The sequence below is a fragment of the Robertmurraya korlensis genome, from assembly GCF_023715225.1.
In the GTDB taxonomy this organism is placed as follows: Bacteria; Bacillota; Bacilli; order Bacillales; family Cytobacillaceae; genus Robertmurraya_A.
Genome location: NZ_JAMBNS010000012.1, coordinates 1 through 56,635, shown reverse-complemented (window position 1 = coordinate 56,635; position 56,635 = coordinate 1). Strand labels below are relative to the sequence as shown.

Genomic DNA, 56,635 nt, shown 5'->3' with positions numbered 1-56,635 from the left:
CACAATTGTAGCCGATTTAAATGAAGCACTAGAACAAAAGGAAAACAAAAACCCGATTGCGATGCTGAACCAGTATTTACGTGAATGCGAATTGGAAACAGAAAAAGTAAGAAAGCTAGTTGAAAGACAATATACGTTGCGTGACGGGTTTACTCGTGAATGGAAGCATGCGCAGGAACTGGCTGAAAAGAGAAAATACCAAGCGGAAGTAGCACAAAACGCAGGTGAAACAGAGCTTTATACATTCGCCAGTGCGGAACAGCTTCAATACGAAGAGAGAGCAGCACGGTTAAGTGAATCCCTTCGTTACACGGAAAATCAATTGCAAGAGCTAGAGCAAAAATACGAGGAAATGAAGCATAAGTTAAAAGATATGCATATACGCCGCATGGAATTGATGGGAAGAGAAAACCTATCTCGTGCCCACTACCAAATGAATAAAGTGCTAGACAACGACAACTATTCCAACTCATCCGTTTCGCGCTTTCAAGAAATTGAGTCATACCTTGATCGGATGGAAGAGAAAATAAATAGCTCGTATTACAGAAATACCATCGATGCCCGCATCGCCAAACTAGAAAAAGAAATGAAAAAAGAAGAAGCTACTACTTTGTAAAGAAAACTGATATTCTAGAAGATGGATAAAAAAAGTAAGAACTAGAAGGCGTAGTCCATACGCCTTCTTAAGTCTAGAGAACAGGAGAGGAGGAATCAACATGGCAGGAAAAAAGAAGAGTGATCTTCTCAGCTGGGCAGTTATGTTTGGAATTGTATTGTTATTACTTGAAGTCACTTTCTTTAATCGTGGACTGATCTTCTCCCTCCTTGTTGCATCTGGAATGATCTACATCGGGAGGAAGCGCCAGCCAAAAACATCAGGCAAGTTCTTGTTTTGGGCAGGAACGATCTTCTTTATCTTAAGTGTATTTAATATGATGACGATTAAAGTCTTCTTGTTTGTGATACTGGGCTATTTAATTATTCAATTTGCAAAGTCTAAGCGTTCCCCAGAAAAAATACAGCCTGAGGTAGTCGAAGCACACACGAGCGCACCACAAACAGAAACCATCGTAAAAAAAACGCCCTTATTTGAAAATACTATTTTCGGTGAACAAAGAACAAAAGACCATGTGTATGAGTGGAATGATATAAATATCCAAACCGGAATCGGTGACACCATTATCGATCTAAGCTATACCGTTTTACCAAAAGGTGAGACGATCATTTTTGTACGAGGATTAGTCGGGAATATTCAGATTCAAGTTCCGTACGATGTTGAAGTTTGCGTGAATCACAGTGTTTTGGCTGGCTCTAGTAATATATTGAATGTAACAGGAGATAAGCTGTTCAACCAGCGACTGCATGTTCAAACGAGCGAGTATGAGAAAGCGGATCAGAAGGTGAAGGTATTCACTTCGATGCTGGTGGGTGACCTCGAGGTGAAGCGAGTATGAGTATCGTACAACGCCAAATTGTGTGGGGGATCGGTTTATCTCTATTGGTTTTCATCTTTTTATCAGTCTCATTTTTTATGGCATTTCCAGTCTACAATTGGTCTGAGCTATGGGAACGTAATTTAATGGATATCCCGTTCATCTTCTTTCTTCCAAGCGTAAGTATTGCAATTGGAATTTTATTTGGTTTGGGATCGGGGTTTTACTGGCGGAAACAAATGCAAACGATTGACGACCTTCTTCATGAAGTTGAGGAAGGACGCGCAAGCGAGATTGAGAATGGGATTTCGTATGAACCGATTGTCCAAAGAGTTCGTAAAATCCAAAAGCAAATTGCAGAACAAGCGAAGGCCTCTCAGAAACTGGCGAATGAGAAGGCAGAGGATCAAGAAAATCGTATTCAAGAAATTATTTCTCAAGAACGCAATCGGTTAGCTAGAGAGCTTCATGACTCGGTAAGCCAGCAGCTCTTTGCTGCTTCGATGATGATGTCCGCAATCAATGAAACCAAGCAGGTGGAAAGTGAAGACCGAGAAGCAAAGCAGATGAAAATGGTCGAAGAAATGATTCACCAGTCTCAATTGGAAATGAGAGCGCTTCTTCTTCATTTACGTCCAGTGCCGTTAAAGGGAAAAACTCTTCAAGAAGGAATTGAGGAGCTGTTAGTCGAACTATCACAAAAAGTAACAATGGAAATAGGATGGAAGGTAGAGGAGTTTCCACTGGATAAAGGGGTAGAGGATCACCTCTTTCGAATTCTTCAGGAGTCTGTTTCAAACATCCTTCGTCACTCAAAAGCGAAGGAGCTCGAGGTTTTGCTCATCCAGCGAGACCATTTTATCATTATGAGAGTAGTGGATGATGGGATTGGCTTTGATGTCGAAGAATCGAAAGCTGGTTCTTATGGACTTCAAAATATGTATGAGCGAGCAGTTGAAATTGGTGGAACTTGTAAAATTATTAGTGTGAAAAACAAAGGAACTCGTCTAGAAGTGAAGGTCCCGTTGATGAGGAAGGGTGAGAGCAATGATTAGAGTCGTGTTTGTTGATGACCATGAGATGGTAAGAATTGGTGTTTCGTCGTATTTATCTGCGCAGCCAGATATTGAAGTTGTGGGGGAAGCGGATAATGGAAAAGCAGCGATTCCAATGGTGCTAGAGTTAAGACCAGATATCGTATTAATGGATTTAGTGATGAAGGAAATGGATGGCATTGAAGCCACACGACAAATCATTGCAGAGTGGCCTGAGGCAAAAATCATCATTGTGACAAGCTTTTTAGACGATGAAAAAGTATACCCAGCACTTGAAGCGGGAGCAACGAGCTATATGTTGAAAACCTCAAAGGCTAGTGAAATAGCTAATGCTGTACGTGCTACCTATCATGGACAGTCCGTTCTTGAACCTGAGGTAACAGGCAAAATGATGATGAAAATGCGCCAAAAAAATGATGTAGCACCGCATGAGGAGCTTACCTCAAGAGAAATGGAAATCCTCATGTTGATGGCTGAAGGAAAAAGCAATCAAGAAATTGCTGATGACTTGTTTATTGCTCTAAAGACGGTAAAAACGCATGTGAGTAATGTGTTAAGCAAGCTTCAAGTACAAGATCGAACGCAAGCCGTGATATACGCGTTCAAGCATGAGCTAGTAAAGTAAAAATTTACATAAATTTCTTGCTTTTCAGCTCCGGAATGAATATGATGAAAGTAACTAACTGAAACGGAGGTGGAAAGAGATGAAAAATGCTGTTTTGATGCGCGGATTCTGGATGGACTATACGTATATCGTCCGTGCAATTTTTGCTGGTTTTGCGAACAACGGGAGAAGTCTGCCCTTTTTTAGCAATTCCATAGCAAACTAAACAGTGAAACATCTCTTATCCACAAATAATGTATGGATGAAAGAGGGCTTTCCGCTCTCTTTTTTTCGTACACATTTTTCGTGCCATGGGATTTTCCCATGGTTTTTTTGTATATAAAAAACTCCGGAGGTTGGTTAAATAATGATTACTTTAAGCGTAAATTCCATTAGCAAAATGTTTGGTGGGAACACCATTTTTGAAAACTTATCACTAGAAATTCATGAAGGAGATCGTGTCGGGCTTGTTGGTCGAAATGGGAGTGGGAAAACAACTCTTTTTAAGCTTTTAGCCGGGGAAGAAATTCCGGATAGTGGTCAAATTCATTGGAGAAAAGGGACAACGATCGGTTACTTGAAACAAATCCCTGTTTTCCAAATTGACATAACTGCCTTGGACGTGTTAAAAACCGCATTTGCAGCATTGGTAGAGATGGAGAAGCAAATGAAAGAGCTTGAGGTGAAGATGGCGAGTCCAAGTCTCTCTGCAGAGGAGCTTGAAAGAAGCGTAGAAAAATACGGACAGTTACAGGATCAATACACCCTGCTAGGCGGATACGAAATGGATGCCAATATTGACCGTATTTCCAATGGCCTTTCCATTCAACATCTCTTAGATAAATCGTTTCAGTCACTGAGCGGAGGCGAGAAAACGAAGATTGGCTTAGCGCAGCTTCTGTTACAACACCCGGATCTATTATTACTGGATGAACCAACGAATCATTTAGATTTGATGTCAGTAGAGTGGTTAGGACAGTTTTTAAAAGAGTATAAAGGTACGGTTGTTATTGTGTCTCATGACCGATTCTTTCTCGATGATGTGGTGACAAAAATGCTTGATTTAGAGGACGGGGAGATTACCTTGTATATCGGGAATTACTCAGTCTTTGTGAAGGAGAAGGAGGAGCGTCTTTTAAAGGAATTTCAGGCATACGAAGAACAACAAAAAAAGATTAAGAAAATGAAAGAAGCCATTAAAAGATTACGGGAGTGGGCGAATCGTGCAAATCCGCCGAATGAGGGGCTTCATAAGCGTGCGCGTAATATGGAAAGAGCGCTTGAGAGAATGGAGAAGCTGGATCGGCCGATACTGAATCGTAAAAAGATGAATCTGGAGATGGAGGTAGCAGACCGAAGTGGCAAGGATGTGGTGGTCATGAAGGAAGTAAATAAATCATTCGGAGAACAAGTTTTATTTCAGGATGCCCATCTCCACATTCAGTTTCGTGAAAGGGTCGCGATGGTTGGTGAAAATGGAACGGGAAAATCTACGCTTATTAAAATGCTTCTGAAGCAGGAACAGGCTGATAGCGGAGAAGTGAAGCTTGGAAGTAATGTGAAAGTCGGCTATCTTTCTCAGCATATTTTTCCTGATAAGAAGGACGAAACGGTGATTGACTTATTCCGAGAGGAAATAAAGGTAACAGAAGGAGAAGCTAGACATATTCTCGCACGTTTTCTGTTCTATGGTCACAGCGTGTTTCGCAAAGTATCTCAGCTAAGCGGTGGGGAAAGAATGCGGCTTCGTCTGGCGCAGATGATGTATCAGGATTTAAATTTTCTTATTCTTGATGAGCCTACCAATCACTTAGATATTGAATCCCGTGAAGTTCTTGAGGAAGCGTTAGAAGAATTTAATGGAACGATCCTCGCTGTATCACATGATCGATACTTTTTAGATAAGCTCTTTAACCGCATCTATTGGATCAAAGACAAAAAACTGTATTATTTCGCAGGTGGTTACCAATGGGCGAGACAAAAGCTTTTAGAGATGCAGCCTCAAAAAATAGAAACACCAGGCACCTCCAAAAAAACGAGGGTGACAGACACCGTTAAAAAGGCTAGTACGGTGACGATAGAAGAAATTGAGAGCAGGATAGAAAAAGTGGAAGCCCATTTAAAAGAATTAAACGAAAAGCTTCAGTTGGAAGAGGAGCTCTCTATGATTCAAGAGCTTTACAGTGAAAAAGAAACTCTTGAAGGTCATGTAGAAGAACTTTATTCTCAACTAGAGGAGTTAGCATAGGAAGAGTATTGTGGTTTCGAGTGAATAAGTATAAATTGTCATAGAAAATAGCGTGAGTATTCACGCTATTTTTCTTTTAAACAAAGGATTTTAAGTTTAGTTGTGGCAATCGAAAGGATACACTGACTGTCAAATTGTACACTTGTAAGCATTTAACTATCTGATTCATACTACCAAAGGTAATTTCTTTTTATCCTGTCCGAATACACCAGCATTCGGACTCCCAAGTGCAAATACCGCCAAGTCCTGTTCAAATCCTTTATCCCAAGCAATCCCCTGCGATTGCCTGCTTTTTTTGACCCTAAATTTCGACCACCAAAGTAATTAATTAAAATATTCTTAGAACTTGTCTCATATAGTGTATGGTGAAAGCTATTAAATGTAAGGAGAGACAGCATGAGTGCATTTATGAAAGGAACTTTATTGTTGGTTGTCGCCACCTTTATGGGTGAGTGTGTAGAGTTTATTGCGAATATGGTACTAGCTAAGGAGTTAGGGGAGCATGGACTTGGCTTATATATGCAAATTTTGCCGACCATTTTTCTGATTATTATGCTGGCAAGCTTTGAGATGCCGGTTTCGATTTCTAAGTTTATTGCGGAAAAAGATGCCCGCTATCACCAAAGCATGCTTCAGCATGTGATTAAGCTAACAATTATTTTCACTTCTGTCTTACTTGCTGCTGTCACAATCATTCTCCCGTATATATCGACATTTGACACGTATCATCCGCTCTTGCGCTGGCTCGTTATCCTACTGATCCCGATGATTTCATTCTCTTCCATCGCTCGTGGGTATTTTATGGGAAAACAGCAAATGAGCAAGATTGCATCTACTCAGCTCGTTCGAAAGCTCGTACAGCTTGGTTTGCTTGTCTTTCTCTTCCAATTGTTCGAATTCCAAACGGATACAGCAATTCTGATTGCCTTTTGTACCTTTGTAGGGAGCGAGTTTGTTATCGTCTTCTATTTAATTCATACGTTTTTTATTCAGTATCATGAGCTAAAAAGAAGACCGAGAGAGGCTCTCCCTAATCAAGAGGTAAGAAAGAGCTTGATGGCCGTCTCCATCCCAACAACGGGACTTCGGATCTTTCATTCGCTCACACATGCAGTTCAACCCTTCATTATAAAAATTGCTCTGGTCCATGCAGGGGTGAGTGAGCAAGCGGCAACCGAACAATTTGGAATGCTCACTGGGGTAGCGATGACGATTGGGTTTTTCCCAGCCTTTATTGGGCATTCTTTGTTGATTATGCTGATACCCACTGTTTCCAAAGCATATGCAATCGGAGACTTTAACCGGCTTCAACGACTGTTACAGCAGGTACTAAAAGGAACAGCCTTATATGGAATTCCAGCTATGCTTGTTTGTTACTTCTTCGCTGAGCCACTTACCAGTATGTTTTTTAAATCGTCGGTCGCTTCTGGATATTTACAGATTCTTTGGCCGTACTTCTTGCTTCATTTCTTTGTCATACCGATGCAGGCGTACTTGATTGGTCTCGGTCTGATGAAGGATGCGTTTTACCATACCGTATGGTCATCGATTATCCAGTTTACCATTATGTACGTGCTTGGCTCACTCCGCGAATTTCAGATGGAGGGAATCCTCATAGGTCTGAATACAGGAGCTTTGTTATTAACCCTTATGCACTATTTAACTATTTGTAAAAAAATCGGACTCTCCCATTTTTCCCTCAAAAAATTAGCCGAAGAAAACCGTTAAAGGATTTTGCTTTTCTTGCTAGAATAAATGAGTGAGAGGGGGAAGGGGAAATGGAAGAAAAGGTGTTAAGAGGGCATCATCTCCTCTGTGTTCATGGTTTCAGAGGAATGGGGTATAGCCCAGCATTTGTTGAAAAAATGACAGAAATTGTAGGAAGAGTTAGAAATGATCATGATGATTTTATGATAAAAACGGTCGCTGCCTTTGATGACGCATGCATGGCCTGCCCTCATCGCGGGAACACAAAGTGTGAGGCTAGCGAGGGATCAAATGAGCATGTTTTGTCCATGGATGAAAAAGTATTATCTCATTTAGGACTTGAAAAAGAGAAGTCGTACTTGAAGTCACAACTAGTTGCCTTAACAGCTTCCAAAGTAACTCCCGATGATTTGGATCATCTATGTAAAGGATGTTCTTGGCTACCTTACGGGGTTTGCAAAGAAGGAATAGAAGAGCTCCGAAAAAAATAATTTTTTTCTACTAAAATTATCGTAGAAAAAAGTAGAGCTTTGCGTCAATTTGTTTAATCATGTCAAAAGGACTCGAAAAATAAACGTTGAATGCGTTTGCTAAAACTAGTTATTGATGGTAAGATGTAAGAGAATTATTTTTGTTCGGTATGTAAGAAACTACTTCTTTATATCAATGAGAGCAAGGATAGTATTATAGGTGTCAAGGCACTAGGAGGTAACTCGCAATGGAAAAAGGTAAAGTAAAATGGTTTAACGCAGAAAAAGGTTTTGGATTCATCGAGCGCGAAGGTGGAGACGATGTATTCGTTCACTTCTCAGCTATCCAAGGCGAAGGCTTCAAGACTTTAGAAGAAGGTCAAGAAGTTACTTTTGACGTAGAACAAGGACAACGTGGAGCACAAGCTGCTAACGTAAACAAAGCTTAATTTAAGCTTAAAAAAAAGACTCTTTATGAGTCTTTTTTTGTTTCTATTTTTTTGCCAACTCTTTTAAATTTTCAACAATACCTACTTGATAGGGTGTTTTTGGAATAGGGCCAATGAGCGATTCATACTTAGTAGCATCAAGGATGACGGGAGTTTCATTTAAATACATCATCTCTGTCACTTCTCTCATAGATGGATTAAATAGACCGAGAGCGGCGATCATTCGTCGGCCAATCGGTTTTACCTTCAGCGGTTTATCAAGAAAATGAGAGGCAATTTTCGCGATTTCTTCTCCAGAAATCGTACCCGCACCAGAAATATTCCAATCCTGATGGTAACATTCCTCCCTCAAAGCAAGTTCGACAAGGGCTTTTGCACCGTCCTTCGTATAAATAAATTCACGTTGAAGGGTCGTGTCTCCAACATAGCCAGCCGATTGTTTTTTCAGCATTTGCTTAAAGGTGTATTGAAGGATAGTGCTCTCCGCTTTAGGTCCATAAAAATCAGGGAAGTAGGCAATCATGTAGGGAACATTAGATGTTTGAATGATGTTTTGGATCTGTAAGCGAATATTTCCTTTTTTCGTATGTGGATGTCTAGAGGTATGTTCAGAAACAGGTGATGATTGTCTGCCGTAAGAATAAATATTATCGACGTAAATGAGTGGTTTCTTGTGTTTGGCACACTGAGTAAGGATGGCATCAAGAATCTGAAATAGGCCAGGATTCCACTTTTCATAAGGAATATTAATAGAGTGAAATACAAGATCAACATCTTTAACTGCCTCGCTTACATGTTGTTCATTCAATACGTCGCCGACCAAGGTCTTTGCTAAAGGACCCCAATCCTGTTTGTAAAGAGCTAGTTTTTCAGAAGAACGTGCAAAGGCAATCGTTTCTATCCCTCTAGTAACAAGTTCTTCTACTAAAGCAAATCCCATCCCACCAGTTGCACCTAATACCAATGCTTTTTTCATATAAAATCTCTCCTTATATATTTATTGACCACTGTTCAATAAAGCGTAAAAATAAAAGGCTCTTGCCCTTCATTTTTATTTTAAAGCTTTTAATAGAAACTCCACATGCGATTGAGCTAGTATCTTCACGTCCTCAAAGGTGGTTTCAGTTCGGCAATAATGCGTCACAAACCCGTGGATCCCAATAAATAAAGACCAAATATCCTTTGGTGAAAGTGGCTTGGTTGCAAGATGAGCAACTGCATTGGCAAAGTGTAAATAGCTTTTATTAGGAGCCTCAAGCAGATATCCTTTAATTTCATCATCCTTGATTAGAAACATCACTTCATATTGAGGCTGATGGGTTAAGCCAAAACGGATATACTCGAAAAGGATCGAATAGAGTTTCTCTTCATTAGAGTTAGTTGGAGTGGAAAGCACATCCTCAAGTACTTGATCAAGAGTAAGGAAATCTTGAGTAACAATCTCATAAAACAGTTCCGCTTTATTTTTAAAATGATAGTAAATGGCCCCGTGGCTACATCCAAGCTTAGTAGCTAGCTTCCTCATGGAAAAAGAGGGATAGCCGCTAGTTACAAATAATTCACGAGCGACATCGATGATAGTTGCCTTTGTTAGTTCGTCTTGTGCAGATTTTCTTGGAGACAATGGTTTCACCTCATTAATTGAACACTGGTCAATTAAATAATACATTCATTTCCTAATGTTGGCAAGTGATTTTGTTGAAGGTTGAAAAAATCGTAAGAAGGGAAGATAATGGTAGCATACTAAAGGCAAAGGAGAGACACAATGATACGCTTTGGTGTAGTAGGAACAAACTGGATTACAGAATCATTTTTACAGGCGGCAAATGAACTGCCTAATTTTCAATTAACATCCGTTTATTCACGGTCAGAAGAGAAGGCAAAGGAATTCGGGGGCAAATACGAGGCTACGCATTTATTTACAAGTCTAGAGGAAATGGCCAAAAGTGAACATATTGATGCTGTGTATATTGCAAGTCCAAACTCCTTTCATGCAGAACAAGCGATTTTATTTTTAAAGCATGGAAAGCATGTTCTTTGTGAAAAAGCCATTGCCTCGAACAAAGCTGAATTGGAGCAAATGATCCAGACAGCAAAGGACAACCATGTACTTTTAATGGAAGCATTAAAATCTACCTTTGTACCAAACTTTGCTGTAATTAAGGAGAATCTGGAGAAAATCGGTCAGGTGCGTCGCGTATTTGCAAGCTATTGCCAGTATTCTTCTCGCTATGATGCGTATCGAAGTGGGACGATTTTAAATGCATTTGATCCTACTTTCTCAAATGGGGCATTAATGGACATTGGTGTGTATTGTATTTATCCAGTTGTGGCGTTATTCGGTAAGCCTTTATCTGTTAAAGCATCTGGTGTCCTGTTGGAATCTGGCGTGGATGGAGAAGGAAGTATTCTTTTAACTTATAAAAATATGGATGCTGTGTTGATGTACTCGAAGATCACGAACTCTTCCATTCCTTCTGAAATTCAAGGGGAAGACGGAAATCTGGTGATTGATAAAGTGAACACACCAGAAAAGGTCGTACTTGAATACCGAAATGGAGAAAAAGTAGACCTATCCGTTCCGCAAAAAGTAGAATCTATGTATTATGAAGCGAAGGAATTCATTGAACTGATTGAAAAAGGTGAGACTGAATCAACCATTAATACATACGAAAACTCCTTGGTGACAATGGAAATTATGGATGAAGTACGCAAGCAAATTGGTGTAAAATTCCCTGCGGATAATAAGGGGTTGTTATAACCAACAAAAAAACGGGCCATTTCATGTTTATGAGCTGGTCCGTTTTTCGTTGTTATTCTTCACTATTGTGTTGGTGATGTGGTCCGCGGTCGGATCCGCCGTGTGGTCCCCTGAAAATAAAGCCATTCTCTTCAAGCATTTTGTAATGCTCTTCGAAACGCTGAATCATTTTTTCGGCTTTTTCCTTTGGGATCACGCCAAATTCTACGTATTTTTGAATCAGTTGCTTTTTCTGTTCCAAAATACCTTTATGTAGTTTAGCAAGCTCTGCCTTTTGAGCGTCAGTTAGCTTTACCTCTTGGGTGTTATTAGCATCTTCAGGTTTCTCCACCTCTTGGGTGTTATTAGCATCTTCAGGTTTCTCCACCTCTTGGGTGTTATTAGCATCTTCAGGTTTCTCCACCTCAGCAAAAGAAGATGTGGCACCAAAAATGGACATAGAAAGCAAGCATGTCGCCATGATTCCAACAAATTTCTTCATCAGTATTCCCTCCTTTCCTAAACTCGTAGGTTAATTTTTCCTAATCTCGCTGTAAATATGCACCAAAAAACAAGTGGAATAAAAAACCGTTGACACTTTTACAGAAATTCACTATAGTAACGATGACATATTCATATTCCCGTGTATCGGGAGAGGTTCATAGCGAACAAAACCCTCTATAAAAAACTATGGCTTTGATGATTACTATCAACCATATCCAATGAGGATATGGTTTTATTTTTTCAGTCAAGGTTATGTTTTCTATGCCTCTTTTCGTTGTTGAACACGGTTCATATTAAAAGGAGGTTCTTTTCATGAGTGGAAGAAAAGATGAAGAATTAGAAGGTGTGACTTTATTAGGAAATCAAGGGACGAAGTACTTGTTCGAGTATTCTCCTAGCATTCTAGAGGCGTTTGATAACAAGCACCCGAATCGTGATTATTTTGTAAAATTTAATTGTCCAGAGTTTACAAGTCTTTGTCCAAAAACAGGTCAGCCGGACTTTGCAACGATCTACATCAGCTATATACCTGATCAGAAAATGGTAGAAAGCAAGTCACTGAAACTATATTTGTTCAGCTTTAGAAATCATGGTGACTTTCATGAAGACTGCATGAACATTATCATGAACGATTTAATTGAATTAATGGATCCGCGCTATATTGAAGTATGGGGGAAATTTACTCCAAGAGGCGGAATTTCAATTGATCCGTACACCAATTATGGCAAGCCAGGCACGAAATACGAAGAAATGGCACATTATCGCTTAATGAACCATGACTTAAATCCAGAAACAATTGATAATCGCTAAAGATTAACAAGGTAGCAGAGATGAAAATCTCTGCTTTTTGCCATTTTTCTTATGGAACTGGAACGGTAGAGAAAAGGCTGATTTCCGCTCCAGGCGCTTGCTTTCCGGGGGGCGTTCGTCGAGCCTCCTCATCGCTTCGCTCTTGCAGGTTCTCGACTGTAACGCTGATCCCCCAGGAGTCAAGCACCTTCCGCTCCAATCAGCAGTTTCGCTTTTAAAGATTGGTTACTTGTTAAATAAAGTTCCTAAGTCATTGTCAAGCACCTTGCCAAGTCAGCTTGCCAGGTCTTTAAATTCATAGCAACAATCGTAAAACCTTTGCATGGACAACCTTTTTAGACTCGTAAATATTTAATGAATCGATACTTGGACAAAAGAGCCCGGTATATAAGATTTCAGCCAAGGGAAGATGAATGAAAAATTAATTTCTTACTTAAGTTTTATTGATTGAAACGGAGGGTGGCGACTCCTGCGGGAAAAGCGGGAAAGTCGAGACCCTGGACTGAGCATAGCGAGGGAAGCGGCTCGGCCCCGCCCGCGGAAAGCGTCCGCCCGGAGTGGAAATCTAACAGGACTGTTTTTCCTGTATTTTATTTTTTTTTCTAAAAATTCGACATAATCCTTCAAATTTCTTCAACCTGTGACGATATAAAAGAAAAAAACATCGTTGGGGTGAAGGCATGTTCAAGAAAATACAAACGAAAATCATGCTAACGGTCAGTATCCTTATAGCTATTACGTTACTAGTTGTATCGACTGTTACGTTCTTTAAAACAAAGGATGAAATGTTGACTAGCGTGAGTTCGAGCTCAAGTGCTCAAGTCGATAGCTTGAAAAGCAATATTGACTTATATTTACATTTTTATGGAAGTTCGGTTGACCGCTATAGTAAAGATAGCCGAATTATTGATTACTTAAAGCAAGTGAAAGCGAACGAGCAAACGGGCTTAAGCACTTATTGGCCTATCGTTGACAAAGACTTTCAAGAGTTTATGAATCTTAATAAAAATGCTGCAACCATTTATGTTGGAGCAGAAACGAAGCAATTTACAACTACCCCTGTGATTGACCTACCGGCAGATTTTGATCCAACAGGAAGACCTTGGTACACAGCTGCAGTTGAATCATCAGGTAAAACAATCTGGACGGATCCATATGAGGATGCGAGCTCAGGCGAATATATCGTAACGGTAGCACAGTCTGTAGTTGATCCAGTAACGAAGGAAACTCTTGGGGTTGTTGGGATGGACCTGAGCCTAGCAGGACTATCAGGAATCATCAAAGAGACAAAAGTAGGCTATAATGGATATTCCCTATTATTAGATCAAAGCGGAATAGCTTTAGTTCATCCAAAGGATCAAGGAAAAGATGTTAGTAAAAAAGCTTATTTTTCTCCAGTGAATAGTGGAGAAAAAGGGGCAACCTCGTATACAGAAGGTAAAACAGATTACGAGCTCTACTACCAGACCCTTGATCAAACCGGCTGGAAGGTCGGTATGGTTTATGAGACGAAAAACGTATTAGAAAGTGCCAAAAGCCTTCAAGATGCGATCCTCATCATTGCAGCGATTGCCATTATTATAGGTCTTGTGATTACCTATTTCCTGTCAAAAAGTATTGCAAAACCAATCACTCTATTAAACCAGCAAGTTCAAGAGGTAGCTGCAGGAGATTTAACGATTCATGTGGAAAGCAAATCAAAGGATGAAACAGGTCAATTAACCGATCATTTTAACATCATGGTTGAAAACATGCGTGAGCTGATAGCTTCCGTAGAAAAATCGGTAGACAGTGTAAATGACTCAGCTTCTAACTTAACAGCCGTATCAGAAGAAACCATTGCTGCAAGTGAAGAAGTAGCAAGAGCGACCGGAGAGATTGCCGCAGGTGCGTATCAGCAAGCACAGGATGCTGAGGGAGCAAACCAAAAGGCAATCGGTTTATCCACTCAAATCGAAAAAGTAAAAGATAATGTTGATGAAATGACTGGTTTGTCCAAGCAAGCTGAAGTCACGAATGCAAAAGGCTTGGAGCAAATGAACTTCTTAAGACAACGAGCTGTAGAAAGCGATGAAGTCATTAAGAATGTTGGCGCAGTTATAAATAATCTAGATTCAAAAGTAAAGGAAATTGAAAAGGTTATTCACTCGATTACAGAGATTTCAGATCAGACAAATCTCCTTGCTTTAAATGCAAGTATTGAGGCAGCTAGAGCGGGTGAAAGTGGAAAAGGATTTGCTGTTGTTGCTGATGAGGTAAGAAAGCTCGCCGAGCAATCAGCGAAAGCAGCACATCAAGTAAAACAAACGATCTCAAGCATTGAAAAAGAAACCAAGCATGTTGTGAAGGAAATGGAGCAAACAGTAGCCATTTCAGAACTACAAAGCAAAGCGGTTGGCCAAACAGAGGTAGCATTTAATGATATTTCTCAAACGATTAACGCAATTGTCTCTTCCATCGGATCAATCAGAATAGATATCGACCATATCAATGATTTAAAGGATGATGTGGTAGCTTCTATTCAAAGTATTGCTTCCGTGGCGGAGCACTCTGCAGTCGCTTCAGACAAGGTAAGTGAATCGACTGAGGAGCAGGTGCGTGCGCTCGATTCGGTTACACAATCAGCTATTGAGTTAAACGAATCTAGTTCACAGCTTGCTGAAATGATTAAGAGATTTAAAATATAGCAATCGACCGGTAGGATAAGTTCCTGCCGGTTTTTTTGATATTGAGGGTGGTATTGGTTTTCTTTTATCTGCACAATATGTTAAAAGAAGAGAGGGATTATATGAAGGAGCATATAATAGAGGTTCTTCAGCAAATGGAGAGAGAATATAATGTTAAAGTATTGTACGCATGCGAGTCGGGAAGTCGGGCTTGGGGATTTCCTTCCGTGGAAAGTGATTATGATGTGAGATTTCTGTATGTACATACAAAGGAATGGTATTTGTCCATTGATCAAGGAAGAGATGTTATTGAAGTGCCATCAAAAGACTCCCTTTCTATACCCGTCCATCCGTTATTAGACATGAGTGGATGGGAGTTAACGAAAGCTTTAAGATTGTACAGAAAATCGAACCCGCCATTTTTCGAGTGGCTTCATGCTGATTTGGTCTACTATGAAAAATATTCTACTCTTGAAAAGTTGTTAGCCTTAGAACATAAGGTGTTTTCACCTGTAACCTGTCTATATCATTATGTTAGTATGGCGAAAAGAAACTTCCGTTCGTACCTTTTAGGAGAAGAGGTACATCATAAGAAATACTTTACGGTTCTTCGTCCTTTGTTAGCAGGGAAGTGGATTACATCGAACCACACCTTTCCACCCAATGAGTTTGAAATTCTTGTTCAGGAACTGGTACCTGAAGGTCATGTAAGGCAATCGATTGAAGAACTTATCGCTCAAAAAAGAGTGCGAGCAGAGCACTCAATTAAGTTAGAACCATCCATTCGTGTGCTTAACAACTACCTTCAACAAGAGATTGAACATATGGAAAGCATGATGAAGATCATGAAGGCAAGTGAGAAAGACACATCAACACCTTTACTTAATGAGATCTTTAGAGAGTTAGTAGAGCGGGCTTGGCAGTAATTTCGTCCACTCTAAATAGGAAATCTCAGCATATCCTCCTCCAACAGGATAAAACTAGTCTATAATATAAGTTAGAATAACAATGGAGTGATACGAATTGGCGAAAGTAAAAGCAAAGAGCAAGAGTGGAGTAGGAAAAGGTACGGGGAAAAAAGGCTGGACGCGTTGGCAGGCTGGAGCCAAAAAAGCGAAGAATGCAAAACCATATAAAAGTAAAGGTGTAAAGCATGGCCCTAGTTCAGGTGTGGAGAAAGGAACTTCAGATCAAGCGGATAAATAAATAGGTGATGGGGAGAGGTTGAAGATGGATGAGAGATACCCGATTGGGACGTTTCAGGTAGAGGGAGACATCAATAGAACATTAACACTTCACTGGATTGAGGAAATCGCAAGCTTGCCTAAAAAGCTAAGAGAAGCTGTTTCTGCCTTAAGTAATGAACAGCTAGATGCCCCTTACCGTGAGGGAGGTTGGACAATTCGGCAGGTGGTGCACCATATTGCAGATAGCCATATGAACGCATATATACGTTTTAAGCTGGCTTTGACTGAAGACAGTCCAGTCATTAAGCCTTACGAGGAAGCGAGATGGGCGGAGTTAGAAGATTCGAAGCTACCGGTTGAAGTGTCTTTAACACTTATTGAGGCTGTTCACACAAGATTGGTTACACTATTAAAAGAAGTAAGTGATAAAGAATTGAAACGAACCTTTGTACATCCAGATTCAGGTATCGTGTCAGTGGAGAAAAATATTGGTTTGTACGCATGGCACGGAAATCATCATCTTGCACATATTACAAATGCAAAGCTGTAGTTCTCATAGGGAGTGCTGTGCGTTTCCTTTAACAAAAAGGGGTACTAATCCTGCTTGGATCAGTACCCCTTTTTCTCTACACAATCTGTCCATCGCTCATTTTAATGATATGATCAGCATAAGTTAACATTTCTTCATCATGGGTAACCATTAAGGTCGTGATGTTTAGCGTTTTAGTTAAATCTCGGATTAACGACAAAACCTCTTTAGACCTTTTTGAATCTAAGCTTGCCGTCGGTTCGTCTGCGAAGAGAACTTTAGGTTTATGGATGATTGCACGAGCAATGGCAACCCGTTGTTTTTCCCCGCCCGATAAGGAGGACGGATAAGCATGTCTTCGATGTTCCATTCCAACTAATTTTAGAAGGTTGGTAATCTCACTTTTTTGTTCAAATTTCTTAGTTTTCGAATCAGAAACCTCCAGCATCAGTAACAGTTGTTCTTCAATTGTAAGAAAAGGAACGAGATGTGCAAATTGAAAAACGAACCCAAATTTACTTGCTCGTATTTTCCGGACTTGTTCTGAACTCATGGTAGTCATATTTTTGCCTTCAAATCGTACTCGTCCATCTGATGCGGGTTGAAGCCCTGCTGCTATGGTAAGGAGTGTACTTTTCCCAGAACCTGATGCACCTACTAATGCGGTTATCTCACCTTCTCTAAGCGATAGGTTTATTCCTTTTAGTACTTCTTCATGCACTTCTCCATTAGTAAATGTTTTTCGAACTTCTTCCATAGTAAAGATGGCCATCCTAAATCTCTCCTTGTTGAATCGCTTGTAATGGTGCTACTTTTTTAATTTGTATACCTGATAGCGTAGCTCCCAAAAATCCAATCATTATGAAAACAAACGACAATTGCAAAGTTGTTTCAGTAGATAAGCTAAAAGGCATTCCATTTGGTGCAATCAAATTAAAGACTTGACTAAGCGTAACAGATAGAACAAGTGCAATGATCGTAATAAACAACATCTGTGTCCACATCATGTGAAACAAGGTGCTCGTTTTTACCCCTATCGCTTTTAAAATACCGTATAGACCTATTTTTTGAACGTTCATCATGTAGAAAAAGATAGCAAACAGCATTCCACTAATTACCACTAAGAACCATATAATCATATTTAAAGACGTTTGTTCTGCACTGTAACTCGGAATGGTTTGGAGGAATTCCTTATTTGAAAAAGATTGTAATCCAGTGAATTCCTGTGATGAGTCTCCTCCTGGTATGAAAACCAACTGCATGTCTTCCACTCGGTACATCTCTTTGTAATCCTCTATATTTATATAAGCCACAGGGGCATGACTATATTTCTTTTGGTCTACAAAACCTTTAATCACAAACTTGCCACTATACTGATTATTTGTTAAGGTATCTCCCACCTGGATACCTGCTTCCTCGAATGTGCGATCAAGTACGATTTCCCCGCGATTCACATGTTTAAACAATTTGGAGTTAGTAGATGTAACAAAAGCAACGCTGTGATGCTTATCCTTCTCATCATTTAAAAAGCCCATTTGTATGGAGAGTGCAACAGCATCCTTTTGTTCATGTAATATTTGGTCTTGCATACTACGGTCGATTCTCGATAGATTATAAGTTTCCTCTGCATCTGTATTCATATAAAATTGTCCGTTTGGCAAGTCTTTAATTAATGCAGCATTATCTTGTGATAATCCATTGGCCAAACCAGAAATCATAAATGTTAACAAACTAATTAGAAAAACGATGGAACCTAATATGAAAAACTTTACTTTATTTTTTTTCATTTCTTTCCATGCCATGTTCATGTAATCTCCTCCCATCTCTTTTGACATCCATAGTCTATCGTTTTTATATGAACGGAGGATGAATAACAAGTTACAAATTTTTTGGGAGCATACTTTACAAAAAAAAGTGTCAGACATCACCAGTGGGTAATGCCTGACACAATCGAAAGATCATACTAACTTATAGGTAATTCAACAACAAAAGTGGTCCCTTCATTTTCTTTACTATTTACATGAATAGAACCACCATGCAGTTTAACAATTGTAGCTACTATCGAGAGGCCAAGTCCTGTCCCATCCACAGAACGCGTGCGTGCGATATCTGCCCGATAAAAGCGGTCGAAGATCCTCTCTACTTCCTTATGATTCAATCCTATTCCTGTATCTTCAAAGATTACCCATATCGAGTTGTCTCTTTCTTCAATCAATATCTCAATACTGCCATCAGCTTTATTATACTTCATGGCATTTGTTAACAAATTATCCCATACTGTATTCAATAAAGAGGGGTCACCGATGATTTCGGTATCTGGCAAGGAATAGCCAAGCATCATCCCTTTTTCATTTATTACCCATTGATAATTTCGGACCAGTTCCTTTATCTGCAGTGCCACATTGAATGGTCTTTTCTTCAAAATATCTTCATCGCGATCTAAGGAGGCAAGAAGTAATAATTGTTTAGTTAACCTAGAAAGACGACTAATTTCACCATTTATGACAGAGATATATTGTGTTTTCTCTTTATTACTCAGGGATTCCTTTTCCAATAGATTGGTATACCCTTTTATATTAGATAGTGGTGATTGTATATCATGAGAAATGTTTGATATGAATTCCTTTCTCATCTCATCCAATTGTTCTAATTTACGCGACATTTGTAAGAAACTATGAGAGAGTTCTCCTAATTCATCACGACGATCAATATCAAGTTCCACATTAAAGTTTCCAGTTGATAATGACTTTGTGGCAACGGTTAATTTAGAGATCGGTTTCACTAAATATTTCGTACTGATCACTACCATCACGATGCTTAAAATAATCATTAAGGCAAGAAGCCAGCCGAATAAAATATGCATCTCATTAAAAAGAAGCTTAATATCAGGTCTAATAAAAAGAGCGTAATTCATTCCATTATGAGTCAATGGGACACCAATCGTATTCTTTAATTCATTTGCAAAAAAACCTGTCACAAACGTTTTTTTGGGAAATTGACGAATTCCATGATAAATATCACCATGAAATACTTGCTCAATAGTGGAAGCAGAAAGAGTTTTTTCTCTAAATGGTGCTCCATAATAAGATTCCCTTCCAGAAGAATCTACTAAGTACATTTGATATCCAATGGCAGAAAGGTTTTCTAAGTACTCCTTGAAATGGACATTCGGATGTTCTTCAACAAATGCAGCGATCTCTAGGGCAATTACTGTGTTTTTTTGATCATTAGAAGGTTTTAACTTTTGCTGATAATAAGTATTAGAGATAAAAAAAGCGAGTATTCCACTAAAAATCATAATACCAATGGTAATCACAACAAATTTCACATAAAGAGATTTCATCACCGTTTTGTCTCCAATAAATATCCAATTCCACGCACAGTCTTAATTTGAAAATCCTCAGTCAATTTTGAAAAACGTTCCCTTAACCTTTTTATATGAACATCTACCGTTCGTTCATCTCCTTCATAATCCAAACCCCAAATATGTTCTATGAGATGATCTCGGGAAAATACTTGCTTAGGACTTGAAATTAAAAAATACAATAGCTCGAACTCCTTTAAGGGTAGTAGGATCGTGCGACTACCAATTTGAACTTCATAGCTTTTTTTATTTATGATCGTATCTCCTACACGAATAATCGATCCATCCGATTGTTTGTCATAACGCCGAAGCAAAGCCTTAATACGGAAGAGTAGTTCTCTCGGTTCAAAAGGCTTAACAAGATAATCATCGGTCCCAGAATGAAAACCTTGTTCCTTATCCTCAATTTGATTTTTAGCTGTTAAAAGGATGATAGGAATATCATGCTTATTTCGAATCTCTTTCGTTAAGGCATAACCGTCCATATATGGCATCATCACATCAACAACGGCTAAATCACATGTTATCTGACTTAAGATCCTTAAAGCTTGTATACCATCCTGAGCTTCGAATACTTGGTACCCAGCCTCCGATAGCTGAACATCGAGAAGCTTTAAAATATTGATGTCATCATCAACAATTAGAATGTTGGTCATTTGAGATACTCCTATGCAATTAATCATCTTCTTATAAGCTTAGGGTACCTTACTTGTCTTTATTTTTACAGAGCTGGGTGTGGATTTGGGTAAATTTTCAATTTTATATGAAAAAGATTCTCATTTAGGTTGACACTATTTCTCTATAAATATAAGATAGATCTTGTGATAATGATTCTCATTATTAGATACTTGAAAAAGAGGAGAGCCGATGAAGAAACGATATTTACTACTCGCGTTACTTATTCTTTCAGTTCTATCTCTTTTTGTAGGGGTAAGCAGCATTTCTCCAAAGATGTTACTTGACTTTCAATCAGAAGAAACTGAGATCTTTTTAATTAGTCGCGTTCCAAGGTTAATTTCTATTTTGCTAGCTGGAGCAGGGATGAGTATTGCTGGTTTGATTATGCAGCAATTAAGTAGAAACAAATTTGTTTCTCCGACAACCGCTGGAACATTAGATGCAACAAGGCTAGGAATTCTCGTATCGATGCTATTTTTTACGAATGCAACGATGCTTCAAAAGATGGGAATCGCCTTTGCTTTCGCTCTAGCAGGGACTTTCTTATTTATGCAAATCCTGGACAGAATCAAGTTCAAGGATGCTATATTTATCCCGTTGGTCGGACTCATGTTCGGAAATATTTTATCATCGGTTGCTACGTTCTTTGCGTATCGGGCTGATGTGATTCAGAATATGTCAGCATGGCTACAGGGAGATTTTTCAATGATTATGAAAGGCCGCTACGAACTGTTGTACATAAGTATACCGGTGTTATTAGTAGCTTACTTGTATGCTAATCGGTTCACGGTTGCTGGGATGGGGGAGGATTTTTCCAAAAACCTGGGTCTTGCCTATAAGCGAATCGTGAATATAGGGTTGGTATTAGTGGCTCTTATTACGGTGACAGTGGTTCTTACAGTCGGGGTTATCCCTTTTTTAGGGTTAATTATTCCGAATATTATTTCAATTTTCAAAGGGGATCATTTGCAAAAGACCTTGCCACATACGGCGTTACTGGGAGCAAACTTTCTTTTAGTAACTGATATTCTTGGCCGAGTCCTTATTTATCCATATGAGATTTCAATCTCTTTAATGGTCGGTGTGATCGGCAGTGGAATCTTCCTATTCTTGTTGTTCCGGAGGAAGGCGTATGCGTAACTCAACCAAGAATATATTACTGACTGTGGCTGCAATAGCCGTTTGTGCTCTTTATTTATTTCATGATTTGAATGGAAGCTATGATTATGCTCTTCCAAGAAGAGGAACTAAGGTAGTAGCCATGATTGTAACTGGGGTGGCGATCGCTTATTCCACGGTCGTATTTCAAACGATTACCCACAACCGAATCTTAACTCCGAGCATTATGGGGCTAGACTCCCTTTATATGCTTATCCAAACCGTCATTATTTTCTTCCTGGGTTCAACTCATGTCACGGTGACGAACAAGCAAGTGAATTTCGGAATATCAGTGGTAGCGATGATTGTCTTTGCGCTATTACTCTATCGATTTCTTTTTAAGAAAGGGAATCAACCAATCTACTTCTTATTGTTGATTGGAATTATTGTAGGAACCTTTTTCTCAAGTATTTCGACATTTTTACAGGTATTGATTGATCCGAATGAATTCCAAATTGTACAAGATCGAATGTTTGCAAGTTTTAATAATATTAATACCGATATTTTGTGGATTGCGATTGGGATTATAGGATTGTTAATTCTTTATGCTTGGCGATATACAACGTATTTAGATGTACTGTCTCTAGGTAGGGATAACGCTGTAAATTTAGGAGTTAATTATGATTCATTAGTAAAGAAAATGCTCATACTTGTGGCGGTGTTTATTTCCGTCTCAACGGCACTTGTCGGTCCGATTACGTTTTTTGGATTGATTGTAGCGAACCTGTCTTATCAGTTGTTTGGAACCTATAAACACAAAATTCTGATCAGCGGAGCGGGTTTGATTAGTATCATTGCCCTTGTTGGTGGCCAATGGGTGGTAGAAAGAGTCTTTACATTTTCAACGACACTTAGCGTCATTATTAACTTCATTGGTGGCGTGTACTTCATTTATTTACTGCTAAAGGAGAGTCGATCATCTTGATTCAAGTTCAAGCACTTTCGAAGTTTTATGGAAAAAAGAAAGTCGTAGAAGATGTAACGGTCTCGATTCACAGAGGAAAGATTACTTCTTTTATCGGCCCGAACGGAGCAGGAAAGTCCACTCTGTTATCAATGGTTAGTCGCCTTTTGGATGCAGATACAGGTGAGGTACTCATTGATCAATCGAATATAAAAAAGATGAAGTCCAATGATTTTTCAAAAATTGTATCGATCTTAAAGCAATCGAACTATATGAATGTGCGTTTAACGATTCGTGAGTTGGTTTCATTCGGTCGCTTCCCTTATTCAAAAGGTCGCTTAACGGCTGAGGATGAGAAAATGGTTGATCAAGCCATTGAATACATGGCGTTAAAGGAGATGGAAGACAGATATTTAGATGAGCTGTCAGGAGGACAAAAGCAACGAGCTTTTATAGCGATGGTTATTGCCCAAGACACCGAGTATATCTTACTGGATGAGCCACTAAATAATCTGGATATGAAGCATTCGGTTCAGATTATGAAAATTTTACGCCGTCTAGTGGATGAACTTGGAAAAACGGTCGTGATCGTTCTTCATGATATTAATTTTGCTTCTGTCTATTCGGACCGTATCGTTGCTCTAAAGGATGGTAAGGTCGTAAAGGATGGACCAACAAATGAGATTATCCAATCAAAAGCGTTGAAAGAAATTTATGATATGGATATTCCGATTCAAGAAATGAACAATTGCCGAATCTGCGTGTACTTTAATTCATAAAAAGGGGATAGAAAGATGAAAAAGTTAGGTTTATTTTCTCTTATTTTCACAATGCTTTTCTTATTAGCTGCATGTAGTGGCAAAGAGGAAGCAAGCACGACTGCTAGCACTGAAGGAGAAAAAACAGAAGAAGAATCAAAAGAGGTAACGATTACTCACGAATATGGGGAAGTGACTGTAGAGAAGAGCCCTAAGAAGGTAGTAGTATTTGATTTTGGTGTTCTTGATACGTTAGATGCATTTGGTGTAGAAGTGGCTGGAGTTCCACAAGCAGTTGTACCAAAAAGCTTAGAAAAATATGCTGGTTCTGAATATACGAATGTGGGAGGCTTAAAAGAGCCTGACTTTGAAGCGATTCATCACTTAGAGCCAGACGTGATCTTTATTTCTGCAAGACAAGCAGAACTATATGATCAATTTGCAGAGATCGCACCAACCGTATTTATTGATGTTGACTATACAAACTATATGTCTTCTCTTGAAAAGAACTTTGAGCTTTTAGCTGAAATTTTTGAAAAGGAAGATGTACTTGCTTCGAAAATGGATGAGTTAAAAGCAAGCATCGAAGAGCTTAACAAGGAAGCTTCTGCTTCAGAAAGCAAAGCATTAATTTTATTAGCAAATGAAGGAAAAGTAAGTGCATACGGACCAAGCTCACGCTATGGATTTGTACATGATGTGTTTGGCTTTAAAGCGGTAGATGAAAATATTGAAGTATCTCAACACGGTCAAAGCATTACATTTGAATACATTCTAGAGAAAAATCCAGATGTGATTTTTGTTATCGATCGCTCTGCTGCTGTTGGTGGAGAAGTGGGGGCAAAAGAAACGATTGAAAATGAGTTAGTGAAGAAAACAAGCGCATATAAAAATGGAAAGATTATTTACCTAGATGCAGTGAACTGGTACATCGCAGGAAATGGTGTTCAATCAACAAAATCGATGGTAGAAGAAGTAAAAGCAGCACTTAAATAAAGCGTGATAGTATAATGGAAGACACCTTAGATGGTGTCTTTTGTTTTTTTATCTAGAAACACGGTGCCCAGTTCATCTATTTGAGCAACAGCGATGTCGGAAGGGCTTTGGATTCCGTTTGCTTGTAACATGCTACTCACCCAATGCTCATCCTTTCCAGTACCCTTTAAGTGCTCCATCACGAGCTTACCATCAATAATAAAGGTTCTTGGGATCCCGCGAAAAGGTGGGGATATCTGTAAATCCTGATTTTTAGCGGTTTGTTGGGCAACTTTTTTCTGTGCGGATAGCGATCCATCGGTTTCTAAAAAAGCATACTCCACTTCATCTAAATAGTAGATATCCTTTTTTCTTAATAATAATAACAAATCGTCCATCGTTAGCCTTGCTTTGGACATTCTATCTTCTAAAATTTTCCCATCTTTTATAACAAGCAGAGGCTCACTGTTAAGAAGTTTACGAGCATGGTGAGACTTAATGGAGAAAATATCAGAGAAAAGAGCCAGAGCTGTAAAGATCGCCATTCCAAAAAGACCGATAGGAATGGGGATTTTATCAGCAAAAATAAACGAACCTCCCATGGAACCAATGGTAATCCCTGCTATGAAGTCAAAGAGTGTTAAATGAGAAATCAATTTTTTTCCAAGAATACGGCATAGGACATACAAGGCAACAAAGGTGATGCTTACTCTGGCTGCAGTATCTAAATAACTCATACACTCTTTTCCTCCAGTTAGATTTTTCATAATTGTACAAAACTAATATGTCCTTAAAAAGGAGTAGAATAACTGGTTTTTTATTGGAAATAGAAAAAGACCTTCGAATGAGGTCATTTTACTGAGTACTAGTATTTAATCTTAAAGGAAGGATATGGATCGGTTTTCTCCCTTGTATGTATTTCCATGTTATTGACCTTAGAGAAAGGATTTCCTTCTCGTATGGACTCTATAAAAAGCTGCAGGTCCTCTGGTTGACCGACAGCAATTATTTCGACGCTGCCATCATCCATATTTTTTACCCAGCCGGTGACTCCATATTGTGCGGCTCTCATTTGCGTATAGTATCGAAAGCCCACTCCTTGAACTTTACCAGAAACGACAATATGTAACTGGTCCACGTTATTCACTCCTAAATTCATCTTAACAACTTAATATATGTAGTTTCATCCTCCCATAATTCGAATTTCTTTGCAATAGCCTCTTTTGGATTGCCAACTTGTCGAGGTTCGCTAATTTTTCATGTTTCGCCCTGAGTTTGGTTGTAAAAGACAAGATGATTACATAAGTTTGGCGAGTACCTGAAATGATATAAAGGTAGTTATCCTGAGAAAAGGAGCATCTGAAATGACAAAATCAAAGAGTCAACAAGAACGTCAGTGGAGAGTAAGAAAAGAAGATCAGCACCCACATGGAAAAGTAAAAAGTTTTGAAGAGCTAGGTGCTGGGGTTAAAGGGAAGAATAACGATAACAAGTAAAGCATGAGGATTTTCCTCATGCTTTTTTAACGTTTTTTCTTTTTGGAGTTATCTAACGCAACAAGCTTATTTTTATTAACTGCTTCTAGGGCCACGTAAACGTGAACATTTTTTTCATCAATCGGTGCTATGTTTGTAATTTTCCCCTTGCGTCCTTTAATTTTTACATTTTGCCCTTCTTCAGGGAGACTTTTAAGAAGCTGAGTTAATAAAACATTTCTGTTTTCGTAATAAGTGACTACAAACATGTTATCCTCACCTATCCTTTCTGCAGGTTGAAAACACCATGTTAATACATATAGAAAGAGAGAAAGGTTTAGACCTAGAGCAACTATAAAAATTTAAGGCTTGGTTCTTAAAACCAAGCCTTGTTTGATCTATTTCTATTAGAAAGCCCAATTTCCGTTTCGAAATACGGGTTCTGTTTGATCATCAATCGTAATTCCATCGATGTTCATTTCAGCTGAGCCGATCATGAAATCAACATGTGTGATGCTTTCGTTGAGACCATTCTTCTCAAGATCTTCAGCAGACATCGTTTTTCCACCTTCGATACAGAATGCATAGGCACTTCCGATGGCTAAGTGGTTGGATGCATTTTCATCGAAGAGAGTGTTGTAGAAAAGCACATTGGATTGAGAGATAGGAGATTGGAACGGCACCAATGCAACTTCTCCTAAATAATGTGATCCTTCATCGGTATCAACAAGGCGTTTTAGAATGTCCTCGCCTTGCTCGGCCTTCACATCGACAATGCGCCCATTTTCAAAAGTAATGGTGAAGTTATCAATGATATTTCCACCGTAGCTAAGCGGTTTGGTGCTAGCTACATATCCGTTCACTCCTGTTCGGTGTGGAACAGTAAACACTTCTTCTGTAGGCATATTGGCCATAAAGCTGTTTCCTTGTTCGTTAATACTGCCAGCGCCAACCCAAATATGCTTTTCTGGAAGTGTGATCGTTAAGTCTGTTCCAGGAGCGGTATAGTGTAGTTTTTTGTAGCGACGTTCGTTTAAGTAAGCCACTTTCTCATGAAGTGTTTCGTCATGCTTTTTCCATGCTTCAACCGGATTGTCTAGGTCGGCACGAGTCGCTTTGAAAATAGCGTCCCAAAGGAGGCTCACTTGTTCTTCAGGTGCTGCGTCTGGGAATACTTTAGCAGCCCAATCGGAAGAAGGAGTGGCAATAACCGTCCAGCTCACTTTATCTGACTGAATTTTTTTACGGTAGTTACTTAAAGCTGTTCCTGCTGCCTTTTGGAAATTGGCAATACGCTCAGGGTTCACCCCTTTAAGAAGGTCCGGACTTGATGACACAATGGACATGAAGGCTGCACCTTTATCAGCAAGCTCTTCGAGTTCGCGTGCACGCCATTCAGGATACTCTGTAAAAGCTGCATCTGGTGCTAACTCATATTTTGCACGTGTGACCATGTCATCTGCCCAGTTTACAATTACGTTATGAGCACCCACCTCATAAGCTTTGCGTACCACTAGGCGAACAAACTCAGCTGAGTCGAGTGATGTATTGATAACGAGTGTCTGATTAGGCTGGACGTTCACGCCCACTTTAACCGCCAGCTCTGCGTATTTTTCTAAATTAGCTTGAAAGCTCATATGTATAGTCTCCTTTTTTATGGATTCTTCTTTCTTATTGTATTCGTTTTTTCTAGAAAAAGAAAACAAATTCGCCACCCGAAAGGTTTTTTTTACCATGAAGAGTGGCGATGATAAGTACCTATGCAGAGTCTTTTGCATCTGTTAGAGGTTGCTGCTGATGATTCAGCCTTGAAAACATGATCCAATAGATAACGGCACTACCAATAGCAAGAACGGCAATGGTAAAGAAGGTCCACTCATAGCCAATCCATACAGTCAAAGGAATGGAGATCGGTGCAATGGTCCGTCCGATGGTGTATCGTAAACTTGCTGCAGCGAAGTATTGTCCTCTCATATGCTCAGGGGCTATTTTTGAAATAAAGCTTTGCTGTAATCCCGCAACTAGAAGTTCTGCTACAGTGAAGATGGCCATTGCAAATACAAGTCCCCAAATCCATTCGGTTTGACCAAATAAGATAATTGCGATGGCATAAAGAAGGGAAGACGCGATAAATACTTTTTTTTCTTTAAATCCGTTGACCCATTTGGTAATGGATACGGTTAATAGAGCAACAAGCAAGCCATTTTCTGCAAGGATGAAACCAAAGGCTTGTTCTCCACCGACGGTTAAGGACCAATTACCGATGGCCAGCAGAGATTGGTTATGAACAACTTCCTTTGTATAAACTGGGATGAGCAAGTCGAGCTGCATAAAGGTTTGTGCAGCTAGTATCCCTGCGGTAATAAATAAAAGGAAGGTTCGATCTTTAATAATGACTTTGTAGTCGCGAAGCTGATTACCAACGAACGAATACCATTTTGTGGTGGTACTTTCTTTGTGCTCGTAAGTTGGTGCTGTTTCACGAGTCCATTTTTGTAGGACGGCTGCGAGAGCGATACAAACAATCCCAGCGATCAGGAGCAGCTCAAAGCGGTGATTCACATAGAAAATCGCTCCCAGTAGAGGACCGATGACGACTGCGATGTTAATCGATGTGTAAAAGACGGCAAACACACTGCTTCGGTTTTTCTCGTCGACCACATCAGCGACCATAGCCTGACTAGCTGGCCAGTAGATGGATCCGAAAAAACCAACAAAAGAGAAACATAGGAAGCCAATCCATGGAGACTGAAGCCATGGTGAATCAGCGAGTCCGAACAACATAAAGCAAATTCCTTGGCCAAAAGCAGAAAGAACCATCATGCGTTTACGACCGTATCGATCCGCGCAATAACCTCCTATAAGATTGGCAAAAACTGAGAGAACCTGTGAGAGAATTAATAACAAACCAGCGAGGCTTTTGCCGAACTCATCGGCAAAATAGATCGTTAAAAAGGGAAAAAACATCCAAAAGGTAATGTTCATCAACGCCTCACCAAACAAACGAACCTTCAAATTGGAATCCCAATCGCGTATTCTCATGCTGAAACCCTCCTAATTCCGGTGACTAATTCTGGTGACAGACACCTCTCGTGGACAAAACCACATGAATTGTCTTTCTAGGGTGTCTGTCACCCTCCGTGGACAAATCCCCCTGATCTGTCTTTTTGTGGTGTCTGTCACCGCTCGTGGACAGATTGCCTTGATTTGTCCGTGTGGGGCGGACAGTTTTGTTCCTGAAAAAACGCTTAGGTGCCTGAGGGCATCTAAGCGTTCCTTTTAATCTTTCTTTTCTAGCGCTGCTTTTAATAAGTCGCCGAGGCTGTTTCCGAAGTTGTCGTCCTTTTGCGAGTACTTTTGAACAAGCTTTCGTTCCTCACGTTTATTGACAGCTTTCTTGCGCTCTTCTGCTTTTTCAACAACATTACACTTCCGGCATTGGAAGTACAAGCCAGCTTTTCCTTCGTGCATTTCCATTTTCTTTTTACACTGAGGACAGCGGCGGTTAGAAAGCTTTGGATCCTTTCGCTTTCGGTAGTTACATTCCGAGCTTGAGCAAACGAGAATCTTGCCTTCTTTGGTATTTCTCTCTTTCAACAAAGATTGGCACTCCGGGCATTTGGATCCGGTTAAATTATGAGCACGGTACGATTTATCACTCGTCTTAATTTCAGAAATCAATTGCTCGGTTTGCTTGCGAATTCGTTTTAAAAATTGCTTTGGATCTCCTTTGCCACGTGAGATGGCTTCAAGCTCTTTTTCCCATTTTGCGGTAAGCTCTGGAGAGGTAAGCTCCTCATTCACGAGTTCCATCAATTGCTTTCCTTTAGGAGTCGGATGTAAACGTCCATTTTTACGTTCAACAACTTCAGTTTCAATGATTCTTTCGATAATCTCTGCACGAGTCGCAGGGGTGCCGAGCCCGTATTTCTCCATTTGACCTAAGATATCAGACTCCGAAAATCGTGCCGGAGGTTCGGTTAGTTTTTTCTCCGCTTGAACCTGCCCTAACGAGAAAGACTGCCCTTTCGTAATCTGTCCGAGCTTTTGCCCACTCAGTTCCTCGTCTTTTCCTGTAATAGCTTTAAAACCTGCATCAACCACGACCGTTTCCTTCACAGAGAAGGACTCCCCGTTTACATCAAAAACGGCACGAAGTGTTTCGTACTGATACGCAGGGTAAAAAAGAGCAAGGAATCGCTTCACAATTAAATCGTAGAGCTTTCGTTCATCTGACTCTAAATCACGAAGGAATAATCGCTCTTCTGTAGGGATAATGGCATGATGGTCTGTTACTTTCTCATTATTAAACACCCGTTTTGCAATGACCTTCCCTTTGTTAGCGAGAATGCTACGAACTTCTTCCTTATAGCCTCCCGCAATTGCTTCGACACGGTCGAGCATCGTCGCTTCCATATCAGTCGTTAGGTAACGAGAATCCGTACGCGGGTAAGTGACGAGCTTGTACTGCTCATATAATTTTTGCAAAACGCTCGATGTCTTTTTCGCTGAAAAACCAAAGCGCTTGTTGGCATCACGTTGAAGCTCGGTTAAATCATAGGGCAGAGGCTGTTGCTCAGACTTTGCTGTACGATTAATCGACTGAACAATCGCTTTTTGTCCTTTACCTTTTGCTAAAACATGATCTACTTTGTCTTTGGAGAATATTCGCTTTTCACCATTTTCCTCCCAATCGGCCTTTAAAGGTCCAATTTGGGCGGAAATCGTCCAGTATTCCTGTGGTTTAAATGTCTGAATGGCTTTTTCTCGTTCCATCACTAACGCAAGCGTGGGAGTTTGCACTCGACCCGCAGAGAGTGGGTCCTTATATTTGGTCGTTAAAGCACGAGTTACATTAAGTCCAATCAACCAATCCGCTTCCGCTCGACAAACCGCCGATGCATATAAATTTTCATACTCGCTTCCAGGACGAAGCTTAGCAAATCCATCTTTAATCGAACGATCCGTATGAGAGGAGATCCACAAACGTTGAATTGGTTTATTCCAACGGATTTTTTCAAGAATCCAGCGCGCAACAAGCTCTCCTTCACGTCCCGCGTCGGTGGCAATAATGCATTCCTTCACGTCTTTTCGCTTGGCAAGAGATTCAATCGCTTTATACTGGTGAGAAGTTTGTTTCATAACCTTAAGCCCCATCTGATCAGGGATGATCGGCAGGTCTTCTAAATTCCATTGCTTGTATTTCGTATCGTAATGCTCAGGCATTTTTAATTCAATTAAATGTCCAAGCGCCCAAGTGACAATATACTTTGGCCCTTCAATATAGCTTTTATGTGTTTGCGTACAGCCAAGAACGCGCGCAATTTCTCTAGCTACGCTTGGCTTTTCAGCAAGTACAAGTGATTTCATTATTTATCCTCCGAATTTCCATTTGCTCGGGATAAGTATACAGGAAAACGAAAGAAAAAGGGAATAAGAAAGACCTTGCAATTGCAAGGTCTATTCGACGTCTCGAGTTTCCACTCGGTTTTTAAACGCTTCACGTACGACAAGAAATTCTTCATCGCCAATTGCGTCCTTTGTATGTTTTTCAACAAGAGTTCCCTCAGGAAACTTCCCAGGATGCCCCTTTTTCTTATGTTCAAAATCTTTTCCGCGACCCATTTTTCCACACTCCTTTCCTCAAAATTAGCTTTTCCGGAAAATTTCGCTTCTATGTAGAAAAGAAACAGGACAGTTCAGAAGGTTCATGCATATTTATAGAAAGTAATGGGTTGTAAATTTTTAGAAAGGGAGGGGGATCCAAGTGACTAATGAATCTCAAAATGAACAACAGCATTTTTACGCAACTCGAGACGATCAAGCTCCAACATTCTCGGCAAGTGGATTTTTAAATGGAGAAATCAAAACATTTGAACTTGAGCAATATAAAGGAAAATGGCTACTCTTATTTTTCTACCCAAGTGACTTTACACCCGTCTGAGAGACAGAGCTAGCGGCGGTCGCTGCTATTTATCCTTATTTTCAGGCAATGAATGTTGAGATTTTGGCTATCAGCACAGATAGCATCTATTCACATAAAGTGTTTCGAGAAACCACTCCCTCTTTACAAAATGTCTACTACCCTTTGTTGAGTGACAGAACTCATGCGATCTCCAAATCGTATCGAGTATTGGATGAGAAAACAGGAGCTGCTTTTAGAGCCTCATTTTTTATAGACCCGGAACAAATCATCGTTGCTAAGCTCGTCTATCCTAGGGAAGTTGGACGAAACCTTTATGAACATGTAAGGCTTATGCAGGCCCTTCAGCACGCAAAGGATACTGGAAAAGGTGTCCCAGCAAACTGGATGCCTGATCAAAGTTAGAAAGCAAAAGATGGAAACCCCCTCTCTTTCCACTATACAAGGTATAATAAGGGAAGGAGGGATGTTCATGGATTTTTCTCAAAGTATTTCAGAGGAACGCATTCGTAAAGCGATTGAAAATGGAGAATTCGATCAATTGCCTGGCTATGGGAAACCGTTAAAGCTCGATGATTTATCTGCCATTCCAGAGGAACTTCGTATGGCATATACCGTATTAAAAAATGCGGGAAATTCTCCGGAAGAACATACACTCAAGCAGGAAATGATGTCTATAGAATCTCTGTTAAAGTCCTGTGATGACGATAATGAAAGACTTGGTCTTCAGAAAAAATTAAATGAAAAGATGCTGCGTTATAACAGTATGCTATCCAAACGTCGCGTGAATACAAACTCTTCTATTTTTAAAAATTATGAGCAAAAAATAAATAAGAAGTTATTTTAATGCCTAAGATACCCTTAGGCATTTTTTGTTACATCTTCCGACATATTTTTTTTACATATTCTCTTAAAAAAATGACCTATATAGCCGAAATATATAGTAATAGGTTGATAGAATTAGGACTTCTATCACGAAGATACTCAGGAATAGACAGGAGAATGTAGTATGGATAAAACGTCGGTAATAGGTGTTGTCGTCGGGGTCGTGGCGGTATTAGTGGGGATGTTCTTTAAAGGCGTTAGCCCAGTGCAGCTAGTGAATCCCGCGGCAATTTTAATTATCTTGTTAGGTACGGCTGGGGCCGTGACAATCGCATTCCCAACCAGTGAAATTAAGAGAGTGCCAAAGCTTTTCGGAAAGCTTTTTAAAGAAGACAAGCTACCAAACACAGTTGACTTAATAAAAATGTTTTCTGATTGGGCACAGCTAGCTCGTAAAGAGGGGCTTTTAGCTCTAGAGTCAAAAACGAATGAAATCGACGATGATTTCTTGAAAAATGGATTATCACTTGCTGTTGACGGACAAAGTGCCGACTATATTCGCGACGTGTTATCAGAAGAAATTGAAGCGATGGAAGAAAGGCATCAATCGGGTGCACTGATTTTTACACAAGCAGGTACGTACGCTCCAACCCTTGGGGTACTTGGAGCGGTAGTAGGTTTGATTGCTGCCCTTGGATACATGAATGATATCGAGGGGCTAGGTCACGCGATTAGTGCTGCCTTCATTGCCACTCTATTAGGTATCTTTACCGGTTATGTGCTATGGCATCCATTTGCAAACAAGTTGAAGCGAAAGTCAAAGCAAGAAGTAAAAATTAAGCAAATGATGGTAGAGGGAATTCTATCGATATTAGAAGGGGAAGCACCTCGAGTAATTGAAACAAAGCTAGCTTCTTACTTACCAGGTAGTGAAAAGAAGAAGTTCTTAGCTGCGACAGGAGAACCGGCAAATGAGTAAGCGCCATAAGAAGCATCATCATGAAGAGCATGTTGACGAATCTTGGTTAATTCCTTACGCTGACCTTTTAACACTTCTACTAGCGTTGTTTATCGTATTATTTTCAATGAGTTCATTGGATGCGAAAAAGTTTCAAGCGATGGCAGAGGTCTTTAATGCACAATTTACGAGTGGAACGGGAATATTTGAGTTTCCAAGCCCGATTCCTGAAGAAGGCGCAACTGCACCAGACGAGCAGCAAAATGACTCTGAAAGCACTGAACAATCTAAAGCTCAATCTCAAGGGATGACCGAAGAACAAAAGCAGCAGCTAGCAGAACAAGCAGAACAGGTTGAACTCCAAGCCATTCAAGCAAAGGTAAACGAGTATATTACGAGCAAAGGGCTAGAGGACAAACTTGAAACCACTCTCGAAGATGACGGATTACACGTAACGATACGCGACAATGTGTTATTTGAATCAGGCAGTGACTCCGTGAGAACTCAAGATTTAACCATTGTGAGAGAGATCTCAGATTTACTTGTTATGGATCCTGCGAGAAGTGTTATTATCAGTGGACATACAGATAATGTTCCGATTAAAAATGCACGGTTCTCCTCTAACTGGGAGCTAAGCGTCATGCGTGCTATTAACTTTATGAAAATCTTACTTGAAAATGACAAGCTTGATCCAAGTTGGTTTAGTGCGAAGGGATACGGAGAGTTTCAACCTATTGCTTCAAATGAAGATGCAGCTGGAAAAGCGAAAAATCGTCGTGTAGAAATTTTAATTTTACCAAGAACAGCAGACTGATCCTATGATAGGTTCAGTCTTTTCCATTTTTAAAATTAAAAAAGGGCCACTCAAGGAGTGGCCAAAAAGAGATACAAGGGATTATTCATTAGGAAGCGCTTACAAGAAACGCAATACACAAAACTATTCGTTGTTATTATCAGGTTGTGGTACTTCCGGCTTACACATTCGATCCATTAAAATGCCAGCAAAGAGTATGCATGCAATTGGAATGGTAAAATTCAAGATGTGAACAACGGTCATGGAAATACCTCCTTCACACATGGTTGAATCTACTTTAATTATAGTGTTTATTCATAAAATTGGCAAATAAAATTCAAAAAATATACAAATTTAACAATTGACAACAATCAATATTAAGGCTAGTTTTTCAATCCAGTGTAGGAATGAAATATTTTTTCCAGTTAATGAGAATAATAAGGGTGGAAAAAGAATAGACAAAAGTTTATAATAAAGACAAATGTCTAAAGTCTTGAGAGGTGAACTTATGAGTGATAAGGAAGCGACCATACTTGGATTGATTAAGAGAGATCCATTTATATCTCAAAATGAGTTGGCGGAAAGGACGGGCTTATCTCGTTCGGCTGTTGCTGGTTATATTTCTTCTCTTACAAAGCAAGGAAAACTATTAGGTCGGGCCTATGTATTACCTAATAAAAAACAGGTGATCTGTATAGGCGGAGCCAATGTGGATAGGAAAATGCAAGCGATCGATAAGCTTCAGTTAGGAACATCCAATCCTGCTAGTACTAGTAATTCTTGTGGAGGGGTGGCAAGGAACATTGCTGAGAACCTGGGAAGACTAGGATTAGATGTTTCTCTTATGACGGTTGTAGGTGATGACCATGAAGGAAAATGGTTACTAGACTATACAAGGTCTTACGTTGATATAGAGCCTTCAAAAATTCTTCCTAATGAATCAACAGGAACGTATACGGCTGTTTTAGATGTGGATGGGGAAATGGCAGTTGCTTTAGCAGATATGGGCATTTATGATTCTGTCGATATAGAGTTTGTTGAAAAGCGCTGGGGTTTTCTTGCATCTACAGAGCTTGTCATGATTGATACAAACTTTCCGTCTGACGTACTTGCAAAAGTGATTGATCGTTGTAGAGAGGAAGCGATTCCCCTCGTGATTACTCCTGTTTCAGCTCCCAAAATTAAAAAGTTGCCACAAAATCTTGATGGTGTGGCTTGGCTAATCGCTAATAAGGACGAAGCAGAGGAGTTAGCGGGGACACCAATCAAGGACGAAGGTGATTTTTTTAAAGCTGCAGAAGCAATTATGAAAAAAGGCGTTGAAAGAGTGGTCATTTCTCGCGGAGACAAAGGACTTATTTACTTTACAAAGGCAAATGAAGCGGGTGTATTGTTACCGCCAAAGGTCGAGGTTGTAGATGTAACTGGTGCAGGAGATGCACTGGTTGCAGGAATTGTCTATGCCTATTTACGCGAGTTAAAAACAGAAGATGCCTGTAAAATTGGAATGGCATGCTCGATGTTAACTTTAGGTACGGAGGAAACAGTTAACCCGGCATTGAATCATCAACAGCTACAAGAAGCTTTTCAACATAATTTCCACTAAGGAGCAAACAAACATGGAAAAATACTTAGAATACTCACAAGAAGTTTTAGAAGCGAAAAAAAATAATGTCCCAGTCGTGGCATTGGAGTCAACCATCATCTCTCACGGAATGCCGTACCCTCAAAATGTACAAACGGCAAAGGAAGTAGAAGACATTATTCGTAAAAATGGTGCGGTACCAGCGACGATTGCAATTTTAGATGGAAAAATAAAAATAGGCTTATCAGACGAAGAGTTAGAAATGCTTGCTACACGAAAGGACATTGAAAAGGCGAGCCGTAGGGATTTACCTTACTTAGTAGCGACGAAGAAAAATGGAGCAACAACAGTAGCGGCAACAATGATCTGTGCAGAGCTTGCAGGGATTGAAGTGTTCGTAACCGGTGGGATTGGTGGAGTTCACCGTGAAGCTGAAGTAACGATGGATGTTTCAGCTGACCTTCAAGAGCTCGCTCAAACGAATGTGGCGGTTGTATGCGCAGGAGCGAAATCTATTCTTGATATTGGTTTAACACTCGAGTATTTAGAAACGCATGGCGTGCCAGTTGTTGGCTTTGGTACCGATGTCCTTCCGGCTTTTTATACAAGAACAAGTCCTTTCCAAGTGAACGTTCAAGTGGAAAATGAAAAAGAAGCAGCAAGCATGATTCGTACAAAGTGGGAATTAGGATTGAACGGTGGAGTGGTTATTGCTAACCCAATCCCAGAAACAGATGCGCTCGAGGAAGAATTTATCAACGGTGTCATTGAATCGGCATTAAAAGAAGCGAAGGAAAAAGAGATTGCGGGTAAAAATGTCACTCCATTCCTTTTAGCAAAGGTAAAAGAACTTACAGAAGGAAGAAGCTTGGAAGCAAATATTGCATTAGTTAAAAATAATGCTGATGTTGGATCAAAAATCGCTGTTCAACTTAACACTCTATCTTAAAAATTATTTTTGAGGAGTCAGTCTCATAAGGACTGATTCCTTTTTTATTTGCATAAAAATAATACTAGATTTACAAACTTCGGATGCGTGCACTCTAACGAACGAAATGTTCTTTAAAAAATCAGGAAAGTAAGATAGAAGGAGAATGGAGATGAAAACCAAAGAGAAATGTTCATTATAACGAAAAAATGGTCGTTTTAGAGTGTTTAGTTTACAAGCACTACCGTCTAAAATAAAAGTAAGGTATTCTTTATATAGAACAAAAATTGATAGAATAAGAAACGAAAACTATTAGAATAGTAGGTGGCGGGAATGTACCGGAAAAACTGTGACAAATGTTATCGCCCTTCGTACAGCAGTTCGGAAGCTGGGGAATGGATCTGTCCAATATGTGGTCATAATCTAACGAAGTTACCTTTTTTTGATGCAGTAACTCTGGAAAGGGTACATGTAAATATCATTCCTATCCAAAGAAAATTAAAAGCATATGAAAATCAAAAACTAGGAATAAAGACTTAATTGGTAGAAGTCAGAAAATTTTAAAAAATAAATTCGACAGTGGGCGACATGAAGACTTATGATTTTTGTACTGGAACTTACAAATGTAAAAAATTGTATGTATCCATTGGAGCTCAATTGTTCTTTATGGAGGACCGTGTCGAATAGTGTAACTAAAAAGTTGGGAAATTTTTAAAGTGTATGACAAATTTTTACACAAATTACTAATTTCGAGTAGTAAAATGATTGATAAGTGAATCACATAGGGTACGAGAACAACAGAAAAAGGCAAACCTTCTGAAAAGGGGGGACGCAAAGTCGCAGGTCTAAGGTAGTTAGAAGTTTTTTGCTAAGACGGCTGGACTGCCTGGAATACGATCGTATTTTAGGGGGAGATTTAGGGATGTTGGAAACGAGTGAAATTACGGTAGAAGAGTTAGATTATGAGTGGATGATGCTGATACTTGAGGCAAAAAAGCTAGGCCTAGAAAAAGATGAGATTAGAAGATTTTTAGGTGAGAATGAAATCAGAGGGTAAAAAGATACTAGCTTACTTAGCAGGTTGTTTCATACATAGAATGAAAGTATTTCTATTAGGGTCGGACCATATGGGAATGCTTTTTATTTTGAAAAAAAAAGACAAAATCACCTAGATTTTGTCTTTTTGCATTAGTTATTATTTGATTGATTGCTTCTCCATTTATTAAACTCAAGAAATTCTTTAAACTGATCCTTTGAAACCCCGGAGTTCATAGCCTCTTTCACAAGCTTCATCCAATCAGAATCTAGTTCGTCTTTATTTGGATGCTCGTGTATAAGATGGTCAACTGGTACATGAAGGACAGCTGAAATTTTCTCGAGAAATTGGATAGAAGGATTCGTTTGTAAATTTCTCTCTAATGAACTTAGGTATGATTTAGCGACACCAGCTTGTTCAGCTAGCTCAGACATGGACATTTTTTTTTCAAGACGAAGTTTCTTAACACGATCTCCAATCATCTAGATCACTCACCTATCTCTCTGTATGAATTCATAATAGCAAAAAAATTTCGTTAGTTCCATATTCAGAACGAAAATAGTGGGTTCCGTTCTTAAAAATTCTTTAGTTAGTCACAAATAAATGGTTATTACCGTACTAGTGATTAAAAGCTGATTAACTTTAACCTTCTATGTAGCATTATACACAATACCATTCGTATTGTAAGTGATAATTGTGGGGGTAACTAAAAAATTTCCACTGTCCACCCCAGACGAACAAAACCACCCAATCTGTCCACGAGCGGTGACAGACACCATCAAAGGACAGATTGGCCCATTTTGTCCACGAAGGGTGACTGACACCCTTTTATACCCGGGATGGGGGTGGTTGAAACCTATTTTTTTTGTTCGACAAATTCTTTTTTTGTGTTTGTTGATTTTAAAGGGGGGAAAGGAATTCAATCAAACGTTTGATTGACTATTGTTTGCGGTTATCTAACAAAATTAGACATAGGAATGCTTTGCTAATATAGACCGATAGAGAGTACAATAAAGACTATACATTATAGGGATTTGGGAAGTGAGATAAATGATTGTTTTAAAATCACCTCGTGAAATAGAGGCCATGAAAAAAGCAGGGGAGCTTCTGGCTGCTTGTCATAAAGAAATTAAAAAAATGATCAAACCAGGAATAACAACTTGGGAAATTGACCAGTTTGTTGATAAATATTTAGAGAAGCATGGTGCTATTGCTCAGCAAAAGGGTTATAGAGGGTACGAGTACGCTACATGTGCTAGTATTAATGATGAGATTTGTCACGGCTTTCCAAGAAACGAACCTCTAAATACAGGGGACATTGTCACTATAGATATGGTTGTCAATGTGAACAGTGCCTTAGCAGACTCTGCGTGGACATATATCGTCGGAGAAGCTTCTGAAGAAACAAAACGCCTTGTAGAGGTAACAAAAACTAGCTTATACAAAGGTATTGAAGCAGCCGTCCTAGGAAATCGAATCGGAGATATTGGGCATGCGATTCAAACCTACGTGGAAGGTGAGGGATTCTCAGTCGTAAGAAACTTTATTGGTCACGGAATTGGCCCCTCCATCCATGAAAAGCCAGATGTTCCGCACTTCGGGCTACCAGGAAAAGGTCCTCGCATAAAAGAGGGAATGGTATTTACGATTGAACCGATGGTTAATGTCGGAAGCTATGAAACAAAGATGGATTCCAATGGTTGGACAGCTCGTACTGTGGATGGGAAAAACTCAGCTCAATTCGAGCACACTATTGCCATCACGAAGAATGGCCCAATCATTCTAACAGATCAAGGTAAATAATTAATTCAAATAACAAAAAACTATATGAAACATGATGGAGGAAGACCCATGACAGAAAACCATGAAACAGAAAAAAAGAAAATAAGCTTACAAGAAGCGATTAAGCAACAACTAGAAAAAAAGAAAAATCAGCAAGCAGGTGGAAAAGCTAGCGCCAACGGTCCGGCCACCACAAAGAAAATGAAAAGCCAACAAACCAAAAAGGTGAGCAATCAACGCCGTAAAATGGGTGTATAATACGCAGTTACTAAAAACAGGGAACAGCATATAACTAGTGCTGTTCCCTTAAATGTTTTTATCAAACCTTATTCCTCATCTTGTACTTCGCCATCGCCAATCTCATCTTCTCCAGGTTCGTCGTCACAAGCAACAACAGACGTCACTAGAAAACCAGCCAGTAAAATCATAAGAAGTTTACGTATCATACAAACATCCCTCCTTTCAAAATATGGATAACCCAAACATAGTATTTGGAGGTCCTATCCAATCTATTCCCCTATCAATCCTATAGTCGAAGCGAAACTTAGGAGTAAAGGGCAATAGAAATGGAGTCGAACAATTTGTATACTTAGGGTAATAATGAGTGTAGAGGGAGTAACCATGAGATTAATTCGAATTGATGAATATGAGCCACGCACCATGCAGTTGGCCAAACCGATTTTTGATCGGCAGAAAAGGGTGCTTCTAGCAGCAGGACGCTCGATTCATCCAACATACTTGCAAAAGTTAATCGATCTTGATATTCGATATTTATTTATAGAGGATGCGGAGTCATTCGGAATTTCGATGGAGGAGATGCTCGATGTTCCAACCTGGGTGGATGCCGTAGATGTACTACAAACGGTTTATAAAGCAGTAGAGAAAAAGGAAGAACTTCCGATAAGGCCTATTCAACAGCTCGCGATTAAGCTGGTTGAGGAAGTAAACAAAAGAAAGGCCATTCTTTTAATTCCTGCCTCTTCTTTAGCGGAAGATCTACGAGAGTATGCCCACTCGGTTAATGTCACCCTTCTTGCGTTGCAAATGGCAAAAAAACATCAAATATCTCAAATGCAAATACGTGATTTAGCAGTGGGAACATTACTTCATGATATAGGAAAAGTTCTAACTCCTATAGAGGATGATCATCCAAGGGTAGGGTTCGAATATTTACGAAAAACAAGAGAAGTGAGTTTGCTTTCTGCTCATGTGGCCTATCAGCATCATGAAGCCTTTGATGGTAGTGGAGTACCTAGGGGATTACGGGAAAAAGAGATCCATGAATTTGCTCAAATTTGCAGCATTGCAAATCTCTACGAGAATGCATTATCGAAAAAGGGAATTCCTCCCCATGAGGTAATGGAGTACGTAATGACAAAAAGTGGAACGCTTTTTAGTACGGATCTTGTTAAATTATTTGTCCAAGAGGTGCCACACTTTATTCCAGGGACGAAGGTCATTCTTAATAATGGCCGAAAAGCGATTGTCACGAAAGTAAAAGGAAATCTTCAAAGACCGTTCGTGCGATACTTAGATTCAAATGAAGAAGTTTCGTTAGGGGAAAATCACACATTATTAATCACAGAAGTGTTGAACCAGTAAAAAAGAGCCGAAATTCGGCTCCTTTTTTGTTATTGTTTTCTTAGATTCCCTAACTCTTCCGCTAATGCTTGCGTTTCACTCGGGCTAAACGAATCTCTTTTCATGACTAAATCATAAATTTCTTTTAGCTCTTCATACATATTCTCATCAAAATGTGATGGTTTAATGGCACCTAAATTTAATACCTTTAACTTTTCTTTTATTTTTTCAATCATATATTCCACGTTTTCTACTGATTTCTCAGACAAGTTCATTGTTCGTTCTCCCCTTTTTCTTCAAGCTTGTAAAATTATCTTTCCATGTTCCCCTATAAAAGTCAAATGAATTTCGGCAACTTCTTGTACGAAAGGTTGAAAAGCTTTTCCTTTTCCTACAAAATGTAGAAAGGAGGGAAATAGTTATGGTTAAAGTTTTATTTGTGTGCCTCGGGAATATTTGTCGTTCACCAATGGCAGAGGCGATGTTTCGTGATTTAGTGAAAAGGGAAGGATTAGAACATAAAATAACGGTTGACTCTGCGGGTACGGGAGATTGGCATCTTGGAAAGCCTCCCCATCAGGGAACACAGGATATATTAAGTCAGCATCAAATAAGTTTCGAAGGTCAGGTGGCGAGACAAATCGCTGCGGCTGACTTGAACGAGTTTGATTATATTGTGGCCATGGACTCTCAAAATGAAAAAAATATACATAAGCTGAAATCTCTTCAGTCGAGTGCCAAAATTGTAAAACTTCTTGATTATGTTCCAGAGGCAGAAAAAGTGGATGTTCCAGACCCGTACTTTACCGGGAACTTTCAAGAAGTGTTTGATTTATTGAAAATCGGCTGTGAACGTTTATTAAAAGAAATTCAAACGAATGAGAATGCAAGCTGGGAGGGAAAATGAGATGAGTGGAACAAAGAAGTTTTGGACAGGTGTTCTTTGGGGAGCTCTTGCTGGAGGAGCAATCAGTTTACTTGATCGTGACACCAGACAGGCTGTTGTACAAAGTTGTAAAAAGACAAGTGGAGAGCTATCCTATTATATCAAGCACCCAGATGAAGTGGTCGAACAGGTGAAGGATGCAACAACCAAAATTCGTTCAACCGTTGAACAAGTGAGTGGAGATATTTCTTTTATCGCTGACAAGGTCGAGGAACTTCGCGAAGTGACACCAGCAGTAAAGGGGATTGTCAAGGAAACAAAAGAGGTTTTCCAAAACGTAGAAGAATAATTCAAAGTAAAGAAGGGGGAATGGAATGGTTATTAATCTGAGATTTCTTACCTTACTTACAAAAAGAGTACTGCAGGATGATGTATTTGGACTGGCTGCACAGCTAGCCTACTTCTTTCTGCTTTCTTTATTTCCGTTGCTAATATTTTTAGCGACGTTGATTTCGTTTTTACCCATTTCTCAACCAGAGCTCTTAGGGTTTGTAAAAGATTTTGCTCCAACAGAAACCTTTACACTTATCGAAACGAACTTAAACGACCTGATGGAAAAAAGGAACGGAGGCTTGCTCTCTTTCGGGATTATTGCCACCATATGGTCAGCCTCCAATGGCATTAACGCCATTGTTCGGGCATTTAACCATGCGTATGATGTAACAGAGAGCCGCTCCTTTATTGTCGCAAGGGGCATGTCTATTTTATTAACCTTTGCGATGATTTTTGTCTTTATTGTCGCTTTGTTGCTGCCTGTTTTTGGGAAGCAAATCGGCATATTCTTATTCTCTTCTTTTGGTTTATCAGATGAATTTTTGTCGATTTGGAATGCGCTTCGATGGGTGGTTAGTTCGCTTATTTTGTTTACCGTATTTGTTGGTCTGTACTGGATCGCGCCAAATAAAAAATTTAAGTGTGTCCGTGCGGTGCCTGGTGCCATTTTTGCAACCATCGGATGGGCGCTCGTTTCGCTTGCTTTTTCGTACTATGTAAGTAATTTCGGTAATTACTCGGCAACATACGGAAGCATCGGTGCCATCATCGTATTGATGATTTGGTTTTATATGTCAGGAATTATAATAATTATTGGTGGAGAGATAAACGCACTTTATAGCAAAATGAAGGACGAAGCATGTTAAAAAGCCGGGGATCATCCCCGGCTCTTTCTATGATTTCAATAAACGTAGGCTGTTTAAAATAACAAGAATCGTACTACCTTCATGTCCAATGACCCCAAAAGGAAGGTCTAAAAATTGGAGGAAGTTTGAAGCAATTAACAACATGATGACGGTGATAGAAAAAATTACGTTTTGCTTAATAATTCGATTCATTCTTTCAGATAGGGTAATCGCTTCAGCAATACGAGGAAGGTCGTTTTTCATTAACACGATATCAGCTGTTTCAAGTGCCACATCTGAGCCTTCACCCATGGCAATCCCCACATTGGCGGTGGCTAGAGCAGGTGCATCATTGATTCCATCCCCAACCATTGCAACCGTACCAAAACGCTTTCGAATGTCTTTTAATTTTTCCACCTTTGTTTCTGGCAGGCATTCAGCAACGTATTCATTCACATGACTTTCTCCAGCGATGGCTTCAGCCGTTTTTTCACTATCCCCTGTTAGCATGATGGTATAGATCCCTTTTGCTTTTAACAAATCAATGGCCGCTTTTGTTTCGTCACGTACCACATCCTTTAATGCAATAAGAGCAACAAGTGTTTCATTTTGCTTCACAAAAACAATCGTTTTCCCTTCAGATGCAAGCTGTTTGGCTATCCCATTAGAAAAGCTTTCTGCCTCCATCTTGCCAACAAAGTCAGCTTTCCCAATTTTCCAATCCATCCCATCAAGACTTGCTCTCACACCATATCCCGATACATCTTCAATGCTATCCGGATGATTGAGCATAGCACCTGTTTCTTTTTTTACAAAAGAAACAATTGCCTGAGCTAGTGGATGGTTCGAATGATTCTCAATGGATGCAACGGCTTGTAAAAGGGACTGCCTTTCCAAGTCATCAACAACAATAATATCTGTTACCTCAGGCTTTCCTTTTGTCAGTGTCCCGGTTTTATCAAAGGCAATGGCCTGTAGGTGGCTAAGGTTTTCGAGGTGAACCCCGCCTTTAAAAAGAATGCCGTGCTTCGCGCCATTCGAAATGGCAGATAAGGTGGCCGGCATGATCGACGCCACTAACGCACAAGGGGAGGCAACCACAAGTAAGATCATCGCCCGGTAAAAGGTTTCCGTCCAACTCCAGCCAAGAACATAATGAGGAACAAACATCATAAGAACAACAACCGCAAGAACGACTTTTACATAAGTTCCTTCAAATTTTTCAATGAAAAGTTGAGAAGGTGATTTTTCGCTTTGTGCTGATTGAACCAACTGAATGATTTTTTGAAATAAGGTTTCGCTGCTTGGTTTCGTGATTTCAACGGTAAGAGATCCATTGACATTCACCGTACCAGCAAACACTTCTTCGCCGATCCCTTTACTTACAGGAATCGATTCCCCTGTAATAGCAGCTTCATCTAAGTTGGATTGGCCTTTAATAATCTTCCCGTCTGAAGGGACGCGCTCACCAGGCTTTACTAAAATATGATCGCCAATACGAAGCTCGCTTACATGAACCGTTGTCTCATGATTTCCACGAATGAGGAGTGCTTCTTCAGGCTGAAGCTCCATTAATGCGGAAATCTCCTTGTGGCTCTTGTTCATCGTGTAAGTCTCAAGTGCTCCACTCATCGCAAAAATAAAGATAAGAATGGCACCCTCTGTCCAATAACCGATAATCGCCGAACCAATCGCAGCAAAGATCATCAACATTTCTACGTTCAGTTCCTTGTCTGCAATCGTATCTTCTATTCCTTCCTTGGCCTTAGCAAATCCACCAATTACAAAAGCGAACAGAAAGGCAACAATAGAAACGGTCGACCAATCCATTTTTTCTAATATCCAACCAACCGCAATGAGAACCCCACTAGTAATAGCTGCAATTAATTCAGCATGGGGCTTCACTTTTTCTAAAAAGCTTTCATTTGCTGTGATCGGTCTCTCTAAAGCCTTTAATTCTGTATTCATATTCTCTCCTCCATTCGTCTAATTGAGAAAAATAATCAAAGTCATTACCCCTAAAAAACACGAAAGCTGTCATCTAATGATGACAGCAGAATTACTTGGGTTGCATTTTATTAAGTTCATCATACCATATATTTTATGAGTTCAGAAGGGATTTGCTTATTATATTTTTCTTCCCTAGAACCGATAGGTATAAATCACTTTACATACATTGTAATAGTTTTAATTTTAAAATGAGTAAAAAGTTAGGAATCAGGCACTTTTTTCACTGGCTAAGTTTACCTTCATCCGTTTTCCAAACACAACAATCACCAGGAAGATAGAAAAAAGAAGTGTGCTGACGATATGGAAAAAGCTGATTTGTTTAAAGGCTTGAATGATGACTCCTCCAATAGAAGGTCCTGTTAAGCTTCCCAGGCTAAAGGCGATCCCACAAAGCAAATTTCCTGTAGGTAAAAGATTTTTCGGCATAATATCAGTCATAAACGCTATTCCAAGAGAGAATGTTGAGCCTACCACCATACCAGCAGAAAGGAAACAAATAAATAAACCAAGAAATGATTCTTCTAAAAAACTTGCTGCCGAGAAGCTTGTAAATCCAAGAAATAAAATAACGGTTAACACTTTTCGGCGACCAAAGCGGTCACTAAGGATGCCAAGCGGTAGCTGTGTAATAATCCCACCAACTGCGAAGGAAGTAAGTAAGATAGACACCTCTGACACGTCAATACCAGATCTAAGGGCATATACCGGGAAAATTCCATTCAAGGAAGATTCCAAAAAGCCATACGCAAGGGGCGGTAAAAAGGCAACCCAACCGTACTTAAGAGCTTGCCCAAATCGTTTTCCCGTGTCCTTTAGTCCACCGACCCCCTCGTCATTCTCCGGGTACTCATTTTTCAAAGCAAAAATAAACACCCATCCCACAAGACACATGGCTGATGAGATGATAAAAGGAAGGGAGGGACTAATGTTAACAAGCGGTGTCATGAGTGGTCCTACCGCAAACCCTATTCCAAAAAACAGTCCGTACAAAGAAAGATTTCTACCTCTCGTTGCTTTAGGTGAAGAAGAAGTAATCCAGGTTTGTGTCGCAAAGTGAAGGGCGTGATCCCCTATACCAATGAAAAAGCGGAGCAAAAGCCAAAACCAAAAGTTTTGCCACAAAGGAAACAGGGCAAGGGCAACGACGACCAATAATCCCCCAATTAAAATAATGTTCTTATATCCGAACTTTCGAAGCGGCTGCTCCATAAAAGGAGAGGCTAGAAGAATTCCTATATATAAAGCTGTAGCATTCATTCCGTTCATCCCAGAACTAATCCCGCTTTTTTCAAAAATAACCGCGACTAATGGCAGCAGCATTCCTTGGCTGAAGCCTGAAATCGCTACAATGCTAACAAGGATCCAGAAAGCGTGTTTACTATTTTTCATATCTTGTTTCTCCTTCATATTTCTTCTCCCATCATACAAGAATACTTCGGAGGTTGAAACAAATTTTTAAGATGAAGTTCTTTTTAAAAATGGAAAAATAGTGTAATCTCATGTGTAGGAAAATCATATTGAGGTGAGAAAATGGAATTTCATATGAAGGATGTCGGCTTTTACACAGAAACACCATATGGAAGATTAGATGTGGCAGGCGATGAAGCTTACGGATTTCGTCCTTATCAGCTTTTAGTGGCTTCTGTTGCCGTCTGCAGTGGGGGAGTTCTCCGAAAAGTGCTGGAGAAGATGCGCATGACGATTGAAGATATACACATTGCTACAGACGTAGTAAGAAACAAAGAGGAAGCTGATCGAGTTGAAGTGATTAAAGTTCACTTTACGATTAAAGGTGTGAACCTAGACGAAAAGAAAATTCATAAGGCAATGGAATTAACGCGGAAAAACTGTTCGATGGTTCAATCTGTGATTGGAAAAATTGATATTATTGAGACGTTTGAAATTGCTTCAAAGTGATCATAAAAGGGAGGGGCAGAGTTTTTCTGCCCCTCGTTTTACATGGTTAGCTCTTCTGGCTCACTGCCTGCTTTTTCAAAATAAAGTATTCTTTCTGGTTTAAAAGCTAATAATACGTAATTCGGATCATCCGAGCCTGACATCCATTCAGCTAACGAGTCATCCCAAAATCTTTTACGAAGGTCCGGTGATTCCTCAACCGAGGAGGTCGCTTCAATTTCGCAGTAATGACTGGTGAAGCTTCCCGCTTCGAGACCGAGTAAAATATGAACATTTGGATTGGTATTCATGTCATCGAGTTTATGGGTATCTTTGTGTGTGGCTGCATACAATGTCAACCCATCATGGAAAAAGAGCATAAATCGGCTAAACGGTTTTCCGTCTTGAATCGTAGCTAGCGTTCCAATCGCGTGTTTATCAAACATATGTAGTACTTTATCTTTCACATTCATGACGATCTCTCCTTTTAAGAAGCTACCTATAATCTGTCTCGTAACCGAGTTTTTATAACTGATAAATTTTACATGGAAGAAGGAAGACATTATGGCAAATAAAGTGTTCTTGATATTGGTCCTTGTAGGTGTGCCATTATCTGTGATCGGTACAGTGATGCACTGGTCTAGTATTATCATGTTTATTATCTACTGTTTAACGATTATTGCGTTATCTAGTTTTATGGGGAGAGCGACCGAAAGCTTGGCTATAGTTACAGGACCTCGAGTAGGGGGATTATTGAATGCGACCTTTGGCAATGCGGTGGAGTTAATTATTTCTGTATTTGCGTTAAAAGCAGGATTGACGGGTGTTGTGCTTGCCTCATTGACCGGTTCTGTCCTTGGTAATCTTTTGTTGGTGGCAGGACTTTCGTTTTTTGTCGGGGGACTAAAATATAAAAGACAAACCTTTAATGTGTTTGATGCAAGACATAATTCCGGATTATTAATGTTTGCCGTGATTGTTGCATTTGTGATACCCGAAGTATTTTCGATGACCATGGAACCAACAGAAAAAATGTCCTTAAGCGTGGGTATCTCAGTGATTTTAATTCTTTTATATTTAGCGGCTTTATTTTTTAAGCTGGTTACTCACCGAGGGGTCTATCAAACCACTCAAGAAGGTGGAGAACATGAAGATGAGGTTCCAGAGTGGGGAAGAAACAAAGCGATTGGAGTTTTATTTATTGCCACACTTGCTGTCGCTTATGTTTCAGAGAATCTTGTTCATACTTTTGAAGTGGTCGGTGAAACCTTTGGATGGACGGAACTTTTCATCGGGGTTATTATTGTGGCCATTGTTGGGAATGCTGCCGAGCACGCATCAGCGGTAATTATGGCTTATAAAAACAAGATGGATATTGCGGTAGAAATTGCGGTCGGTTCAACACTACAAATATCGATGTTCGTTGCCCCTGCGCTCGTGTTAGTGTCATTATTTTTCCCCACACCGATGCCATTAGTGTTTACAATACAGGAGCTGATTGCAATGGCATCAGCTGTGTTATTGTCGATTATCATCGCAAACGATGGAGAATCCAACTGGTTTGAAGGAGCTACCTTACTTGCTGCCTATTTTATTATGGGAATTGGATTTTATTTATTATAAAGGCTCTTTAATAAACGCCAAAAAAGACTCTGTATCAAGTAACGGTACAGAGTCTTTTTTTATTTTTTTTAAGTAATATTTACATTTCCAAGAATATGTTGGACAAGGTCGGAATAAAAAGATACAGACGCTTCTTTTCTAGTTTATCAACTCCCTCTTTATGATGATGGTTTCGTTAAAGAAGAGACGAATAACAAGATAAACTACAAACCTCCTTTTAAAAAGTGATAAGCGTATGCTCTGCTATCCTCCTTTGTTAAGAATGTAAGCTAATTATAGCTCAAAAAGTTTTTTATGTAAATATTCAGAACATTACAATATTGTTACAATTTGGCGAAAGGGGGCTTATTTACTCGTTGTTTATACATCGCTTATTGTTCTATGTTGGTGGACTTGCTGTTTTGACTTTAGGTGCTTCTCTGACCATAAAAGCGGATCTTGGTGCAGGCCCTTGGGACTCACTGAATGTTGGATTGACTCATTTGCTAGGGCTAACGGTTGGTGGTTGGTCCATCATTATTGGTCTTCTATTAATTTTCTTAAATGCTCTGATTAAGAAGAAGATGCCTGAAGTATCCTGTGCCATCACGGTAGCTATTAGTGGGATTTTTATTGATGGGTGGCTGTTATTTGTGTTTGATGCGTTTCACCCGGTAGGATTCTATCCTAAGTTCATAAGCCTTACCGTAGGAATCCTACTGATTTCTTTAGGCATCGCCACGTATATACAGGCCAGATGGCCACTAAGCCCAATTGATGATTTTATGATTGCCTTGAAAGAGAGATACAAGATTACTCTTGGAACTGCCAAAACGATTGGGGAGGTTCTAGCACTATGCTTTGCCGTTCTTCTTCATGGACCAATTGGGTTGGGCACATTTGCTGTGGCACTTGGTCTTGGGCCGTTTATTGCTTTTTTTAGTTTAATGTGGGAAAGAGTTTTGATTAAGAAATGGTAGAAGTTTTTGGCAAATGGATAATTTGAAGGAACTCCGAAAAAACTAATATCAAATCTATGAGTTAGCTGAAAGGAGTTCCACTACATGAGAAAGTTATTGTATGCGCTAGTCGTTGGCTTTCTTTTCTCGCTCTTATCTTTTTCCACCATACACGCTGAAAAACCAGCTGCACCTGAAGCAAAAAAGGAAAAGCAACAACAGGTTCAAGTTCCAAACTCAGTACTAAACATTACAAAAGAAAATACATATCCAAACCCAACGCAGGATATGCCGACCTTGCAACCTAGTGAACTGACGAAGGATTTAATTGAATCTTCTAAAGTGAAAATTGAAAACCCAGAATTGATTCGCATGTTAAATGAAACGACTGTGAACAGTACACCATTTGCTGTCGGTTACCGTGCAATCATTTACTTAGGGCAGTGGCCGTTAAATTACGAATCAAGCGAAACGGCACCGAACTGGGAATATCAAAAAATTAATACGAATTATGTAGACAATCGTGGTGGAAACACAAACTACCAAATGCATTATGTGCAAGAAATGCAGAAAATTGTACGAGGTGGCTTAACATCCAAAGTGGCTAATGCAGAGGATGTAAAGAAAATGATGCTGTTAAAGGCTGCTGAAAAAACCGGTCTTCCTCTCGCATTTGAGACTGTCGTAGGCGGCGGAACGAAGAAGGATCATGTATACAATGTACCACCGAAACGCCTTGGTTACCTGTATGGTTACGCGCCGGCTGTGAATGAGAAAGGAAAGGTCACTTACGGTGAAGTGTATATCATGCTTAAAGGCAGCAAAAAAATGATTGTAGTGAAAAATGTAACGTCGCAAGGAATTGGTGCTTGGATTCCGGTTCAGGACCATGTTTCATTTGGATTCATCGCACCAGATAAGCCGAGATAAAATAAAGGGTCGATCACTCAACTTGGTGATCGACCTTTATATTTTAAAATAGAGCTTTACGTGTAGAAAAATCCATGTCTTTATAATAACTGTTTTTCACTAACACATTCGGTCCCAGACAGCGAGCGGCGGGGCAGTGGCAGCTTAAGCTTTTTGCCAAGTCCGTCTCAAGCCATTTATTAAAAATGCCAGGTAACTCATCCGTTTGAATATTTCCGAGTGGTGGAGTATCACCAAAATCGGTTACGATCACATCACCTGTGAAAATATTAATATTGAGTCGTGAGCGTCCATCGGGATCATTGCGGACCGTTACATTTTTTGCACGATAAAGCTTTTGTAATAGAGCTTGATCTTCTTCGCTTGTGTTACACGCATAAAATGGTAACGTTCCAAACAGCATCCATACGTTTTCGTTACGGAAGTCTAGTAATCGATGAACGGCTTGGCGAATTTCGTCTAGCCCGAGAACTTCTAGATTTGATGCAAAGTCAGATGGATACATCGGGTGTATCTCATGACGTTGACACTTCATTTCCTCAACGATCTGCTCATGAATACTTTCTAAGTAGGGAAGAGTCCGTTTATTCAGCATCGTCTCGGCTGATACCATCACTCCAGCCTCGACCAATGCACGGCTGTTTTCAATCATCCGATTGAAAAGTGCGGCACGTTGCTCGCGTGTAGGTTTCTTCTCCATCATTGCAAACCCACCGTCAATAAAATCATCCACCGTTCCCCAATTATGTGAAATATGAAGAACATCTAGATAGGGACTGATTTTATAATAGCGTTCACTATCTAATGTGAGATTTGAATTTATTTGAGTACGAACACCACGTGAATGGGCATACTCAAACAAAGGAAGCACATAGTTCTCAACAGACTTTAGTGAAAGCATAGGCTCACCACCTGTAATACTAAGCGAGCGAAGATGCGGTATTTCTTCAAGTCTTTGAATTAATAAGTCAATGGGCAAACCTTTAGGATCCTTTGGCTGCAAGGTGTAACCAACTGCACAATGCTCACAGCGCATATTGCAAAGTGTGGTTGTTGTAAATTCTATATTTGACAGGGTCATTTTCCCGTGTTGTTCCATATCCATATAGGCTTCCCAAGGATCATATTGGGGAGTGATGGCTGGTTTGTTAATTGTCTTCATCGATTCTCTCCTTTTTCAAGATCATCCTTTGCTATTATCAATTTGTATGATGAATCTGTCAATCCATGTTCAAGTTCTTCGAAAAATGGGAAAAATAGAAGCAAACAGCCTTGAAAGTTGGAAGGAATTTCTGTAGGATGAAAAACGAGTGAAAGGAGCGAGTCGAATTGGGTAATAAAGTTAGCGATAAAAATTCACAGGTTACATTTTTAAAACAACGACTAAATATGTTTATTGAAGTATTAGATGCGATTGAGCCAGAAAACACAGAGCTAGAAGATATCGATCGTTTGATTGAAATGATTGATGATCTAGAATCAAAATGCCGAGAATTTAATAACCGCGATGAATAAATGATAAAGTGTAGCTAAGTGTAGCTGCACTTTTTTTCTATGATGAAACTTATGTTAGTTGTACTCGTACATATATATAGAAAGGATGTGGAAAATGTTGAATATGGGAGATTTGTTATTTCAGATAGTATTCATGCTATTAATGGTCGGATTTGTTACTGTGTTTATTTACATACTTGTGAGCTATCTAAATCGTTCGAAGAAACCTTCATCTTCAGCAATTGAAGAGAAACTTGACCGTATTATTGAATTGCTCGAACAGGAGAGAAAGAGGGAATAAAAATCTATGTTAAGTAGAAGTCAGTTTGGGATTATATTAGGGTTTGCCATTATTCTTGGTATCATTGCGGCATTAGTTGACATCCCATTTTGGATACTAATCGTGGTGATCCTCTTGATTACTATGGCTGTGAGCTACTTGCCAATCATGATCAACCTTTATATCACTGACGATATGAAAAAGGTGGAGAAGTTTTTAGAAGCTAGATTAAATCAGCCGATTTTTCACTTTTATTATGCGTTAGCAAACGAAAATGATTTTCAGGTAGAAAAAGCACTTCGTGACGTGCGTGAAAAATATAAAAAAGGTCATTATTATACGATTTATTCTGTTACATATGCTGCATATAAAGGAAAGTTAATAGAAGAAAGAGACTCCATTGCTCAGATCAAGCAACCAGCATTAAGAGTGTATTATGAGGGGCTGTTGGCCATCGAGGAGGATGAATTAGACCGTGCTTCGCAACTCGCTAGTGAGCAGAAGAAACCGTGGATGAAAGAAGCAATATTAGCCGACGTGGCAGGCAAACGTGGGGAGCGCGATCTCGAAATCAAGCATCAGCAGGAAGCCATTCGCTTGACACAAGGGCTTCAGAGATATTTGTTGGTGAAGAAGTATGGGGTGGGGCGGCCGTGAATTTCATGGCCTTTTTCTATATTCCAAGGAGCGTATGGAACAAATTGCCGAAATAATCCTCAAAGTCGCCGATATAATAAAAAACTCGCTGATAAACTGACCTACATCATACATTCCTTATCTGTAACCGATTCCAGCTAAACCCTTTCCATCAAATCGTGATAGGAGTATAATATGTGATGGGGAAATGTTGAAAAATTCATACTTATTTTTTTAGATACATGGGGAAGGGGAACCAGTCATGAATATCGAGAAGTTTCAGGAAAGTATGTATCAACTCATCGTAGAAACATCAACAAAGTTACCAAGAGATGTTCGTCGTGCCATTCGTGCGGCGAAGGAAAAAGAGAGCGCAGGTACACGCTCAGCGATGAGCTTAGCCACGATTACAAACAATATTAGTATGGCAGACGACAATGTGTCGCCAATCTGTCAGGATACAGGTCTTCCAACGTTTAAAATTAAAACACCTGTTGGAGCCAACCAAATCGTAATGAAAAAAGCAATTAAAGAAGCGATTGCTCTGGCAACGAAAGACGGAAAACTTCGTCCGAACTCAGTGGACTCACTAACAGGGGATAACAGTGGAGACAATCTTGGAGAAGGTACCCCTGTTATTAAGTTCGAACAATGGGAAAAGGATTATATCGACGTGCGCCTAATTTTAAAGGGTGGCGGTTGTGAAAATAAAAATATTCAGTACAGTCTTCCAGCAGAGCTAGAAGGACTTGGTCGTGCCGGCCGTGATCTAGATGGAATTCGAAAATGTATCATGCACTCCGTATATCAAGCTCAAGGACAAGGCTGTAGCGCTGGTTTCATCGGTGTCGGTATCGGGGGAGACCGAACGTCTGGTTATGAATTAGCGAAAGAACAGCTATTCCGTTCGGTAGACGATGTGAATCCTAACGAAGACCTTCGAAAATTGGAAGAATACGTGATGAATCATGCTAATGAATTGGGAATTGGTACGATGGGATTTGGAGGGGAAACGACTCTCCTTGGCTGTAAAGTAGGTGTTATTAACCGTATTCCTGCAAGTTTCTTCGTATCAGTAGCTTATAATTGTTGGGCATATCGCCGTTTAGGAGTAGAGGTGAATCCAGAAACAGGTGAGATCAATAGCTGGATGTATCAAGAAGGAGAGAACGTAGATTTTGCTGCAGAACAAGAAGCACAAGCACAAACAGCTGCTTCTCAAGAAACAGAAAATCGCGTGGTTACTCTTGAAGCTCCTATCACGGAAGAGCAAATTCGTGAACTTCAAGTGGGCGATGTTGTAAAAATTAATGGCATGATGTACACAGGGCGCGATGCCATTCATAAATACTTGTCTGACCATGATGCACCCCTTAGCCTTGATGGACAAATCATTTATCACTGTGGACCGGTTATGCTAAAGGATGAAGAAGGCAAATGGCATGTAAAGGCTGCTGGTCCAACAACCAGTATTCGTGAGGAGCCTTACCAAGGAGATATCATGAAGAAATTTGGTATCCGTGCGGTTATAGGAAAAGGCGGAATGGGTTTAAAAACTCTAGCCGCATTAAAAGAACACGGCGGTGTGTACTTGAATGCGATCGGGGGAGCAGCCCAATACTATGCAGATTGTATTAAATCGGTTGAAGGTGTAGACCTTATGCAATTTGGAATCCCAGAAGCGATGTGGCATTTAAAAGTAGAAGGTTTTACAGCTGTTGTGACAATGGATTCCCATGGAAACAGCTTGCATCAAGATGTGGAAAAGTCATCTTTAGAAAAGCTGGCTAAATTCAAAGAACGAGTCTTTTAATATTGGATCGAGTGCTGTAGGAGCACTCGATTTTTTACATAACGGAGGGAAAAATGAAGGGGAAGATTATCTTTTTAAATGGTGTATCGAGTGCGGGAAAAAGCACTTTGTCAAAGAAAATCGTAAAGCTTCTTCCTAACTATTTTCATTTTAGTTTGGACGACTACGATAACATTATTGAGAGGATGGAAGAACGCGGAACGGACCGTCTAATCCCCGTTCCAACAGAAACGTTTTTCCACCGGTCGATTGCCATGTTTTCCGATCAAGGCATTAATCTAGTTATCGACCATGTGCTGCACGATCGTGAAACGATATCAGATGCCTATCATACATTGAGAGACTATCCAATCTATTTTGTTGGTGTTCATTGTCCTATGGAGGAACTGGAAAGGAGAGAATTAGCACGTGGCGACCGAAGAATTGGACAAGCAAGATTACAACTTCAATTTGTTCACCAACAGAATGAAGCTTATGATTTAGAGGTGAATACTTTTACAAACGGCATAGAGAAGAGTGCTCAGGTAATTGCTGAATTTGTATTAACTAACGAAGCTTCACTCGGTTTTTCCAAATTACATGAATGATTTTCTCTCTAATTACGGACAATAAGGAAAACTTGTACTGTGAGAGGGGACTACAGATGAAAAAGCTGTTAGCCATCCTTTTTTCCTTATTGCTTAGCTTTTCGACCATCGTCTCAGCAAGTGTCTCCAATGCTCCCATTCACTGGGGCTTTAAAAAATCTTCAAATGAAGAACCGGTCGAAGCCGGAAAAGAGTATGATGAGCTTTTAGAGAAGTACGGAGCCTTTTATAAAGGTGATTCAAAGAAAAAGGTCATATTCCTAACCTTTGATAATGGCTATGAAAATGGGTACACAGCCAAAGTGCTTGATGTGCTGAAGAAAGAAAAAGTGCCAGCCGCCTTTTTCATTACGGGTCATTACTTAGAAAGTGCCTCTGACCTTGTGAAGCGGATGGCTGATGAAGGTCATATTGTTGGTAATCATTCGTATTATCACCCAGATATGACGACCGTAAGCGATGAAAGATTTTATAGAGAGCTTGAAAAAGTTCGTGCAGGTACGGAGGAAATAACCGGTGTTAGACATATGGTGTACCTTCGCCCACCTCGAGGGGTATTTAGCGAACGTACCCTGATGAAGGCAAAGGAAATGGGGTACACGCACGTTTTCTGGTCTCTCGCTTTTGTTGACTGGTACCGTGACGACCAAAAGGGCTGGCAATATTCTTATAATAATGTAATGAAGCAGATTCATCCGGGAGCGGTACTTTTGTTGCACACGGTATCTAAAGACAATGCCGATGCTTTGGAAACCATTATCAAGGATTTAAAAAAGAAAGGTTATACCTTTAAAAGTTTGGATGAGTACACTCGCGGTGAGGCAATGAAGGATCCGATCTTTAAGATTAGGAAACGAAATAAATGATAAATTTTGATGCGGATATCTTTGATGTCCGCATTTTCCTTTGGAAATTAAATATTAAAAAGGTATTGTGTTCTATCTTAGAATTATGTAAGATATACTTCTGCTTCGAAATTTGAAGCTCTTTAAAAATTAATTTGAAAACAGAAGTTGACTTCTGCGAATTAAGATGATATAGTATACATGTAGCCGACAACAACGACTCGAAACTTTTAAAAAGTTTTTCGTAGAAGTTGACAATGGTGAAATGATATTGTAAGATAATCAAGTGCTTAATTGAACCTTGAAAACTGAACAAGAGAACAACAAACGTCAACGTTTTAATTTTAAGTTTTAAACTTTTAAGAGCTAATCTTACTCTTTATTGGAGAGTTTG

General features: G+C 39.7%; 63 protein-coding genes and 1 riboswitch (1 of these 64 cut by a window edge). Of the genes, 43 read left to right on the top strand and 20 right to left on the bottom strand.

Annotated elements, in window-relative coordinates:
• The 9 genes from M3175_RS19390 to M3175_RS19355 form a co-directional block, all read left to right on the top strand.
• A protein-coding gene (locus M3175_RS19390) for a PspA/IM30 family protein (RefSeq protein WP_251522626.1) crosses the window boundary here: on the top strand, positions 1-616 show its 3' portion. It extends 29 nt beyond the left edge of the window; only the last 616 of its 645 coding nucleotides appear in the window; its start codon lies off the left edge, out of view; its stop codon occupies positions 614-616.
• A 100-nt stretch (positions 617-716) separates the two neighbouring features.
• The gene (gene liaF, locus M3175_RS19385) at positions 717-1,454 is read left to right on the top strand and encodes a cell wall-active antibiotics response protein LiaF (protein WP_251522624.1); all 738 of its coding nucleotides are present in this window, start codon (positions 717-719) and stop codon (positions 1,452-1,454) included.
• Positions 1,451-2,488 carry a sensor histidine kinase gene (locus M3175_RS19380; RefSeq protein ID WP_251522622.1) on the top strand — a complete coding sequence of 346 codons (1,038 nt, stop codon included), beginning with the start codon at positions 1,451-1,453 and terminating at the stop codon, positions 2,486-2,488. The genes liaF and M3175_RS19380 overlap by 4 nt, the downstream gene beginning before the upstream one ends.
• Entirely contained in the window at positions 2,481-3,113 is a 633-nt protein-coding gene (locus M3175_RS19375) for a response regulator transcription factor (RefSeq protein ID WP_251522619.1), read from the top strand. The genes M3175_RS19380 and M3175_RS19375 overlap by 8 nt, the downstream gene beginning before the upstream one ends.
• 79 nt (positions 3,114-3,192) lie before the next feature.
• On the top strand, positions 3,193-3,318 hold the full coding sequence (locus tag M3175_RS24990; protein WP_306663969.1) for an RAxF-45 family protein: 126 nt from the start codon (positions 3,193-3,195) through the stop codon (positions 3,316-3,318).
• A 141-nt stretch (positions 3,319-3,459) separates the two neighbouring features.
• A complete protein-coding gene (gene abc-f, locus M3175_RS19370; RefSeq protein WP_285852359.1) occupies positions 3,460-5,340 on the top strand; it encodes a ribosomal protection-like ABC-F family protein in 1,881 nt (626 codons plus the stop codon).
• Positions 5,341-5,736: 396 nt separating this feature from the next.
• Positions 5,737-7,068: a polysaccharide biosynthesis protein gene (locus tag M3175_RS19365; RefSeq protein WP_251522617.1), complete on the top strand. Its 1,332-nt coding sequence runs from the start codon at positions 5,737-5,739 to the stop codon at positions 7,066-7,068.
• Positions 7,069-7,118: 50 nt separating this feature from the next.
• On the top strand, positions 7,119-7,538 hold the full coding sequence (locus M3175_RS19360; protein WP_251522615.1) for a DUF1284 domain-containing protein: 420 nt from the start codon (positions 7,119-7,121) through the stop codon (positions 7,536-7,538).
• Between the two features lie 227 nt (positions 7,539-7,765).
• A complete protein-coding gene (locus M3175_RS19355) occupies positions 7,766-7,966 on the top strand; it encodes a cold-shock protein (protein ID WP_066052591.1) in 201 nt (66 codons plus the stop codon).
• Positions 7,967-8,009: 43 nt separating this feature from the next.
• On the opposite strand, the gene M3175_RS19350 is transcribed toward M3175_RS19355, so the two are convergent.
• Together M3175_RS19350 and M3175_RS19345 are read right to left on the bottom strand one after the other, a co-directional pair.
• Positions 8,010-8,942 carry an SDR family NAD(P)-dependent oxidoreductase gene (locus M3175_RS19350; RefSeq protein WP_251522613.1) on the bottom strand — a complete coding sequence of 311 codons (933 nt, stop codon included), beginning with the start codon at positions 8,940-8,942 and terminating at the stop codon, positions 8,010-8,012.
• Positions 8,943-9,017: 75 nt separating this feature from the next.
• Entirely contained in the window at positions 9,018-9,590 is a 573-nt protein-coding gene (locus M3175_RS19345) for a TetR/AcrR family transcriptional regulator (RefSeq protein WP_251522611.1), read from the bottom strand.
• Positions 9,591-9,731: 141 nt separating this feature from the next.
• On the opposite strand from M3175_RS19345, the gene M3175_RS19340 reads away from it, so the two are divergent.
• Positions 9,732-10,727 carry a Gfo/Idh/MocA family protein gene (locus M3175_RS19340; protein ID WP_251522609.1) on the top strand — a complete coding sequence of 332 codons (996 nt, stop codon included), beginning with the start codon at positions 9,732-9,734 and terminating at the stop codon, positions 10,725-10,727.
• A gap of 52 nt (positions 10,728-10,779) precedes the next feature.
• Here the strand turns inward: M3175_RS19340 and M3175_RS19335 are convergent, their stop codons facing one another.
• Positions 10,780-11,208 carry a YckD family protein gene (locus tag M3175_RS19335; RefSeq protein ID WP_251522607.1) on the bottom strand — a complete coding sequence of 143 codons (429 nt, stop codon included), beginning with the start codon at positions 11,206-11,208 and terminating at the stop codon, positions 10,780-10,782.
• 314 nt (positions 11,209-11,522) lie between these two features.
• Between M3175_RS19335 and queF the strand changes: the two genes are divergently transcribed.
• The 5 genes from queF (at position 11,523) to M3175_RS19310 (ending at position 16,423) form a co-directional block, all read left to right on the top strand.
• Positions 11,523-12,020, top strand: coding sequence for a preQ(1) synthase (gene queF / locus M3175_RS19330; RefSeq protein WP_119706693.1), 498 nt, complete (start codon positions 11,523-11,525; stop codon positions 12,018-12,020).
• A 680-nt stretch (positions 12,021-12,700) separates the two neighbouring features.
• The gene (locus M3175_RS19325) at positions 12,701-14,707 is read left to right on the top strand and encodes a methyl-accepting chemotaxis protein (protein WP_251522605.1); all 2,007 of its coding nucleotides are present in this window, start codon (positions 12,701-12,703) and stop codon (positions 14,705-14,707) included.
• 101 nt (positions 14,708-14,808) lie between these two features.
• Positions 14,809-15,612, top strand: coding sequence for a nucleotidyltransferase domain-containing protein (locus M3175_RS19320; RefSeq protein ID WP_251522603.1), 804 nt, complete (start codon positions 14,809-14,811; stop codon positions 15,610-15,612).
• 97 nt (positions 15,613-15,709) lie between these two features.
• Positions 15,710-15,892, top strand: coding sequence for a DUF3934 family protein (locus M3175_RS19315; protein ID WP_251522601.1), 183 nt, complete (start codon positions 15,710-15,712; stop codon positions 15,890-15,892).
• Positions 15,893-15,916: 24 nt separating this feature from the next.
• Entirely contained in the window at positions 15,917-16,423 is a 507-nt protein-coding gene (locus tag M3175_RS19310; RefSeq protein ID WP_251522599.1) for a YfiT family bacillithiol transferase, read from the top strand.
• A 76-nt stretch (positions 16,424-16,499) separates the two neighbouring features.
• Here the strand turns inward: M3175_RS19310 and M3175_RS19305 are convergent, their stop codons facing one another.
• The 4 genes from M3175_RS19305 to M3175_RS19290 all read right to left on the bottom strand — a co-directional run bounded on the left by M3175_RS19305 (position 16,500) and on the right by M3175_RS19290 (position 20,422).
• Positions 16,500-17,174, bottom strand: coding sequence for an ABC transporter ATP-binding protein (locus tag M3175_RS19305; RefSeq protein ID WP_251522597.1), 675 nt, complete (start codon positions 17,172-17,174; stop codon positions 16,500-16,502).
• Between the two features lies 1 nt (position 17,175).
• Complete coding sequence (locus M3175_RS19300) at positions 17,176-18,210, bottom strand: ABC transporter permease (RefSeq protein WP_251522595.1); 1,035 nt, start codon at positions 18,208-18,210, stop codon at positions 17,176-17,178.
• A 155-nt stretch (positions 18,211-18,365) separates the two neighbouring features.
• Complete coding sequence (locus tag M3175_RS19295; protein ID WP_251522813.1) at positions 18,366-19,745, bottom strand: sensor histidine kinase; 1,380 nt, start codon at positions 19,743-19,745, stop codon at positions 18,366-18,368.
• A complete protein-coding gene (locus M3175_RS19290) occupies positions 19,745-20,422 on the bottom strand; it encodes a response regulator transcription factor (RefSeq protein WP_251522593.1) in 678 nt (225 codons plus the stop codon). Before M3175_RS19290 ends, M3175_RS19295 begins: the two co-directional genes overlap by 1 nt.
• A 211-nt stretch (positions 20,423-20,633) precedes the next feature.
• Here M3175_RS19290 and M3175_RS19285 point away from each other — a divergent pair, with 211 nt between their 5' ends.
• From M3175_RS19285 to M3175_RS19270, 4 genes are read left to right on the top strand one after another with little or no spacing between them, the layout of a single operon-like run.
• The gene (locus M3175_RS19285) at positions 20,634-21,584 is read left to right on the top strand and encodes an ABC transporter permease (protein WP_251522591.1); all 951 of its coding nucleotides are present in this window, start codon (positions 20,634-20,636) and stop codon (positions 21,582-21,584) included.
• Positions 21,577-22,527: an iron chelate uptake ABC transporter family permease subunit gene (locus M3175_RS19280; RefSeq protein ID WP_251522589.1), complete on the top strand. Its 951-nt coding sequence runs from the start codon at positions 21,577-21,579 to the stop codon at positions 22,525-22,527. Before M3175_RS19285 ends, M3175_RS19280 begins: the two co-directional genes overlap by 8 nt.
• A complete protein-coding gene (locus M3175_RS19275; RefSeq protein WP_251522587.1) occupies positions 22,524-23,285 on the top strand; it encodes an iron ABC transporter ATP-binding protein in 762 nt (253 codons plus the stop codon). Before M3175_RS19280 ends, M3175_RS19275 begins: the two co-directional genes overlap by 4 nt.
• 15 nt (positions 23,286-23,300) lie before the next feature.
• On the top strand, positions 23,301-24,260 hold the full coding sequence (locus tag M3175_RS19270) for a siderophore ABC transporter substrate-binding protein (protein WP_251522585.1): 960 nt from the start codon (positions 23,301-23,303) through the stop codon (positions 24,258-24,260).
• A 26-nt stretch (positions 24,261-24,286) separates the two neighbouring features.
• On the opposite strand, the gene M3175_RS19265 is transcribed toward M3175_RS19270, so the two are convergent.
• Together M3175_RS19265 and M3175_RS19260 are read right to left on the bottom strand one after the other, a co-directional pair.
• Entirely contained in the window at positions 24,287-24,976 is a 690-nt protein-coding gene (locus tag M3175_RS19265; protein ID WP_251522583.1) for a DUF421 domain-containing protein, read from the bottom strand.
• Positions 24,977-25,104: 128 nt separating this feature from the next.
• On the bottom strand, positions 25,105-25,377 hold the full coding sequence (locus M3175_RS19260) for an acylphosphatase (RefSeq protein ID WP_251522580.1): 273 nt from the start codon (positions 25,375-25,377) through the stop codon (positions 25,105-25,107).
• A gap of 226 nt (positions 25,378-25,603) precedes the next feature.
• Here M3175_RS19260 and M3175_RS19255 point away from each other — a divergent pair, with 226 nt between their 5' ends.
• Positions 25,604-25,735 carry a DUF6254 family protein gene (locus M3175_RS19255; RefSeq protein WP_251522578.1) on the top strand — a complete coding sequence of 44 codons (132 nt, stop codon included), beginning with the start codon at positions 25,604-25,606 and terminating at the stop codon, positions 25,733-25,735.
• Between the two features lie 26 nt (positions 25,736-25,761).
• Here M3175_RS19255 and M3175_RS19250 read toward each other — a convergent pair whose 3' ends face one another.
• The 5 genes from M3175_RS19250 to M3175_RS19230 form a co-directional block, all read right to left on the bottom strand.
• Positions 25,762-25,983, bottom strand: coding sequence for a hypothetical protein (locus tag M3175_RS19250; RefSeq protein ID WP_251522575.1), 222 nt, complete (start codon positions 25,981-25,983; stop codon positions 25,762-25,764).
• A 138-nt stretch (positions 25,984-26,121) separates the two neighbouring features.
• On the bottom strand, positions 26,122-27,351 hold the full coding sequence (locus M3175_RS19245; RefSeq protein WP_251522573.1) for an aminopeptidase: 1,230 nt from the start codon (positions 27,349-27,351) through the stop codon (positions 26,122-26,124).
• Positions 27,352-27,472: 121 nt separating this feature from the next.
• Complete coding sequence (locus M3175_RS19240; RefSeq protein ID WP_251522571.1) at positions 27,473-28,756, bottom strand: MDR family MFS transporter; 1,284 nt, start codon at positions 28,754-28,756, stop codon at positions 27,473-27,475.
• A gap of 237 nt (positions 28,757-28,993) precedes the next feature.
• Positions 28,994-31,084 (bottom strand): DNA topoisomerase III, encoded by a 2,091-nt coding sequence (locus M3175_RS19235; protein ID WP_251522568.1) that lies wholly within the window; start codon positions 31,082-31,084, stop codon positions 28,994-28,996.
• A gap of 90 nt (positions 31,085-31,174) precedes the next feature.
• Positions 31,175-31,339, bottom strand: coding sequence for a hypothetical protein (locus tag M3175_RS19230; RefSeq protein WP_251522566.1), 165 nt, complete (start codon positions 31,337-31,339; stop codon positions 31,175-31,177).
• A 142-nt stretch (positions 31,340-31,481) separates the two neighbouring features.
• On the opposite strand from M3175_RS19230, the gene M3175_RS19225 reads away from it, so the two are divergent.
• The 7 genes from M3175_RS19225 to M3175_RS19195 all read left to right on the top strand — a co-directional run bounded on the left by M3175_RS19225 (position 31,482) and on the right by M3175_RS19195 (position 37,783).
• Positions 31,482-32,042, top strand: a complete 561-nt coding sequence (locus M3175_RS19225; protein WP_251522564.1) for a peroxiredoxin — start codon at positions 31,482-31,484, stop codon at positions 32,040-32,042.
• Positions 32,043-32,109: 67 nt separating this feature from the next.
• The gene (locus M3175_RS19220; RefSeq protein WP_251522562.1) at positions 32,110-32,484 is read left to right on the top strand and encodes a DnaJ family domain-containing protein; all 375 of its coding nucleotides are present in this window, start codon (positions 32,110-32,112) and stop codon (positions 32,482-32,484) included.
• Between the two features lie 162 nt (positions 32,485-32,646).
• Entirely contained in the window at positions 32,647-33,441 is a 795-nt protein-coding gene (gene motA / locus M3175_RS19215; RefSeq protein WP_251522560.1) for a flagellar motor stator protein MotA, read from the top strand.
• Entirely contained in the window at positions 33,434-34,234 is an 801-nt protein-coding gene (gene motB, locus M3175_RS19210) for a flagellar motor protein MotB (RefSeq protein ID WP_251522558.1), read from the top strand. The genes motA and motB overlap by 8 nt, the downstream gene beginning before the upstream one ends.
• A 487-nt stretch (positions 34,235-34,721) precedes the next feature.
• Positions 34,722-35,819 carry a carbohydrate kinase gene (locus M3175_RS19205; RefSeq protein WP_251522556.1) on the top strand — a complete coding sequence of 366 codons (1,098 nt, stop codon included), beginning with the start codon at positions 34,722-34,724 and terminating at the stop codon, positions 35,817-35,819.
• 13 nt (positions 35,820-35,832) lie between these two features.
• Positions 35,833-36,747, top strand: a complete 915-nt coding sequence (locus tag M3175_RS19200) for a pseudouridine-5'-phosphate glycosidase (protein WP_251522554.1) — start codon at positions 35,833-35,835, stop codon at positions 36,745-36,747.
• Between the two features lie 775 nt (positions 36,748-37,522).
• Positions 37,523-37,616: riboswitch (cyclic di-GMP riboswitch) on the top strand.
• Complete coding sequence (locus M3175_RS19195) at positions 37,592-37,783, top strand: anti-repressor SinI family protein (protein WP_306663968.1); 192 nt, start codon at positions 37,592-37,594, stop codon at positions 37,781-37,783. (Overlaps the previous riboswitch by 25 nt.)
• A gap of 131 nt (positions 37,784-37,914) precedes the next feature.
• Here M3175_RS19195 and M3175_RS19190 read toward each other — a convergent pair whose 3' ends face one another.
• Positions 37,915-38,244, bottom strand: a complete 330-nt coding sequence (locus M3175_RS19190; RefSeq protein WP_066052684.1) for a helix-turn-helix domain-containing protein — start codon at positions 38,242-38,244, stop codon at positions 37,915-37,917.
• A 568-nt stretch (positions 38,245-38,812) separates the two neighbouring features.
• Here M3175_RS19190 and map point away from each other — a divergent pair.
• The 3 genes from map (at position 38,813) to M3175_RS19175 (ending at position 41,146) form a co-directional block, all read left to right on the top strand.
• Positions 38,813-39,565 (top strand): type I methionyl aminopeptidase, encoded by a 753-nt coding sequence (gene map, locus M3175_RS19185; RefSeq protein WP_251522552.1) that lies wholly within the window; start codon positions 38,813-38,815, stop codon positions 39,563-39,565.
• A 48-nt stretch (positions 39,566-39,613) separates the two neighbouring features.
• Positions 39,614-39,802 (top strand): hypothetical protein, encoded by a 189-nt coding sequence (locus M3175_RS19180; protein WP_119706722.1) that lies wholly within the window; start codon positions 39,614-39,616, stop codon positions 39,800-39,802.
• A 363-nt stretch (positions 39,803-40,165) separates the two neighbouring features.
• Positions 40,166-41,146 carry an HD-GYP domain-containing protein gene (locus M3175_RS19175; RefSeq protein WP_251522550.1) on the top strand — a complete coding sequence of 327 codons (981 nt, stop codon included), beginning with the start codon at positions 40,166-40,168 and terminating at the stop codon, positions 41,144-41,146.
• Positions 41,147-41,175: 29 nt separating this feature from the next.
• Here the strand turns inward: M3175_RS19175 and M3175_RS19170 are convergent, their stop codons facing one another.
• Positions 41,176-41,400: a DUF1128 domain-containing protein gene (locus M3175_RS19170; protein WP_119706724.1), complete on the bottom strand. Its 225-nt coding sequence runs from the start codon at positions 41,398-41,400 to the stop codon at positions 41,176-41,178.
• 146 nt (positions 41,401-41,546) lie between these two features.
• Between M3175_RS19170 and M3175_RS19165 the strand changes: the two genes are divergently transcribed.
• From M3175_RS19165 to M3175_RS19155, 3 genes are read left to right on the top strand one after another with little or no spacing between them, the layout of a single operon-like run.
• Complete coding sequence (locus M3175_RS19165; protein WP_251522548.1) at positions 41,547-42,032, top strand: low molecular weight protein-tyrosine-phosphatase; 486 nt, start codon at positions 41,547-41,549, stop codon at positions 42,030-42,032.
• 1 nt (position 42,033) lies between these two features.
• On the top strand, positions 42,034-42,360 hold the full coding sequence (locus tag M3175_RS19160; protein ID WP_251522546.1) for a YtxH domain-containing protein: 327 nt from the start codon (positions 42,034-42,036) through the stop codon (positions 42,358-42,360).
• Positions 42,361-42,385: 25 nt separating this feature from the next.
• Positions 42,386-43,210 (top strand): YihY/virulence factor BrkB family protein, encoded by an 825-nt coding sequence (locus tag M3175_RS19155; RefSeq protein WP_251522544.1) that lies wholly within the window; start codon positions 42,386-42,388, stop codon positions 43,208-43,210.
• Positions 43,211-43,237: 27 nt separating this feature from the next.
• Here the strand turns inward: M3175_RS19155 and M3175_RS19150 are convergent, their stop codons facing one another.
• Together M3175_RS19150 and M3175_RS19145 are read right to left on the bottom strand one after the other, a co-directional pair.
• Positions 43,238-45,157, bottom strand: a complete 1,920-nt coding sequence (locus tag M3175_RS19150; RefSeq protein ID WP_251522541.1) for a heavy metal translocating P-type ATPase — start codon at positions 45,155-45,157, stop codon at positions 43,238-43,240.
• Positions 45,158-45,406: 249 nt separating this feature from the next.
• A complete protein-coding gene (locus tag M3175_RS19145; protein ID WP_371321712.1) occupies positions 45,407-46,588 on the bottom strand; it encodes an MFS transporter in 1,182 nt (393 codons plus the stop codon).
• Positions 46,589-46,729: 141 nt separating this feature from the next.
• On the opposite strand from M3175_RS19145, the gene M3175_RS19140 reads away from it, so the two are divergent.
• Positions 46,730-47,116, top strand: a complete 387-nt coding sequence (locus M3175_RS19140; protein ID WP_251522536.1) for an OsmC family protein — start codon at positions 46,730-46,732, stop codon at positions 47,114-47,116.
• Between the two features lie 38 nt (positions 47,117-47,154).
• On the opposite strand, the gene M3175_RS19135 is transcribed toward M3175_RS19140, so the two are convergent.
• Positions 47,155-47,568, bottom strand: coding sequence for a pyridoxamine 5'-phosphate oxidase family protein (locus M3175_RS19135; RefSeq protein WP_251522534.1), 414 nt, complete (start codon positions 47,566-47,568; stop codon positions 47,155-47,157).
• 91 nt (positions 47,569-47,659) lie between these two features.
• Between M3175_RS19135 and cax the strand changes: the two genes are divergently transcribed.
• The 3 genes from cax to M3175_RS19120 all read left to right on the top strand — a co-directional run bounded on the left by cax (position 47,660) and on the right by M3175_RS19120 (position 50,586).
• A complete protein-coding gene (cax, locus tag M3175_RS19130) occupies positions 47,660-48,718 on the top strand; it encodes a calcium/proton exchanger (protein WP_251522532.1) in 1,059 nt (352 codons plus the stop codon).
• 356 nt (positions 48,719-49,074) lie between these two features.
• Positions 49,075-49,677: a YczE/YyaS/YitT family protein gene (locus tag M3175_RS19125; RefSeq protein WP_251522530.1), complete on the top strand. Its 603-nt coding sequence runs from the start codon at positions 49,075-49,077 to the stop codon at positions 49,675-49,677.
• Positions 49,678-49,761: 84 nt separating this feature from the next.
• Positions 49,762-50,586: a YfkD famly protein gene (locus M3175_RS19120; protein WP_251522528.1), complete on the top strand. Its 825-nt coding sequence runs from the start codon at positions 49,762-49,764 to the stop codon at positions 50,584-50,586.
• Between the two features lie 43 nt (positions 50,587-50,629).
• Here the strand turns inward: M3175_RS19120 and yfkAB are convergent, their stop codons facing one another.
• Positions 50,630-51,748, bottom strand: a complete 1,119-nt coding sequence (gene yfkAB / locus M3175_RS19115) for a radical SAM/CxCxxxxC motif protein YfkAB (protein ID WP_251522526.1) — start codon at positions 51,746-51,748, stop codon at positions 50,630-50,632.
• Between the two features lie 167 nt (positions 51,749-51,915).
• Here yfkAB and M3175_RS19110 point away from each other — a divergent pair, with 167 nt between their 5' ends.
• The 6 genes from M3175_RS19110 (at position 51,916) to pdaA (ending at position 56,262) form a co-directional block, all read left to right on the top strand.
• Positions 51,916-52,101, top strand: a complete 186-nt coding sequence (locus M3175_RS19110; protein WP_251522524.1) for an SE1561 family protein — start codon at positions 51,916-51,918, stop codon at positions 52,099-52,101.
• A gap of 94 nt (positions 52,102-52,195) precedes the next feature.
• On the top strand, positions 52,196-52,381 hold the full coding sequence (locus tag M3175_RS19105) for a DUF4083 family protein (protein ID WP_251522522.1): 186 nt from the start codon (positions 52,196-52,198) through the stop codon (positions 52,379-52,381).
• A 6-nt stretch (positions 52,382-52,387) separates the two neighbouring features.
• Positions 52,388-53,017 carry a hypothetical protein gene (locus tag M3175_RS19100; protein ID WP_251522520.1) on the top strand — a complete coding sequence of 210 codons (630 nt, stop codon included), beginning with the start codon at positions 52,388-52,390 and terminating at the stop codon, positions 53,015-53,017.
• 241 nt (positions 53,018-53,258) lie between these two features.
• On the top strand, positions 53,259-54,809 hold the full coding sequence (locus M3175_RS19095) for a fumarate hydratase (protein WP_285852356.1): 1,551 nt from the start codon (positions 53,259-53,261) through the stop codon (positions 54,807-54,809).
• Positions 54,810-54,862: 53 nt separating this feature from the next.
• Positions 54,863-55,396, top strand: a complete 534-nt coding sequence (locus M3175_RS19090) for a chloramphenicol phosphotransferase CPT family protein (RefSeq protein ID WP_251522518.1) — start codon at positions 54,863-54,865, stop codon at positions 55,394-55,396.
• Positions 55,397-55,452: 56 nt separating this feature from the next.
• Positions 55,453-56,262 carry a delta-lactam-biosynthetic de-N-acetylase gene (gene pdaA, locus M3175_RS19085; protein WP_251522516.1) on the top strand — a complete coding sequence of 270 codons (810 nt, stop codon included), beginning with the start codon at positions 55,453-55,455 and terminating at the stop codon, positions 56,260-56,262.
• The last annotated feature ends 373 nt before the right edge of the window (positions 56,263-56,635 follow it).

Coding starts and splice junctions, on each gene's coding strand:
- liaF (WP_251522624.1), top strand. CDS start 717: ATGGCAGGAAAAAAGAAGAGTGATCTTCTCAGCTGGGCAGTTATGTTT.
- M3175_RS19380 (WP_251522622.1), top strand. CDS start 1,451: ATGAGTATCGTACAACGCCAAATTGTGTGGGGGATCGGTTTATCTCTA.
- M3175_RS19375 (WP_251522619.1), top strand. CDS start 2,481: ATGATTAGAGTCGTGTTTGTTGATGACCATGAGATGGTAAGAATTGGT.
- M3175_RS24990 (WP_306663969.1), top strand. CDS start 3,193: ATGAAAAATGCTGTTTTGATGCGCGGATTCTGGATGGACTATACGTAT.
- abc-f (WP_285852359.1), top strand. CDS start 3,460: ATGATTACTTTAAGCGTAAATTCCATTAGCAAAATGTTTGGTGGGAAC.
- M3175_RS19365 (WP_251522617.1), top strand. CDS start 5,737: ATGAGTGCATTTATGAAAGGAACTTTATTGTTGGTTGTCGCCACCTTT.
- M3175_RS19360 (WP_251522615.1), top strand. CDS start 7,119: ATGGAAGAAAAGGTGTTAAGAGGGCATCATCTCCTCTGTGTTCATGGT.
- M3175_RS19355 (WP_066052591.1), top strand. CDS start 7,766: ATGGAAAAAGGTAAAGTAAAATGGTTTAACGCAGAAAAAGGTTTTGGA.
- M3175_RS19350 (WP_251522613.1), bottom strand. CDS start 8,942: ATGAAAAAAGCATTGGTATTAGGTGCAACTGGTGGGATGGGATTTGCT.
- M3175_RS19340 (WP_251522609.1), top strand. CDS start 9,732: ATGATACGCTTTGGTGTAGTAGGAACAAACTGGATTACAGAATCATTT.
- M3175_RS19335 (WP_251522607.1), bottom strand. CDS start 11,208: ATGAAGAAATTTGTTGGAATCATGGCGACATGCTTGCTTTCTATGTCC.
- queF (WP_119706693.1), top strand. CDS start 11,523: ATGAGTGGAAGAAAAGATGAAGAATTAGAAGGTGTGACTTTATTAGGA.
- M3175_RS19325 (WP_251522605.1), top strand. CDS start 12,701: ATGTTCAAGAAAATACAAACGAAAATCATGCTAACGGTCAGTATCCTT.
- M3175_RS19320 (WP_251522603.1), top strand. CDS start 14,809: ATGAAGGAGCATATAATAGAGGTTCTTCAGCAAATGGAGAGAGAATAT.
- M3175_RS19310 (WP_251522599.1), top strand. CDS start 15,917: ATGGATGAGAGATACCCGATTGGGACGTTTCAGGTAGAGGGAGACATC.
- M3175_RS19305 (WP_251522597.1), bottom strand. CDS start 17,174: ATGGCCATCTTTACTATGGAAGAAGTTCGAAAAACATTTACTAATGGA.
- M3175_RS19300 (WP_251522595.1), bottom strand. CDS start 18,210: ATGAACATGGCATGGAAAGAAATGAAAAAAAATAAAGTAAAGTTTTTC.
- M3175_RS19295 (WP_251522813.1), bottom strand. CDS start 19,745: ATGAAATCTCTTTATGTGAAATTTGTTGTGATTACCATTGGTATTATG.
- M3175_RS19290 (WP_251522593.1), bottom strand. CDS start 20,422: ATGACCAACATTCTAATTGTTGATGATGACATCAATATTTTAAAGCTT.
- M3175_RS19285 (WP_251522591.1), top strand. CDS start 20,634: ATGAAGAAACGATATTTACTACTCGCGTTACTTATTCTTTCAGTTCTA.
- M3175_RS19280 (WP_251522589.1), top strand. CDS start 21,577: ATGCGTAACTCAACCAAGAATATATTACTGACTGTGGCTGCAATAGCC.
- M3175_RS19270 (WP_251522585.1), top strand. CDS start 23,301: ATGAAAAAGTTAGGTTTATTTTCTCTTATTTTCACAATGCTTTTCTTA.
- M3175_RS19265 (WP_251522583.1), bottom strand. CDS start 24,976: ATGAGTTATTTAGATACTGCAGCCAGAGTAAGCATCACCTTTGTTGCC.
- M3175_RS19255 (WP_251522578.1), top strand. CDS start 25,604: ATGACAAAATCAAAGAGTCAACAAGAACGTCAGTGGAGAGTAAGAAAA.
- M3175_RS19250 (WP_251522575.1), bottom strand. CDS start 25,983: ATGTTTGTAGTCACTTATTACGAAAACAGAAATGTTTTATTAACTCAG.
- M3175_RS19245 (WP_251522573.1), bottom strand. CDS start 27,351: ATGAGCTTTCAAGCTAATTTAGAAAAATACGCAGAGCTGGCGGTTAAA.
- M3175_RS19240 (WP_251522571.1), bottom strand. CDS start 28,756: ATGAGAATACGCGATTGGGATTCCAATTTGAAGGTTCGTTTGTTTGGT.
- M3175_RS19235 (WP_251522568.1), bottom strand. CDS start 31,084: ATGAAATCACTTGTACTTGCTGAAAAGCCAAGCGTAGCTAGAGAAATT.
- M3175_RS19230 (WP_251522566.1), bottom strand. CDS start 31,339: ATGGGTCGCGGAAAAGATTTTGAACATAAGAAAAAGGGGCATCCTGGG.
- M3175_RS19220 (WP_251522562.1), top strand. CDS start 32,110: ATGGATTTTTCTCAAAGTATTTCAGAGGAACGCATTCGTAAAGCGATT.
- motA (WP_251522560.1), top strand. CDS start 32,647: ATGGATAAAACGTCGGTAATAGGTGTTGTCGTCGGGGTCGTGGCGGTA.
- motB (WP_251522558.1), top strand. CDS start 33,434: ATGAGTAAGCGCCATAAGAAGCATCATCATGAAGAGCATGTTGACGAA.
- M3175_RS19205 (WP_251522556.1), top strand. CDS start 34,722: ATGAGTGATAAGGAAGCGACCATACTTGGATTGATTAAGAGAGATCCA.
- M3175_RS19200 (WP_251522554.1), top strand. CDS start 35,833: ATGGAAAAATACTTAGAATACTCACAAGAAGTTTTAGAAGCGAAAAAA.
- M3175_RS19190 (WP_066052684.1), bottom strand. CDS start 38,244: ATGATTGGAGATCGTGTTAAGAAACTTCGTCTTGAAAAAAAAATGTCC.
- map (WP_251522552.1), top strand. CDS start 38,813: ATGATTGTTTTAAAATCACCTCGTGAAATAGAGGCCATGAAAAAAGCA.
- M3175_RS19180 (WP_119706722.1), top strand. CDS start 39,614: ATGACAGAAAACCATGAAACAGAAAAAAAGAAAATAAGCTTACAAGAA.
- M3175_RS19175 (WP_251522550.1), top strand. CDS start 40,166: ATGAGATTAATTCGAATTGATGAATATGAGCCACGCACCATGCAGTTG.
- M3175_RS19170 (WP_119706724.1), bottom strand. CDS start 41,400: ATGAACTTGTCTGAGAAATCAGTAGAAAACGTGGAATATATGATTGAA.
- M3175_RS19165 (WP_251522548.1), top strand. CDS start 41,547: ATGGTTAAAGTTTTATTTGTGTGCCTCGGGAATATTTGTCGTTCACCA.
- M3175_RS19160 (WP_251522546.1), top strand. CDS start 42,034: ATGAGTGGAACAAAGAAGTTTTGGACAGGTGTTCTTTGGGGAGCTCTT.
- M3175_RS19155 (WP_251522544.1), top strand. CDS start 42,386: ATGGTTATTAATCTGAGATTTCTTACCTTACTTACAAAAAGAGTACTG.
- M3175_RS19150 (WP_251522541.1), bottom strand. CDS start 45,157: ATGAATACAGAATTAAAGGCTTTAGAGAGACCGATCACAGCAAATGAA.
- M3175_RS19145 (WP_371321712.1), bottom strand. CDS start 46,588: ATGAAAAATAGTAAACACGCTTTCTGGATCCTTGTTAGCATTGTAGCG.
- M3175_RS19140 (WP_251522536.1), top strand. CDS start 46,730: ATGGAATTTCATATGAAGGATGTCGGCTTTTACACAGAAACACCATAT.
- M3175_RS19135 (WP_251522534.1), bottom strand. CDS start 47,568: ATGAATGTGAAAGATAAAGTACTACATATGTTTGATAAACACGCGATT.
- cax (WP_251522532.1), top strand. CDS start 47,660: ATGGCAAATAAAGTGTTCTTGATATTGGTCCTTGTAGGTGTGCCATTA.
- M3175_RS19120 (WP_251522528.1), top strand. CDS start 49,762: ATGAGAAAGTTATTGTATGCGCTAGTCGTTGGCTTTCTTTTCTCGCTC.
- yfkAB (WP_251522526.1), bottom strand. CDS start 51,748: ATGAAGACAATTAACAAACCAGCCATCACTCCCCAATATGATCCTTGG.
- M3175_RS19105 (WP_251522522.1), top strand. CDS start 52,196: ATGTTGAATATGGGAGATTTGTTATTTCAGATAGTATTCATGCTATTA.
- M3175_RS19100 (WP_251522520.1), top strand. CDS start 52,388: ATGTTAAGTAGAAGTCAGTTTGGGATTATATTAGGGTTTGCCATTATT.
- M3175_RS19095 (WP_285852356.1), top strand. CDS start 53,259: ATGAATATCGAGAAGTTTCAGGAAAGTATGTATCAACTCATCGTAGAA.
- M3175_RS19090 (WP_251522518.1), top strand. CDS start 54,863: ATGAAGGGGAAGATTATCTTTTTAAATGGTGTATCGAGTGCGGGAAAA.
- pdaA (WP_251522516.1), top strand. CDS start 55,453: ATGAAAAAGCTGTTAGCCATCCTTTTTTCCTTATTGCTTAGCTTTTCG.